At 59.4% G+C, this 47,372-nt stretch carries 50 protein-coding genes and 1 pseudogene; 25 read left to right on the forward strand and 26 right to left on the reverse strand.

Annotated elements, in window-relative coordinates:
* From D8V06_RS15145 to D8V06_RS15160, 4 genes are all read left to right on the forward strand, one after another.
* A partial coding sequence (locus D8V06_RS15145; protein ID WP_130931223.1) for a chemotaxis protein occupies positions 1-892 on the forward strand: 892 nt, incomplete at its 5' end.
* 27 nt (positions 893-919) lie between these two features.
* Positions 920-1,378, forward strand: a complete 459-nt coding sequence (locus D8V06_RS15150) for an N-acetyltransferase (protein ID WP_056855096.1) — start codon at positions 920-922, stop codon at positions 1,376-1,378.
* Between the two features lie 43 nt (positions 1,379-1,421).
* Positions 1,422-1,748, forward strand: coding sequence for a hypothetical protein (locus D8V06_RS15155; RefSeq protein WP_056855095.1), 327 nt, complete (start codon positions 1,422-1,424; stop codon positions 1,746-1,748).
* A gap of 83 nt (positions 1,749-1,831) precedes the next feature.
* Positions 1,832-2,581: a YkgJ family cysteine cluster protein gene (locus D8V06_RS15160; RefSeq protein ID WP_130931224.1), complete on the forward strand. Its 750-nt coding sequence runs from the start codon at positions 1,832-1,834 to the stop codon at positions 2,579-2,581.
* A 153-nt stretch (positions 2,582-2,734) separates the two neighbouring features.
* On the opposite strand, the gene D8V06_RS15165 is transcribed toward D8V06_RS15160, so the two are convergent.
* Complete coding sequence (locus D8V06_RS15165) at positions 2,735-2,971, reverse strand: hypothetical protein (RefSeq protein WP_056855093.1); 237 nt, start codon at positions 2,969-2,971, stop codon at positions 2,735-2,737.
* A gap of 164 nt (positions 2,972-3,135) precedes the next feature.
* Between D8V06_RS15165 and D8V06_RS15170 the strand changes: the two genes are divergently transcribed.
* On the forward strand, positions 3,136-4,116 hold the full coding sequence (locus tag D8V06_RS15170) for a D-glycerate dehydrogenase (protein ID WP_130931225.1): 981 nt from the start codon (positions 3,136-3,138) through the stop codon (positions 4,114-4,116).
* Between the two features lie 197 nt (positions 4,117-4,313).
* Positions 4,314-4,823: a DUF2165 family protein gene (locus tag D8V06_RS15175; RefSeq protein ID WP_056855091.1), complete on the forward strand. Its 510-nt coding sequence runs from the start codon at positions 4,314-4,316 to the stop codon at positions 4,821-4,823.
* Positions 4,824-4,835: 12 nt separating this feature from the next.
* Here D8V06_RS15175 and D8V06_RS15180 read toward each other — a convergent pair whose 3' ends face one another.
* Positions 4,836-5,738 (reverse strand): DMT family transporter, encoded by a 903-nt coding sequence (locus tag D8V06_RS15180; RefSeq protein WP_130905193.1) that lies wholly within the window; start codon positions 5,736-5,738, stop codon positions 4,836-4,838.
* A gap of 151 nt (positions 5,739-5,889) precedes the next feature.
* Here D8V06_RS15180 and D8V06_RS15185 point away from each other — a divergent pair, with 151 nt between their 5' ends.
* A complete protein-coding gene (locus tag D8V06_RS15185) occupies positions 5,890-6,765 on the forward strand; it encodes an AraC family transcriptional regulator (RefSeq protein ID WP_130905192.1) in 876 nt (291 codons plus the stop codon).
* 26 nt (positions 6,766-6,791) lie between these two features.
* Here D8V06_RS15185 and D8V06_RS15190 read toward each other — a convergent pair whose 3' ends face one another.
* The 5 genes from D8V06_RS15190 to D8V06_RS15210 all read right to left on the reverse strand — a co-directional run bounded on the left by D8V06_RS15190 (position 6,792) and on the right by D8V06_RS15210 (position 10,759).
* Positions 6,792-7,118 (reverse strand): DUF3325 domain-containing protein, encoded by a 327-nt coding sequence (locus D8V06_RS15190; RefSeq protein WP_130931226.1) that lies wholly within the window; start codon positions 7,116-7,118, stop codon positions 6,792-6,794.
* Entirely contained in the window at positions 7,119-8,696 is a 1,578-nt protein-coding gene (locus D8V06_RS15195) for a PepSY-associated TM helix domain-containing protein (RefSeq protein ID WP_130931227.1), read from the reverse strand.
* Entirely contained in the window at positions 8,693-8,998 is a 306-nt protein-coding gene (locus tag D8V06_RS15200; RefSeq protein ID WP_056855086.1) for a DUF3649 domain-containing protein, read from the reverse strand. Before D8V06_RS15200 ends, D8V06_RS15195 begins: the two co-directional genes overlap by 4 nt.
* A gap of 188 nt (positions 8,999-9,186) precedes the next feature.
* On the reverse strand, positions 9,187-9,597 hold the full coding sequence (locus tag D8V06_RS15205; protein ID WP_056855085.1) for an HPF/RaiA family ribosome-associated protein: 411 nt from the start codon (positions 9,595-9,597) through the stop codon (positions 9,187-9,189).
* Between the two features lie 214 nt (positions 9,598-9,811).
* A complete protein-coding gene (locus D8V06_RS15210) occupies positions 9,812-10,759 on the reverse strand; it encodes a LysR substrate-binding domain-containing protein (RefSeq protein ID WP_130905188.1) in 948 nt (315 codons plus the stop codon).
* A 135-nt stretch (positions 10,760-10,894) separates the two neighbouring features.
* Here D8V06_RS15210 and D8V06_RS15215 point away from each other — a divergent pair, with 135 nt between their 5' ends.
* Both D8V06_RS15215 and D8V06_RS15220 read left to right on the forward strand, forming a co-directional pair.
* Entirely contained in the window at positions 10,895-12,271 is a 1,377-nt protein-coding gene (locus tag D8V06_RS15215) for an L-serine ammonia-lyase (RefSeq protein ID WP_130931228.1), read from the forward strand.
* A gap of 244 nt (positions 12,272-12,515) precedes the next feature.
* Positions 12,516-12,833, forward strand: a complete 318-nt coding sequence (locus D8V06_RS15220) for a DUF3509 domain-containing protein (protein ID WP_056855082.1) — start codon at positions 12,516-12,518, stop codon at positions 12,831-12,833.
* Here D8V06_RS15220 and D8V06_RS15225 read toward each other — a convergent pair.
* Positions 12,830-13,330 carry a phosphate-starvation-inducible PsiE family protein gene (locus D8V06_RS15225; protein ID WP_056855081.1) on the reverse strand — a complete coding sequence of 167 codons (501 nt, stop codon included), beginning with the start codon at positions 13,328-13,330 and terminating at the stop codon, positions 12,830-12,832. The genes D8V06_RS15220 and D8V06_RS15225 overlap by 4 nt on opposite strands.
* Before the next feature lie 276 nt (positions 13,331-13,606).
* On the opposite strand from D8V06_RS15225, the pseudogene D8V06_RS15230 reads away from it, so the two are divergent.
* Positions 13,607-13,846 (forward strand): annotated as a pseudogene (locus D8V06_RS15230) (YebG family protein); the annotation flags it as partial.
* Between the two features lie 173 nt (positions 13,847-14,019).
* Here D8V06_RS15230 and D8V06_RS15235 read toward each other — a convergent pair.
* A complete protein-coding gene (locus D8V06_RS15235; RefSeq protein WP_056855079.1) occupies positions 14,020-15,039 on the reverse strand; it encodes a Glu/Leu/Phe/Val dehydrogenase dimerization domain-containing protein in 1,020 nt (339 codons plus the stop codon).
* 183 nt (positions 15,040-15,222) lie between these two features.
* On the opposite strand from D8V06_RS15235, the gene D8V06_RS15240 reads away from it, so the two are divergent.
* Entirely contained in the window at positions 15,223-16,026 is an 804-nt protein-coding gene (locus tag D8V06_RS15240; protein ID WP_056855078.1) for a transglutaminase family protein, read from the forward strand.
* A gap of 89 nt (positions 16,027-16,115) precedes the next feature.
* Here D8V06_RS15240 and maiA read toward each other — a convergent pair whose 3' ends face one another.
* From maiA to hmgA, 3 genes are read right to left on the reverse strand one after another with little or no spacing between them, the layout of a single operon-like run.
* Positions 16,116-16,751 carry a maleylacetoacetate isomerase gene (gene maiA / locus D8V06_RS15245; protein ID WP_056855077.1) on the reverse strand — a complete coding sequence of 212 codons (636 nt, stop codon included), beginning with the start codon at positions 16,749-16,751 and terminating at the stop codon, positions 16,116-16,118.
* 12 nt (positions 16,752-16,763) lie between these two features.
* Positions 16,764-18,068 (reverse strand): fumarylacetoacetase, encoded by a 1,305-nt coding sequence (fahA, locus tag D8V06_RS15250; protein WP_130905185.1) that lies wholly within the window; start codon positions 18,066-18,068, stop codon positions 16,764-16,766.
* 3 nt (positions 18,069-18,071) lie between these two features.
* Positions 18,072-19,376, reverse strand: a complete 1,305-nt coding sequence (gene hmgA / locus D8V06_RS15255) for a homogentisate 1,2-dioxygenase (RefSeq protein ID WP_130931230.1) — start codon at positions 19,374-19,376, stop codon at positions 18,072-18,074.
* A gap of 164 nt (positions 19,377-19,540) precedes the next feature.
* On the opposite strand from hmgA, the gene D8V06_RS15260 reads away from it, so the two are divergent.
* Positions 19,541-20,341 (forward strand): IclR family transcriptional regulator, encoded by an 801-nt coding sequence (locus D8V06_RS15260; protein WP_130931231.1) that lies wholly within the window; start codon positions 19,541-19,543, stop codon positions 20,339-20,341.
* 39 nt (positions 20,342-20,380) lie between these two features.
* On the opposite strand, the gene D8V06_RS15265 is transcribed toward D8V06_RS15260, so the two are convergent.
* The 8 genes from D8V06_RS15265 to D8V06_RS15300 all read right to left on the reverse strand — a co-directional run bounded on the left by D8V06_RS15265 (position 20,381) and on the right by D8V06_RS15300 (position 30,607).
* Positions 20,381-20,704 carry a hypothetical protein gene (locus D8V06_RS15265; protein ID WP_056855073.1) on the reverse strand — a complete coding sequence of 108 codons (324 nt, stop codon included), beginning with the start codon at positions 20,702-20,704 and terminating at the stop codon, positions 20,381-20,383.
* A 124-nt stretch (positions 20,705-20,828) separates the two neighbouring features.
* Complete coding sequence (locus D8V06_RS15270; RefSeq protein ID WP_130931232.1) at positions 20,829-23,378, reverse strand: LuxR C-terminal-related transcriptional regulator; 2,550 nt, start codon at positions 23,376-23,378, stop codon at positions 20,829-20,831.
* 140 nt (positions 23,379-23,518) lie between these two features.
* On the reverse strand, positions 23,519-24,889 hold the full coding sequence (locus D8V06_RS15275) for a DUF1329 domain-containing protein (RefSeq protein ID WP_056855071.1): 1,371 nt from the start codon (positions 24,887-24,889) through the stop codon (positions 23,519-23,521).
* Between the two features lie 23 nt (positions 24,890-24,912).
* Positions 24,913-26,706 (reverse strand): DUF1302 domain-containing protein, encoded by a 1,794-nt coding sequence (locus tag D8V06_RS15280; RefSeq protein ID WP_130931233.1) that lies wholly within the window; start codon positions 26,704-26,706, stop codon positions 24,913-24,915.
* 491 nt (positions 26,707-27,197) lie between these two features.
* Positions 27,198-28,109 carry an SDR family oxidoreductase gene (locus D8V06_RS15285; RefSeq protein WP_130905180.1) on the reverse strand — a complete coding sequence of 304 codons (912 nt, stop codon included), beginning with the start codon at positions 28,107-28,109 and terminating at the stop codon, positions 27,198-27,200.
* 124 nt (positions 28,110-28,233) lie between these two features.
* Positions 28,234-29,136: an alpha/beta hydrolase gene (locus tag D8V06_RS15290; RefSeq protein WP_056855064.1), complete on the reverse strand. Its 903-nt coding sequence runs from the start codon at positions 29,134-29,136 to the stop codon at positions 28,234-28,236.
* Positions 29,136-29,918: a class II aldolase/adducin family protein gene (locus D8V06_RS15295; protein ID WP_130905179.1), complete on the reverse strand. Its 783-nt coding sequence runs from the start codon at positions 29,916-29,918 to the stop codon at positions 29,136-29,138. Before D8V06_RS15295 ends, D8V06_RS15290 begins: the two co-directional genes overlap by 1 nt.
* A 233-nt stretch (positions 29,919-30,151) precedes the next feature.
* On the reverse strand, positions 30,152-30,607 hold the full coding sequence (locus D8V06_RS15300; RefSeq protein WP_056855062.1) for a flavodoxin: 456 nt from the start codon (positions 30,605-30,607) through the stop codon (positions 30,152-30,154).
* Between the two features lie 102 nt (positions 30,608-30,709).
* Between D8V06_RS15300 and D8V06_RS15305 the strand changes: the two genes are divergently transcribed.
* On the forward strand, positions 30,710-31,186 hold the full coding sequence (locus D8V06_RS15305; protein ID WP_056855061.1) for a PAS domain-containing protein: 477 nt from the start codon (positions 30,710-30,712) through the stop codon (positions 31,184-31,186).
* A 54-nt stretch (positions 31,187-31,240) separates the two neighbouring features.
* Positions 31,241-31,846 carry a hypothetical protein gene (locus D8V06_RS15310; RefSeq protein ID WP_056855060.1) on the forward strand — a complete coding sequence of 202 codons (606 nt, stop codon included), beginning with the start codon at positions 31,241-31,243 and terminating at the stop codon, positions 31,844-31,846.
* Positions 31,847-31,849: 3 nt separating this feature from the next.
* Here D8V06_RS15310 and D8V06_RS15315 read toward each other — a convergent pair whose 3' ends face one another.
* Positions 31,850-32,809 carry a MerR family transcriptional regulator gene (locus D8V06_RS15315; RefSeq protein ID WP_056855059.1) on the reverse strand — a complete coding sequence of 320 codons (960 nt, stop codon included), beginning with the start codon at positions 32,807-32,809 and terminating at the stop codon, positions 31,850-31,852.
* Between the two features lie 267 nt (positions 32,810-33,076).
* Here D8V06_RS15315 and folM point away from each other — a divergent pair, with 267 nt between their 5' ends.
* From folM to D8V06_RS15345, 6 genes are all read left to right on the forward strand, one after another.
* A complete protein-coding gene (gene folM, locus D8V06_RS15320; protein WP_130905177.1) occupies positions 33,077-33,787 on the forward strand; it encodes a dihydromonapterin reductase in 711 nt (236 codons plus the stop codon).
* Positions 33,788-33,807: 20 nt separating this feature from the next.
* The gene (folE, locus tag D8V06_RS15325; RefSeq protein WP_056855057.1) at positions 33,808-34,383 is read left to right on the forward strand and encodes a GTP cyclohydrolase I FolE; all 576 of its coding nucleotides are present in this window, start codon (positions 33,808-33,810) and stop codon (positions 34,381-34,383) included.
* A 2-nt stretch (positions 34,384-34,385) separates the two neighbouring features.
* The gene (gene folX, locus D8V06_RS15330; RefSeq protein WP_007970304.1) at positions 34,386-34,757 is read left to right on the forward strand and encodes a dihydroneopterin triphosphate 2'-epimerase; all 372 of its coding nucleotides are present in this window, start codon (positions 34,386-34,388) and stop codon (positions 34,755-34,757) included.
* A gap of 96 nt (positions 34,758-34,853) precedes the next feature.
* A complete protein-coding gene (locus D8V06_RS15335; protein WP_056855056.1) occupies positions 34,854-35,150 on the forward strand; it encodes a DUF1244 domain-containing protein in 297 nt (98 codons plus the stop codon).
* The gene (locus D8V06_RS15340; protein WP_130905176.1) at positions 35,143-35,481 is read left to right on the forward strand and encodes a HopJ type III effector protein; all 339 of its coding nucleotides are present in this window, start codon (positions 35,143-35,145) and stop codon (positions 35,479-35,481) included. The genes D8V06_RS15335 and D8V06_RS15340 overlap by 8 nt, the downstream gene beginning before the upstream one ends.
* Before the next feature lie 194 nt (positions 35,482-35,675).
* Complete coding sequence (locus tag D8V06_RS15345) at positions 35,676-36,926, forward strand: aspartate aminotransferase family protein (RefSeq protein ID WP_130931234.1); 1,251 nt, start codon at positions 35,676-35,678, stop codon at positions 36,924-36,926.
* A gap of 265 nt (positions 36,927-37,191) precedes the next feature.
* On the opposite strand, the gene trxB is transcribed toward D8V06_RS15345, so the two are convergent.
* Positions 37,192-38,148 carry a thioredoxin-disulfide reductase gene (gene trxB / locus D8V06_RS15350; protein ID WP_056855053.1) on the reverse strand — a complete coding sequence of 319 codons (957 nt, stop codon included), beginning with the start codon at positions 38,146-38,148 and terminating at the stop codon, positions 37,192-37,194.
* A gap of 315 nt (positions 38,149-38,463) precedes the next feature.
* Between trxB and cysZ the strand changes: the two genes are divergently transcribed.
* Complete coding sequence (gene cysZ / locus D8V06_RS15360) at positions 38,464-39,216, forward strand: sulfate transporter CysZ (RefSeq protein ID WP_130931235.1); 753 nt, start codon at positions 38,464-38,466, stop codon at positions 39,214-39,216.
* A 40-nt stretch (positions 39,217-39,256) separates the two neighbouring features.
* Positions 39,257-40,456: a glycosyltransferase family 1 protein gene (locus D8V06_RS15365; protein WP_130931236.1), complete on the forward strand. Its 1,200-nt coding sequence runs from the start codon at positions 39,257-39,259 to the stop codon at positions 40,454-40,456.
* Positions 40,457-40,537: 81 nt separating this feature from the next.
* Here D8V06_RS15365 and D8V06_RS15370 read toward each other — a convergent pair whose 3' ends face one another.
* The 3 genes from D8V06_RS15370 to D8V06_RS15380 all read right to left on the reverse strand — a co-directional run bounded on the left by D8V06_RS15370 (position 40,538) and on the right by D8V06_RS15380 (position 42,941).
* Entirely contained in the window at positions 40,538-41,641 is a 1,104-nt protein-coding gene (locus tag D8V06_RS15370) for an NADH:flavin oxidoreductase (protein WP_130931237.1), read from the reverse strand.
* 209 nt (positions 41,642-41,850) lie between these two features.
* Positions 41,851-42,333 carry a glutathione peroxidase gene (locus D8V06_RS15375; RefSeq protein WP_056855049.1) on the reverse strand — a complete coding sequence of 161 codons (483 nt, stop codon included), beginning with the start codon at positions 42,331-42,333 and terminating at the stop codon, positions 41,851-41,853.
* Between the two features lie 122 nt (positions 42,334-42,455).
* A complete protein-coding gene (locus D8V06_RS15380) occupies positions 42,456-42,941 on the reverse strand; it encodes a peptidylprolyl isomerase (RefSeq protein ID WP_007942189.1) in 486 nt (161 codons plus the stop codon).
* Between D8V06_RS15380 and D8V06_RS15385 the strand changes: the two genes are divergently transcribed.
* The 3 genes from D8V06_RS15385 to D8V06_RS15395 are packed head-to-tail and all read left to right on the forward strand — an operon-like array spanning position 42,910 to position 46,302.
* The gene (locus D8V06_RS15385) at positions 42,910-43,236 is read left to right on the forward strand and encodes a DUF3565 domain-containing protein (protein ID WP_056855048.1); all 327 of its coding nucleotides are present in this window, start codon (positions 42,910-42,912) and stop codon (positions 43,234-43,236) included. The two genes, D8V06_RS15380 and D8V06_RS15385, sit on opposite strands and share 32 nt — an antisense overlap.
* 60 nt (positions 43,237-43,296) lie before the next feature.
* Complete coding sequence (gene pta, locus D8V06_RS15390) at positions 43,297-45,396, forward strand: phosphate acetyltransferase (protein WP_130906275.1); 2,100 nt, start codon at positions 43,297-43,299, stop codon at positions 45,394-45,396.
* Entirely contained in the window at positions 45,397-46,302 is a 906-nt protein-coding gene (locus D8V06_RS15395) for an acyltransferase (RefSeq protein ID WP_056855046.1), read from the forward strand.
* Between the two features lie 198 nt (positions 46,303-46,500).
* On the opposite strand, the gene cysC is transcribed toward D8V06_RS15395, so the two are convergent.
* A partial coding sequence (cysC, locus tag D8V06_RS15400; RefSeq protein ID WP_130931238.1) for an adenylyl-sulfate kinase occupies positions 46,501-47,372 on the reverse strand: 872 nt, incomplete at its 5' end.

Genomic DNA, 47,372 nt, shown 5'->3' on the forward strand with positions numbered 1-47,372 from the left:
CAAAGCCCGCGCAGACTCACTTTCGCTTCTGCTGTTTACCTTGCGCAGCGGCAAGTTGATGGCGATCAACCTGCTCAAAGTCAGCGAAATCATCCCCTGCCCGCCGCTGACCAAACTGCCGGAGTCGCACCCGCACGTGAAGGGTATTGCCACCTTGCGCGGTACCTCGTTGTCAGTGATCGATCTCAGCCGCGCCATCGGCGAGCGCCCACTGGAAGATCCGGACGGTGGCTGCCTGATCGTCACCGATGTCAGCCGCTCCAAGCAGGGCCTGCATGTTCAGGCGGTGAGCAAGATCGTTCACTGCCTGACCACCGACATCCGCCCGCCGCCCTTTGGTTCCGGTGGCAGAAGCGCGTACATCACCGGTGTCACCTCGGTCGACGGCACGCTGGTGCAGGTGCTGGACATCGAAAAAGTCATCCACGGCATCGCCCCGGTGCAGATCGAGATGGCACCGACCGAACTGAGCATGGAAGACGCCGAAATATTGGGTAACGCGAGGATTCTGGTGGTCGATGACAGCCAGGTCGCCTTGCAGCAATCGGTGCATACCCTGCGCAACCTCGGCCTGCAATGCCACACCGCACGCAGCGCCAAGGAAGCCATCGATTGCCTGCTCGACCTGCAAGGCACCGCGCAACAGATCAACCTGATTGTCTCCGACATCGAAATGTCCGAGATGGACGGCTACGCCTTCACCCGCACCCTGCGCGAAACCCCGGACTTCGCGCACCTCTACGTGCTGTTGCACACCTCGCTGGACAGCGCGATGAACAGCGAAAAGGCCCGTCAGGCCGGGGCGAACGCGGTGTTGACCAAATTCTCCTCACCGGAACTGACCAAGTGCCTGATCGACGCGGCCAAGGCTGTGGCCGAACAAGGTCATTGAGCCTTGGCCGGGGACTATTGCTGGTTGATGCGGCGCAACCTCGCAGAGGTCGCGCCGGCCATTGACTGGCCAACTGGCGTCCAATTGATTGACTATCGCCCCGAACTTGCACAAGCGGTACATCGCTTGATGGAACTGGGTTACCGCGACGGCGGTGGCCGGGTGCCGGCGCTGGAGCGCTGGCAACAAAATTTTGAAACCGATCCTGAATACGATCCCGCGCTGTGCTTTGTGGCCCTGGACGCCGAAGGCGTAGTTGCCGTGTGCCAATGCTGGACCAGTGCCTACATCAAGAATCTGGTGGTGCATCCACGGGCGCAACGCCGGGGCCTGGGACGCGCGCTGCTGTTGCATGCGTTCAAGGTATTTGATCAGAGACGGGAAGGTTTTGTGGATTTGAAGGTACTGGAAGACAACCATCGGGCGCGGCGGTTATATGAAAGTGTCGGAATGCGTGAGGTGCGTCGGGAACCGGTTCCACTCTGACATACTCACATGCTGGCCCTGTCTGCCCAAGGATTGCTGACCCATGAAAGCTGCCACCCTGACCTTCCTCTGCCTCACGGCCCTCGCTACCCAGGCCCACGCCTCCAGCCCTGATGCCTGGGCCGCCTACGATAAAACCGTGCTCGCCAGTTGCACCAAGGCCAGTGGCCTCAAGGATGCCAAACCCGTCGGCAATGCCGCGCAGTTCGATGACCGCGTTGGCTACACCGCGCTTTTGTTGCAAGGCCAGTATCCGCAAAAACACATGAAAGGCGCGCAAGGCACCGAGCTGTGCCTGTACAACAAAAAAAGCAAAACCGCTTACGTCACCGAATGGGACTCCATCCGCCCGGCCACCAAGGCGCAGTGAGTGGCGCATAACTTGCTTCGTCAGGGATCTGCACGGCGGCATCCTGTCGCCGATTGATGCCCCCGGATGCGACTGACCGTTAAATGAATACGACGTTTTCCTGCGTAGGCTGTGGCAAATGCTGCAATGACCACCATGTACCCCTGACCCTGCCCGAAGCCCGCATGTGGGCGGCGGACGGGGGGCAAGTGATCATTCTGGCGGAAGCCTTTTTAAGTAACGGGCTGGGCTTGCCGGAGCAGCAACGAGAACACGCCGAACGCCGATCGGCGCGGGTTCGCAGCGCCGACGCAGAGGCCTACGTCGCCATCACCTTTGCGGCTTACAACGTCGGTGCCTGCCGGAATCTTGACGAAGACAACCTCTGCCGCATCTATGAGCGGCGGCCGCTGGTGTGCCGCATTTATCCGATGGAGATCAATCCGCACATTCCACTGAATACGGCCGGGAAGGATTGCCCGCCCGAGTCGTGGGAAAAAGGGCCTGAGCTGATCGTCGGTGGCGAGTTGGTCGACCGCGAGTTGTCAGAGCTGATCCAGCGTTCCCGTCAAGCGGACCGCGATGACATCCAGGTCAAAGACGCCATTTGTGCGCTGCTTGGGTTTCGCACGGCCGCGCTGAAAGGCGATGGATTCACCGCTTTTCTGCCGGACATGCACGAGTTCGCCACGATCATCGACGAATTGACCGGGCAGACGCTGCCGGAGTGGAGCAGCGAGTGGCAGTTTCATGTATCCGGCGAGGACATTGCCGGGCAGGTAATGGCGGCCGGTGCGCAATTGGCGACTGAGCAGCCTGCGAACTATGCGTTTATTTCGTTGCGGGCGGCTTGATTCGGGATTTGCTGTGTTTGCACCGGCGTCATCGCCAGCAAGCTGGCTCCCACAGGGTCAGCGCTGAACATAAAATTCACGAACATCTCATACCACTGTGGGAGCCAGCCTGCTGGCGATGGGGATAGTCCTGCCACCGCGATCATCCGGTGTTCAGCGCTTGCCCATCGACCGCCGAGTACCCGGAGGCGCCATGCCTGGGGTCTTGGTGTGGCCGTTTTTGGCACCGTTCTTGTACCACGGCTGGTTGGAGCCCTTGGCGGACGCCAGTTCACCCGGTTTGAACGGGAACTTGAACGCCGGGATTTCGGCTTTGGTTTCGCTGTCGGCGCTGGCGTCGACGCTGTCGCTCAAGACGTCGTCGGCAGGCGGTTGTTTCGGGGAAGTCATGAAAGCTCCGGGTGATGCGCAAATGTCGGGCCCGGTCAGCGAGCCACGAAAGGCGCCAGTATAACTGGATGAAGCGCTGCAAGCTGCTGTTAAGCGACTCGCACAAATCCCGCGAAGAATGTTAGCGTGCTCAGCATCCTCCTCCGCCCGACGAGCCTGCATCCATGAAAAAAACCGTCCTCGCCTTCAGCCGCATCACGCCTGAGATGGTCGAACGTCTGCAGCAAGATTTCGACGTCATTGTGCCCAACCCGAAAAACGGCGACATCAACACCCAGTTCAACGAAGCCCTGCCCCATGCCCATGGCTTGATCGGCGTCGGTCGCAAGCTCGGACGCGCGCAACTGGAGAACGCCGCGAAACTGGAAGTGGTGTCCAGCGTCTCGGTGGGGTATGACAACTATGATGTGGCGTACCTGAGCGAACGCGGGATCATGCTGACCAACACCCCGGACGTGCTCACCGAAAGCACTGCCGACCTGGCTTTCGCCTTGCTGATGAGCAGTGCCCGTCGCGTCGCCGAACTGGATGCGTGGACCAAGGCCGGACAATGGCAGGCCACGGTCGGCGCGCAGCTGTTCGGTTGCGATGTGCACGGCAAGACCCTGGGCATCGTCGGCATGGGCAACATCGGTGCCGCCATCGCCCGCCGTGGCCGCCTGGGCTTCAACATGCCGATCCTCTACAGCGGCAACAGCCGCAAGCCTGCGCTGGAACAGGAACTGGGCGCGCAATTCCGCAGCCTCGATGATCTTCTGGCCGAAGCCGACTTCGTATGCCTGGTGGTGCCGCTCAGTGAGAAAACCAGGCACTTGATCAGCCACCGCGAACTGGCGCTGATGAAGCCAAGCGCCATTCTGGTGAACATTGCGCGTGGCCCGGTGGTCGACGAGCCGGCACTGATCGAAGCGCTGCAAAACAACCGCATTCGAGGCGCAGGGCTGGATGTCTACGAAAAAGAACCGCTGGCTGAGTCGCCGCTTTACCAGCTGAAAAACGCGGTGACCTTGCCGCACATTGGCTCGGCCACACATGAAACCCGCGAAGCGATGGCCAACCGCGCCCTGGCCAACCTGCGCAGCGCGCTGCTCGGCGAACGACCGCAAGACCTGGTGAACCCGCACGTCTGGAAAGGCAAGAATTAAACCGAGTATTCCTGCAGAAGTTGCCCAAGGCTGCGATTTTTCAAATTTGATCGTTAAATAAAAATCGCAGCCTGCGTCAACTCCTACAAATATGCACAACGACACAACTTGCAATTCAGTACCAAACTTCTTCCCGAGAAAGATAGATAGACTCCGACACAACAATGGCAATAATCGTGCAATCGGAGTGCACTCTAATGAATAACTTCACCACCACCTTAGTTATCAGAAGGAGCAAACTACTCGTCGTCCTGATAGCTTTTTTGTTCGGATTCACTACTTCCATCAACAACTTCACCGACTATGCAGCCTACACCGAGTATATCGGGCGAATCATCAGCATGAGCGATACCACCGGTAATGATTCTCGACTTTACCGGGCCGTCACTCATCCGCTTTTTCATCATCGTTTTTACTGGGCAATCATAACGTTGGAAGTCATCTTTACCATCAGTTTCCTGGTAGGCGCCTATCAGATATACCGCAAACTTGCAGCACCACGAAGTGAATTCCATGAAGCAAAAAAATTCGCCATCATTGGATTCAGCAGCGCCATTTTCGTTTACCAGGTTTTATATGTAATCATTCTCAACGAGTGGTTCGACATGGAGTCTTCCGTCAATCGTAATGCCTTCTATTGGGCAAGAAGCAATATCGAATACATGTTTTTTGGGCTGATCTATCTGCTGGCGGTGAAGGATAACTGACTCCCTGGCTGTTCATGCCAGTTTCCTCGCCATCGGACTTACACTCGGCTTGGGTTTGCGGAACACCAAGACGTTACCCAACATGACCATCACCAACCCTGCCAGCGCCGGCGCGGTCCACTGATAGCCTTCGGCAATCGCCGAGACGTTCAGCGCCACCACCGGGAACAGCACGGTGCAATAAGCCGCACGCTCCGGCCCCATGCGACCGACCAGCGTGAGGTAAGCAGTGAAACCGATCACCGAACCTGGAATCACCAGATACAGCAGCGAGCCAATGTAGCGCGCATTCCATTCCATCTCGAACGGGATGCCCTTGACCAGGCACCACACCGACAACATCGCCGCGCCGTACGCCATGCCCCAGGCATTGGTCGTCAACGGTCTGAGCCCGGCTTTCTGTTGCAGGCTCGACAACATGTTGCCCGCCGAGAAACACAAGGTGCCGAGCAGCGCCAGACCCAACCCGAGCAAGGTTTGCGGGCTGGCGGTGTGGCCAGCGAGTTCAGGCCAGAACAACAGGCCCAGCCCGAGCAAGCCCAACGCACCACCCATCAACACATTGCGGGCGATTTTCTGGCCGAAGAACACCCGCGCATTGAGGGCGTTCCACAGGGTCGCGGTGGAAAACACCACGGCCACCAGACCGCTGGGAATCCACTGGCTGGCCGTCAGGAAACACATGAAATTGATGCAAAACAGACACAAACCCTGCGCCAGACAAATCAGATGCCCGCGCCGGTTCATCACTTGCAGCTTTCGGCTGAGCAACAACATCGCGAACAGCACCAGTGCTGCCAGGCCGAAGCGATAGACGATCGATACGGGAATCGCCACCACGCCCAGTTGCCATTTCAGGGCAATCCAGGTGGTGCCCCAGATCAGCACAGTCAACAGGTATAACGACAGGTTCATGGCAAAGGCTCCTCGATAGGCGCTCAGTGTCCTGCGCCGTGCCTTTGCGCACTTGCATAAACTTGCGCTTTTGTCAGGCAACTGGCTGGCAGTCGCAGCGCTACAGAGTAGGATGCAAGGCGTTGGAAGCAGGCGTTAGCGAGCAACGAACATGGCCTCACTGGATACCCTACAAGTCTTTCAAGCCCTCAACCGCTCGCCGAATGCTCGCCTCGAGCACAGCGCCGAGCTCGGTGACGGCTTGTCCGCAGCCTTGTGGAGCAACCACCACGACGCCCAGGATTACGAAGCGCCAAGCCATCACACGCTGTCGTGCTATATCGCTGGCGGCACCGGCACCTTTCGCCGTGACCAACCCGGCAACAAGGGTGGCCCCGACAAATTGTGCATATTGCCCGCCGACCACCAGTCAGGCTGGGTGATCAATGGCGACATTCGCCTGGCTCACCTGTATTTCAGCCCGGAACAATTTGCCCTTGGCTGCGTCACCCTGCTGGACCGCGAACCACGGGAGTTGCAACTGCGCGAACGGACGTTTCTCGATGACCCGCAGCAGGCGGTGCGTTTTCGTCAGTTGATCAGCCTCAACTGGGAAGAGCCGGGCGAGCGCCTGCTCACCAGCAGCCTGGCCCACGAGATTCTCAGCCACGCCCTGCTCAGCCAGGTGAGCGTGCGACCGGGTCTGCGTCTCAAGGGTGGTTTGGCAGCACACCAACGGCGTTTGTTGGTGGAGTACATCGACAGCCATCTGGATCAAGCCATCAGCCTGGGGCAACTGGCAGCGTTGTGCGCGCTGTCGGAATACCACTTTGCGCGGATGTTCCGTGAGAGTTTCGGTTTGCCGCCACATCAGTACGTGTTGGCACGACGCCTGAACCGGGCGCGGGAACTGTTGCGCTCGACTTCGCAGCCGTTGGGCGAGATAGCCCTGGCGTGCGGATTTGCCAGCGCCAGTCACTTTACCAATCGTTTTCGCCAGAGCCTGGGTGGGACGCCCGGGGAATATCGGCAGGCGTTTTTGCGCTGATATCCAGAGGCTGGCAGATCATCCATTCAATACTGTGCGAACGCGACAATCGGGCTGGCCAGCAAGCTCACAACGGCCAACGCCAAGGCCAGGCGCGGGCGATACGGTATGAGCAACACCAGCAGCAAGGCACTGAGCATCAACACCGCAAACCAATCCACTAACCCGAGCGCCCAGTTCATCGCTGATACCGCCGGCCACAACGAAATCGCCAGCAACACCCAGCCCGCGACTTTCAACCACTGACGCGAGCGCGTTGACGGTTTGCGTCCCAGCAGGTCGGCATGATGGCGGTCCATCGACAAACACAACGCGGTAAAACCGCTATAGCAGAGCAAAAGGGCCAGCAACATTCAGTTCGCCTCTTGCTCAAGGGTGATTGCTTGGGCACGTTGCCGGACGACATCGGTCTTTGCGGCGCGCCGCATTTTCCAGGCAGCCCAGGCGAGGAACAGCCCGCTGACCAGGCATGCCAAATCGAAACCGGCCATGGCCCAATCACCTTCTATCAAGGAGCTGCCCAAGTGATACGGCGTGGTCAGTGCATTGAGCAATGGCAAGGTGCCAAACAGCAACGCGGCCAACGACAACTGCTCGACCCACGCCGTGCGCCCTCGGCGAGAGATGGCATGCAGCAGGCTCAGCGCCCATAGAATGAAGAAACTGTTGACCTCCCAATTGCCGCGCTCGGCCAACCCGATCGGCAACAAACGGTTGGCCCAGAAAAACCCGGCTACCGCGACGACCAACCCCGACATACCGGCAATATTCAGCACCTCCACCAGCCGCAGTTCGAAGGGCATCACGCTGCTCCTGGCATGTTTGAGCTGCCGCTTGCCAAGCCAGATCACCAGCCCGGTGCCGATCATCGCCGTGCTTGCCAGCCCACAGATAAAGTACAACCAGCGCAACAGCGGACCGGCGAAATGGCCCATGTGCAAACCGTAGAAAGTGCCGGCGACGGCCATTGGCATGGCTTGCGCCGGGGTCGCGGCGAGCAGTTGCCCGGTCACGCCGTTGAACGTCACGGCGCTGCCGAAATCGTGAACCACGCGGTCTGCACCGCTGCGAGCCAACACCACAGTGGCGTTCGCATCACCCGGATTATTCACCGTCAAGCGCCTGACCTGGCCACCCGCCCATTGCCCGCGGGCCTTTTCCAGCAGCGGCGCCAGGGGCAGCAATGGCGTTGGCTGACCAGCGGCTTTCGCGGTATTGGCCGCTGGAAACACGTCGCTGAAAAACGCCTGCACATCGCCTTTGTACGCCGCCAAAATGCTCGCCGGCATCACCATGCTCATGAAAATCACCAGGCTGCTGTAGGTGATCATCAGGTGAAACGGCAATACCAGCACACCGACTGCGTTATGCCCGTCGAGCCAGGAGCGCTGGCCTTTGCGCGGGCGGAAGGTGAAGAAGTCCTTGAAGATTTTCTTGTGGGTGATGATCCCGCTGATCAACCCGACGAACATCACCATCGCTGCAATGGTCGACAGCCAACGCCCCCACGGATAGGGCATTTGCAGCTGGAAATGGAAACGGTAGAAGAACTCGCCGCCCTGGGTGTCCCGGGCCTGCACCTCACGGCCGGTTTGCGGATCGAGCAATTTTGCCGTGAGTTGGCCGCGCTCACCGGGCTTTGCCGGTGCCTGTTGCCAGCGTACCGAGAGTGCCGGTTCGCGGGCGCTGGGCAATTCAATGATCCAGCGTGATGCGCCGGGAGCCTGTTGCTGAAGGTAATCCTGGGCAAGGGCCAGGCTCGATTCGGTGGACACCGACCGCGCGGGGATTTCCGGCTGCATCCAGTGAGTGGTCTCATCCTTGAAATAGGCCAGTGTGCCGGTCAGGAAAATCGCAAACAGCAGCCAACCGAAGAGCAAACCGACCCAGGTGTGCAACCAGGCCATTGCCTGGCGAAATCCCTCTTTCATGATTGCCCCATCCAGTAAGCCAGCCCTGCCAACGCCGCCAACAGCAGGCCTGTCAGGATCAACCCGGCCCAGGCTCGCCACGCTGTTCGACAAGCAAAGCACCAGATCACCGCAAGCAGATAGACCAGGAAGGAACTGAGCATTCCGGTCACCACCGCTTCGGCGCGGGCCATTGGCACCCACAGCGTCAGGCAGACACTCGCCAGCGCCGAGACGACATAGCCGCCAAGCACGGCAGCCAGCACGCGTGATGTGACCGCCAGTCGATAGGAAACGGGGAGCGTCTTGCTTGTGGCTTTCATGTTGCGACCTTGGAACCTGGTGAGGCGGCGTGAATATCACGTGGCCAGCAAGGCGCAATACTAATGATAAAGATTCTTATACGCAAAAGAAGTGAAGCCGTGATCACTTGCTCAGTGAATCCTGAAAACAAAACGGGCCTGCAATGCAGGCCCGTTTCGGTGGGTAAGTAAAAACAGTGAATCAGGCTTCAACCGTTTTGCGCAGCCTGTTCGTTTTCAAGAAACTCTTCTTCCAGTAGCACATCGGCGTGGGCCCTGCGCTCGAACGGCACCACAGCGGCTCGTGGTTTGCCTCGCAATTTGCCGAACAGATGTTCCAGCGCATGTTCGAGTTTTTCAGCGGCTCCATCGATCGCCAGTTCCAGGCTGGCGGCTTTATGGGTGACGGAAATCGGTTGGTGGCCTTTTGGCCGCGCTTCCAGTTGGCAGCGCAAATCGTGGGGACCCGGCTTGTCGCCGTTCTCGTCCCGCAGGTGAACCTCGACGCGTGTCAGGTCCTCCTCATATCGTTCGAGCGTGCTCTCAATGGTAGTACGTACCCACTCCTCCAGTCGTTTACTGCCTTGAATATGGTTATCGCTATTGACTTGGATTTGCATAGTTCATCCCTTATTTCAGCTAGCTCGCGAGAGGCCGGTCAGCTAAGCCCTTGGGCGTCATCACCGTGACCTCTTACTTACACAATCGGTCTGTACGCTGAACAATTCAACCCCTAAAAAAAGATAAATTTCTAATCGCAAAAAAAGCCGGACAACTGGCAAAAGCGCTGTTAAGGTCGGGAGTTGGTTCGGTCCGCCCCTACGTAATAATTGCTCACATCTGCCGCTCGCCCAGCGGATGCAAACCGCGAAAAATCCCCGCTTCTTCCACCAGCCAGTCATGCACCGCACGCACGCCCGGATGACTCAGCGCCCCCGGCGCATAGAGCACCATGTAGCGTTTGTGATTAGGCACCGTCAGCCCAAACGGCACGATCAATGCGCCGCGCTCCAACTCATCGTTGAGCAGCGTTCGCCGGGCAATGGCAACGCCCATCCCGGCGATGGCCGCTTCGATAGTCAGGTGATTGCGATTGAACGTGTGACCACGACGCACATCGGCTCCTTCGAAACCGATGGCGTTGAGATAGAACTCCCATTCGGCGTATTCATAACTGCCACGCCAGGCTGTGATGTCATGCAGCAGTGGAAAGTGCATCAAGTCCGCCGGCCCATGCAGCGGCGGGCGACCGCGCAGAAGGCCCGGTGCACAGACCGGAAAAATCTGTTCGTCGAGCAAGGCTGTGGATAACAGTCCCGGATAACTGCCGTCGTTGAGGTCGATGGCCAAATCGAAATCGCCCTCATGCAACGGCACGCTGCTGTCCTCGGCCACCAGGCGCAACTGGATGTCCGGAAACCGCTGCTGCAATCGCGGCAAGCGTGGCGTCAGCCATTTGCTGAGGAACGATGGAATCGAACGCACGCGCAAGGTGCCGCTGATCATGCCGGCGTCCAGTCGACGCAATTCCGCATCGATGCTGCCGTAAGCCTCATTGACGGTGATGGCCAGTCGCTGGCCTTCAGCACTCAACTCCACGCCCCTTGCACGTCGATGAAACAAGCGAAAACCCAGGCGCTCTTCAAGCTGGCGGATCTGCTGGCTGACCGCCCCCGGCGTGATGTGCAGTTCTTCCGCACAACGGGTGAACGACAAGTGCCGGGCGGCGCAGGAAAACACCTGTAGCCACACGTAGGTCTGGGCGTGCAATTGACGGCTCATTGTTTAGTCCTGCTAAAGGCTGTCTTAGGAAGTTTCGTTGGTCACGTAGGACCGAGGCAGGCAGTATCGCTGAAAGTGCGCTTGTCCTACAAAAATGGCAGCGATTCATCTTCCATTGCAGGAATAGGCTTTAGCATGGCTATCAGTTTTTTCGATCTCTTCAAAGTCGGCATCGGCCCATCCAGCTCTCATACCGTGGGTCCGATGCGTGCAGCTGCGACCTTCTCCCAAGCGCTGGTCGATCAACATTTGCTCGCCGATGTGCGGCGAGTTGAAATCCGCCTCTACGGCTCCCTGTCGGCAACCGGCGTCGGCCACGCCACCGACCGCGCCTGTGTCATGGGCTTGATGGGCGAGTGGCCGGACAGCATCAATCCCACGTCCATCGACAGTCGAATCCAGACCCTGCGCGAAACCGGCGAATTGTCCCTGGCAGGCCAGGTGACCATCGCCTTCGACTGGGCACACGATCTGCTGCTGCTTGACGAAAGCCTGCCCTACCACCCCAACGCCATGTCCCTGACAGCCTTCGGCGAAACCGGCGAGCTGTTTGAACAGACGTATTACTCGGTTGGTGGCGGTTTCATCATCGAAGCGGCTGAAGCCGAATCCGGGATCTCACCGGCCAGCGAAGTGCTGCTGCCGTACGATTTTTCCAGCGCCGTCGAATTGCTTCAGCTGTGCAACCAGCACAACTTGCGGGTTTCCGAATTGATGATGGCCAACGAACGGGCCTGGCGCAGTGACGCCGAAATCCGCCAGGGCTTGCTGCATATCTGGTCGGTGATGCGCGAGTGCGTCGAGCAGGGCTTGAACCATGAGGGCATCCTGCCGGGCGGTCTGAATGTTCCTCGTCGCGCGGCGAAATTGCACCGTAGCCTGCTGGAAATCGGCAAACCGAACGTCATCACCTCGACCCTCTCGGCGATGGAATGGGTGAACCTGTTCGCCCTCGCCGTGAACGAAGAAAACGCCGCCGGCGGGCGCATGGTCACCGCACCGACCAACGGCGCGGCTGGCATAATCCCGGCGGTGTTGCACTACTACATGAAGTTCAACCCGGATGCTTCGGACGATGATGTCGTGGCGTTCTTCCTGGGCGCGGCAGCGGTGGGCATTCTGTGCAAGAAAAACGCCTCGATCTCCGGCGCCGAAGTGGGTTGCCAGGGTGAAGTCGGCTCAGCCTGCGCCATGGCTGCCGCTGGCCTGGCAGAGGTGCTGGGGGCCACGCCGGAGCAACTGGAAAACGCCGCGGAAATCGGCCTCGAACACAACCTCGGCCTGACCTGTGACCCGGTGGGCGGGCTGGTGCAAGTGCCGTGCATCGAACGCAACGCGATTGCCGCCGTCAAGGCGATCAACGCCACGCAAATGGCTCTGCGCGGCGACGGCAAACACTTCATTTCCCTGGATCGGGTGATCCGCACCATGCGCGACACCGGTGCCGACATGCACGACAAATACAAAGAGACCTCACGCGGCGGCCTGGCGGTGAACTGGGTAGAGTGCTGATCGTTTTCGAGGCGCATCACGGTTTAATGCCCTGAATCGTGCAGGCAAAAAGAAGGCGGGCCACAGTGCCCGCCTTCTTTTTGCCGTGATCATTGTCCGACAATCCAGTCGGCATGCCCCTTGCTACATCCCTGTTGGAACAATGATGGCGATATGGCCGTGAAATGGCCGGTGGTCCGGCGTTGCGAACCAACCCGATCACGGCCGGTCAACAACTGCACGTTCAATCAGGCGGTGACGCATCATGGACAACCCCTTTCAGCTCATTACCGATGCCTTTGCAGCGGATTACCAGATCAACCTGAGCATTCAGGGCCTGGACGGCAGCATCATGCTGACCCTTTCCAACAATGGCCGGATCGTTGCCAAACGCATGATCAGTGCCGAGCAACGCAATGACCCTGCACGCCTTAAACGACTGGTGCAAAGCATCCAGTTCGGCATCGCCATCGAACAAGGCCACAGCGCCGTGGCCGTCCTCGAATCCATGACCGATGGCGGCACGCGCAGCCTGCCGCCACCCCCAGCCAAAGGGCGCCCGCGCCCCACCATGGGCCTTTAAAGCTCGCCCTTCTCCACCTCCGGGTGTTCACTGGAACCCGCACCGATCTTGCGGTGCGGGTTTTCTATCTTCACCGACGGAAACTGCGACGAAGCGTAACGCACCACCAGAATCGCAAACGCCAGCAGCAGAATACCGCCACACAGGTAGATGATCCCCAGGTCCGGTGGATTGTGGTGCGACACGTTGGATATCAACAGCCGCGTCAGCGCAGTGATCGCCACGTAGATCAGGAAACGCACCGGCATGTGGTTGGTCTTGAAGTAAATCCCGACCATCGCCCCCAGTTCCAGGTAGATGAACAGCAGCAGGATGTCATCAATCTTGATGTGCCCCTTCTCGAGCATCCCGAGAAACTCCATCACCGCCGCCCACGCGGTCACCGCACCGATGGCGAACAGTGCGAGGTAATGAAAGGTTTCGACGAACAGGTTGCCCAGGGACTCAGCCAGTTGATGCACATTCTGCCGCAGCTTTTCGGCCCAGTTGATTTTCACGATGATGCTTCCTTAGGTCGGCTCGACCGGATAATGCGGGTTGGACGTGACGGTTTTGCGCATGCAGAAAAAAGGCCACTGCATGATGGCGAGCGGCCCGCAATTGCGCGCCGTGGCGTTTGGTCGCACCTTGGGTGCCGTGCACCTGACAAACCCTGAATCCGGACTACATTAAAAAGCCACTACCCAAAGCAAAGGGATTCGCTTATCCTTTTCGCTGTATATAGATACAGTAGTCGAAATCGACAACCAATGTGAAGGCATGTGAGGTGGTGAATGGCCGTCGAAGTGGTATACCGCAGCAGCCGAGATCTGGAGCGCTTGTTCATGGATAAAGCCGAAGCTGACCGTCATGACAAAATGCTCGAACTGGCCGAGTTGCTGGCTGAAGTGTTGCAAAAAGCCGTTCCGTCCCTGACCGAGCAGCAAGTGGAAGAAGCCGGGATCTACATGGCGAAAAATCGCGATGTCTTCGCCAAGGCATTCAAGAGCCAGCCGGACGCCCTGTCCGAGTTGCTGACCGCACCGGCTGAAATCGCGCCAACGGTCGAAGCGGTTGAAGCCGTAGAGCCGGCACCAGCGGCCAAACCGGCCAAGGCACCGAAAGCTGCGAAGTGACATGCGAATTGAATAGGCCCTGAGTCGAATGACTCAGGGCCTTTTTCATTTTCCAGACTCAAAGGTTCTTGTTATCGGTACAGCACTTTCTCGGCCAACTCATCGGCCACCCGCGCCGGTGAACGTTTCTCCGCCTGGGCATGGGCAAAGACTTCAGTAAGTCGCGTGCTGATTTTCGACAAATGCGCAGTGATGGTCGACAGCTCTTCACCACGGTGTTTGAGCGAAACGTAGATCAAGCCACCGGCATTGATCACGTAATCCGGTGCGTACAGGATGCCGCGTCGCTCAAGTTGATCGGCGACGTCCAGGTGCGTCAGCTGATTATTCGCCGAGCCCGCCACCGCCGAACAGCGCAATTGCGTGACGCTATGACTGTTCAGCACCCCGCCCAGACCACACGGGGCCAGAATGTCGCATGGCGTGCTGAGCAATGCATCGTTGGCAATCGGATGCGCGCCAAGTTGCTCCATGGCCAGTTGCACTTTGCCGTGATCGATGTCGCTGACCAGCAACTCGGCACCCGCGGCATGCAGCTGTTCCGCGAGGGCGAATCCGACATTGCCCAGGCCCTGAATAGCCACACGCAAACCTTCTAGATTGTCGCTGCCCAAGCGGGCCATGGCGGTGGCGCGAATGCCGGTGAATACGCCCATCGCCGCATGCGGCGCAGGATCACCCGCCGAGGTCGTGCTGGTGACGTGCTGGGTCTGTTGCGCGATGCAATCCATGTCCGCCACGGAAGTACCGCTGTCGATGGCCGTGATGTAGCGTCCGTCGAGTTGATCGATACAGCGTCCGAAAGCTTCGAACAGCGCCCCGCGGTTCGCGACATGGGCAGGCCGGACAATCACCGCCACCCCGCCCCCCTGGGCCAGGCCGGCCAGTGCCGCTTTGTAACTCATGCCTTGGGCAAGGCGTATGGCATCCTCGACAGCAGACTCGTCGCTAGGGTAGGCAAGGTAACGACAGCCGCCCAGGGCAGGTCCCAGTCGGCTGTTATGGATGGCAATGACCGCCTTCAACCCGGTGACCGGGTCAACGCTCAGGTGCAGCGATTCAAGGCGAGTGCTTTGCATGAGAGCAAACATCGTAAGGCTCCCGAATCACTTCTTGTAGTCGCCAGTATAGGCTTGCGCCCAAAAATTGCAGAAGCGCACCGGAATAAGCGACGCAGCTGTAGAGTCTTTCGGAAATAACCTGTTGTTGCCCCTGCAAGGCACTGGACGAATAGCGGAGACGGGGCTAAAACGAGGCATTGCCCGGAGATTTCAATGACGCCGCGACAATCGTTTTTCGCTTGCCTGCAACGTTCACCGCCCGCCCTGTTCGAGGCGGCGCTGTGGATTTGCGTCGAACATGACAGCGAAGTGTCCCCCGAGGCAACGCTGGAAAAGGTGCGAGAACTGCAACAACGAGCCAGCGGCGGCTTGCCAATGCTGCCGGTGAGCGAGCTGGCGCAGCCGTTGCTGCGGCGCATGAATGATCTGGGGTTCGCGCAGGACGATGCCACACCCTTGCGGCCGCAAGCAGCGTTGATCCATAAAGTGTTGGAACGCCGACGCGGGCAACCGCTGGCCCTGGGGCTGATTGCGCTGGAATTGGCCAGAGGCCTGGAAATTCCCTTGGTCGGGGTAAACTTCCCCGGCCATTTTCTCTTGCGTGTGCCCGGTGCCGATCACTTGCTCGATCCCTGCGGCGGTCGCCGACTCTACCCCAACGACTGCCGCGAACTGCTGCAGCGCCAGTACGGCCCGAACATCAAGCTCAGTGCCGAACACCTGGTGACAGCCGAACCGGTGCAGATGCTGCAACGGCTGTCGCGCAACCTGCGCCAGTTGCACCTTTCCCACGACGATTACATTGGTGCCCTGATCGACGCCGAGCGCGTGCTTGAACTGGGTAACGCCAACGCCGCCGACTACCTGGCCCGCGCCAGTCTCTACCAACGCCTGGACTGCCCGAACGCCGAGCGCTTCGATCTGGAGCATGCGCTGTTGCTCAGTGACGACCCGATCCAGCGCATTCGCCTGACGGAACGGCTTGGGCATTTGCCGCCCAACTCAATCGTCCACTGAAAACAAACCTTTGTGGGAGCGAGCCTGCTCGCGATAACGGCGATCCATCCAAGACCGTAATCGCGAGCAGGCTCGCTCCTACAGAGGTGTTACGGCGTGTCCGGTTGGTTTGCCGGATGCGCCTTGATGAACGCCGGATGCGTGGCTGCCAATGCCGCCACCCGACGAATTCGCGGGTACGCCTCAAGGGAAATGTTGAAACGCTCAGCGGCATACAACTGTGGGATCAGGTAAACATCTGCCAATCCGGGCTGCGGGCCAAAGCAGTAGCCTTGCTCGCCGATCAACTGCTCCACGGCCGCCAGCCCCTGGCCGATCCAGTGCCCGATCCACTCCATCACCTGCGGTTCATCATGGCCCAATTGCCGCAGCCGATTGAGCACGCTGACGTTGTGCAATGGATGCACGTCGCAACCGATCAACGCTGCCACACCGCGCTCATGTGCACGAGCGACAAGGTCTTTGGACAGCAGCGGCACCTGTGGATAACGTTCCTCCAGGTACTCGATGATCGCCGGTGACTGGATCAGCAACGCGCCTTCTTCAGTGCTCAAGGCCGGCACCCGGCCTTGGGGATTGAGGGCCAGGTACGGCGGTTGGCGGTGTTCGCCACCGGGCTGCGCGATCAGGTTGATCGGCAGCGCCTGATAGTCCAGCCCCTTGAGCGCCAACGCGATGCGCACCCGATAGGACGATGTAGAGCGGTAGTAGGTATAGAGTTCCATGCTCCGTTCCTCTCAGCGCGCCGGCAGCACTTTGCCGCGGCACTCGCCGAAGCCGATGGACGCGAAGCCCTCGCGAGTGCATCGGCCACGCAGGATGATTTCGTCACCGTCTTCAAGGAACTTGCGCACCTCGCCCGACGCCAGCTCGATCGGTTTTTTACCGCCCTCGGTGATTTCCAGCAGGCTGCCGAACTGACCGTTTTCCGGCCCCGACAAAGTTCCCGAACCGAACAGGTCACCGGCCTGCAATTGGCAGCCGTTGACGCTGTGATGCGCGACCATTTGCGCCACGGTCCAGTACATGTATTTCGAATTGCTCAAGGTCAGGCGATGAGCCGGCAGGTTTTGCTCGCGCATGGCTTCGGTCAAGAGCAAGACTTCCAGCTCGATATCGAAACCGCCTGCAGCCTGATCACGTTTGTCGAACAGGTACGGCAGTGGCTGCGGATCACCTTCCGGGCGCGCAGGCTGGGCGCGACGGAAAGGCTCCAGCGCTTCAGCGGTCACAACCCATGGCGAGATGCTGGTGATGAAACTCTTCGACAGGAATGGCCCCAATGGCTGGTATTCCCAAGCCTGGATATCCCGCGCCGACCAGTCGTTGAGCAGGCAGAATCCGGCGATGTGATCGGCGGCGTCACCGATGGCGATCGAGTCGCCCATTTCGTTACCCTGACCGATCCAGATGCCCAGTTCCAGTTCGTAGTCTAGACGTGCGCACGGACCGAAGGTCGGCTCGGTCTGGCCGGCCGGCAGGGTCTGGCCTTTCGGGCGGCGTACGTCGGTGCCGGATGGACGAACAGTCGAAGCGCGGCCGTGATAACCAATCGGCACATATTTGTAGTTCGGCAGCAGCGGGTTGTCGGGACGGAACAGTTTGCCGACGTTCTGCGCATGCTCGATGCCGACATAGAAGTCGGTGTAATCGTTGATCTTCGCTGGCAGGTGCATCTGGCAATCCGTCGCCAGCGGCAGCAGTTTTGCGCCTTGGGCTTCGATCTTGCCGTGCAGCGTGCTGCCTTCGCTCAACAGTTCCAGCAAGCGTTCGCGCAGCGCCACACGAGCGGCGCTGCCCAGCTCGAAGAACGCATTCAATTGACCGCCACGGGTGGCTTCGACGGCAGCTTTCGCGGCGCCGTCGAACAGGCCGGCATCCAGTGCGGCCTCCAGGTCGAAAATATGCTCGCCGATGGCCACGCCGCTGCGTGGTGCCGAACCCTTCACGCTGAACACGCCCAGCGGCAGGTTCTGCAGCGGGAAATCCGCGTGGCCGTTGGCGGAAGCAACCCAGCTGCGAGTGATGGAAGTCTGCGTCATGGGTTATCTCCGGGTCGGGTCGAAAGTGGCGGGCAGCGTAGCCCAGCAAGCGTCGTAGGTGGTTTGCAGTTGCGGGCAATCAAGGGCGAACCGGCTCGGGCGCAAGACCTGGCTGGTCTCGAACATGAAGGCCATGGTGTTATCGATTTTCGCCGGTTTGAGCTCAGCGTTGATCGCTTTGGTGCAGGTTTCGCCATCGGGGCCGTGGGCGCTCATGCAGCTGTGCAACGACGCGCCACCGGGTAAGAAGCCTTCGGCCTTGGCGTCGTATTCGCCTTGGATCAGGCCCATGAACTCGTTCATCAGGTTGCGGTGGAACCATGGTGGACGGAAGGTGTTTTCAGCCACCATCCAGCGCGGCGGAAAGATCACGAAATCGAGGTTGGCCAACCCATGGACACTGGTCGGCGAAGTCAGCACGGTGAAGATCGACGGGTCCGGGTGATCGAAGCTGACGGTACCAATGGTGTTGAAACGGCGCAGGTCGTACTTGTACGGCACGTTGTTGCCATGCCAGGCGACAACGTTGAGCGGCGAATGATTGAGTTCGCAGGCCCACAATTGTCCGAGGAACTTTTGGACCAGGGTGGTCGGCTGCGCAAGGTGTTCGTACGCCGCGACGGGGGTCAGGAAGTCCCGTGGATTGGCCAGGCCGTTGCTGCCGATCGGCCCGAGATCCGGCAGGCGCAATGGCGCACCGTGGTTTTCCGCGATGTAGCCACGCGCTTGCGGATCAAGCAGCTCGACACGAAATTTCAGGCCCCGGGGCAGTACGACAATTTCCAGGGGCGCCACTTCCAGCACGCCCAATTCAGTGGCAATGCGCAAACGCCCCTGCTGTGGCACCAGCAGCATTTCACCGTCGGCATTGAAGAACACCCGCTCCATGGAGCGATTGGCGAGGTAGTTGTAGATGCTGATGCCGGCCGGTTTTTCGGCGGAGGAGTTGGCCGCCATGCTCACCAGGCCGTCGATGAAGTCGGTCGGCTCAGCGGGAATCTCAAGTGGGTTCCAGCGCAGGCGATTGGGCGTCACTTCACCCAAGGGGCCACCGGCCAACTGTCGGTCGAGTTTGACGAATGCCGGGTGATTGGCCGAGGGCTGAATGCGGTACATCCAGGTCCGCCGCGCTTCGCTGCGGGCCATGGTGAAAGCGGTGCCGGAGAACAACTCGGTGTAGAGGCCGTAAGGGGCTTTTTGCGGGGAGTTCTGGCCGACGGGCAATGCACCGGGGAGCGCTTCGCTGCTGAATTCGTTGCCGAAGCCTGACTGATAAGCCAACGCCTGGGCGGTTGAATCGGGGTTCATGGAGCCTCCTGAACGGGAGTCGACGGTAACCGATCGCTCTGGAGCAGCGCTCATGGCCCGTCTGGGTTATTTTTATCGTAATTCAATTACGCATAACGTAATTTGATTGGTATTGACCGTCAAGCTATAAAGACGCCCATTCGTCCCGGGATCACAGCACCAACATGGAAAAGCCCAGCAGCGACAGTAACGGCAAACAGAAAGTCCGCTCCGCCGAGGTGGGGACCGACATCCTCAAGGCGCTGGCCGAGTTGTCGCCCTCGACCTCTCTTTCGCGCCTGGCCGAACACGTGCAGATGCCGGCGAGCAAGGTTCACCGCTATTTGCAGGCGCTGATCGCCAGCGGCTTTGCCGAACAGAACGCGGCGACCAACCATTACGGCCTGGGCCGTGAAGCGTTACGCGTTGGCCTTGCGGCCCTCAACGCAATGGATGTGCTGAACGTCGCCGCCCTGCCCTTGGCCGAGCTGCGCGATGACTTGAATGAAACCTGTTTTTTAGCGGTGTGGGGCAATCAGGGCGCGACCGTAGTGCGCATCGAACCCGCGGTGCGTGCGGTTACGGTGGTCACACAATTGGGCTCGGTATTGCCCTTGCTCAGTTCTTCGACTGGCCTGGTCTTTGGCGCATACCTGCCCAAGCGCGAAACCGTTGAGCTGCGCGACCGGGAATTGCAGGAGCATGCCAGTCACGCGCTGGCAGATGAGCAGGCTTACACCCTGTTGTGCGAGCAGATCCGTGCGCGGGGCCTGCATCATGTGCATGGCTTGTTGATGCCGGGGGTGGACGCCTTGTCGGCACCGGTGATGAACGCAATGGGAAATGTCGTGGCCGTGTTGACCGTGGTCGGCCCGACGTCGCTGTTCCACGCCGACGAAGATGGCCCGGCCGCGCAGCGTTTGTTGTCCGCAACACGCGCCGTCAGTTGGCGAATGGGCTATGAGGCAAAAACACCCGGCGCTTGAATAGCGGTTGTGCCGGCACGCGCCGGCACAACCGCTGAATCAAACTACAGATTGAATTTGGAACAGCTCTGCAATATCTGCACTAATACCGTTGACTTCGTCAAACTCCAGACCTTTGAAACGATGTATCGAATCAAATGTATAGGCTTTGACAAACAAACCTAGATGGTCGCCCTCAAAGTAAGGAACTTCGCCGTCCTGCAATTTCAGATACAAGGCCCATACCAGCGTTTGCGAGTAAGTGACCAGTGGTTTTTCAAGCGAATAAACGCCATTGATGTAAACGTCGTCAACATCAATTCCACGCCCGCTGAGCCTTGCATGCAATATGGCACGCACTCGCTCGATATTTAATTCTTCCATGACTGAATAACCTGTTAATTAGAGTTGATAACGCCAGACTCAAACCATGGTTGCCTATGTCTGAGTCCTGCCAACATCTTAATTAAAACCATCATCGTTGCACCCAAGGGAGTGTTTGCATTCATTACTCCCGGGAAATCAATCCCAGCTTTTTTGCTATCGCTACTGCTTGAGTGCGACGCTCTACACCTAACTTGCTGTGGATTCGCCGCGCATGGGTTTTCACTGTATGTAATGAAATGAACAACTGTTCGGCAATTTGCTGGTTGGAGTTGCCTTGGGCAATCAGGCCAAGTACTTCCAGTTCCCGCCCGCTCAATGGATTGTCGTCGATTGTTGCCGCAGACTCGTCGTCCATGCCGTAACGGCTGAGCAAGGTCGGTTGGCGCAGGCGCAGTTCACACAAGGCCTGTTGCAATTGCCCACGCCCTGCCAGCTTCAGGCCCGCCAGCAATGCCGATTTCGCCAGATCGGTTTCGCCCGTCAGGTCCGCTACTTCGCAGATCGCCAACTGCAACTCCGCTTCCAGCGCCAGCATTGAATGTTGCTGGGCGTGAACGAGCAGGTTGTTGAGTTGTTCGAGCGGTTGTTGCGCCTCCTGCAGTCGGGTTTGGGCAAGCACCAGTAAATACTCGACACGGGCAATCAGCATCACGGTCGCGGGAGGGGCCTGGCGGGCATGCGTTCCGCGATAGTGACGCAACACACGGGTCAACGCTTCGCGAGCCAATTGCGGGCGCCCCTGCTGCAACCAGAAATGACTGCTGATTTGCAGCAATACACCCCGATAAACCGTTTCGGGAATCTGCCGCTGCTGCATCAAGCGCTCGGCATCGCGCAATCGATCGAAAGCGAGGGCGTAATCGCGTTGGTTGGCGGCCAGTTGGGCCTGCCCCAGAAAACCATACAACGCACGCTTGTCCTGGCTGTGCAGGCAGTCTTGCAAACCAGACTGGAAGAATTCGGCAGCCACCTCTTCCTGCCCCTGACATAGCGCCAGTCGCCCGCGCTGCAGGGCGATCCTGCCCAGCAACGGCGTCGGCCGATCGGCCTGTCGACTCAACAATGCGTGGATATCGGCCAACAAGCTTTCGGCTCGCCGCGGCGCACCTCGCTGCTCCAGCAACTGGGCGTGATCAAGTTCAAGCAAGCCTTCAAACAGCAACGAACCTTGCGCACGGGCCAGACACAACGCCTCACGATTGCAGGCTTGCGCAGTATCGAGTTCGGCGTTGAGCAAGGCTTGTTGAGTCAACCCGGACAAACACAACAGCCGTGCGGGCCAGGCATCCGGCGTCAATTCAGCCAGCGCGTCAATAAAGTGTGCACGCGCCGCTTCCATGCGCCCCAGCAAATGCAACAGCCAACCTTGTTGTGCCTGCCAGCGAGCCAGCAATTGCCGCTGAAGCGTGGCGGTCGGTTGTGGTGCGAAACGGGCCAGTTGGCCAATGCACTCGGCAGCCTGATCGAAGCGCCCGGCGAACAACAACGCCGCCGTGATCAGTCCCACCAACTGCGGCGAACCGAGGGTCAACTCTTCGCCCTGTCGCTCATGCAGATTCAACAACAAGCGCACGTTTTCTCGCCGGAACAAATGCTCAAGACTGAAGTGCTGCAACAGAGTGACGGCAACCTCGAACTCTTCAGCCAGCAGCGCTTGTTCGAACGCCCCCTGCCAGTCTTCCTCGGCGCAAAACCACTGACATGCGCGCCGATGCCACGCCCGCCCCGCCGAACCCCGCTCGTCGCCCACGGCCCGGGCCAACGGCACAAAAACCCGCAGCCACTCGCTGGAGTCTTCCCATGGCTCGATGAAACAGCCCATGTCCTGCAATTGATGCAACCATTGCGCCCCTTCACCGGCGCCGAACAGATGCTCGCAGAGGCTGGCGTTGAATCGCGGCAAACGCGCCAGTACCTGCCAAGCCTCAATCAGTTCAGGGGCCAGCGCGCTGAACAACTCATGGTGCAAATAATCGAGCAGTGTCGCCGAGCGCTCCTGTTTGTTCTGCTCGGCTGCCCACTGGCAGGCATCCAGCAAGGCAATGCGCACACCGGCACACCAGCCTGCACTGCGCTGAATAATTCTGCGTGCTGTATGCGTGGCCATTGCTGGCTCGACATGACTGAGCAAATGCTGGACTTCACACTCGGTAAACGCCAGCGCGCGCGCCTCGCATTCGTACAACTCATCATCAAGCAACAGCCGGGGCCAGTTGCATTGTGGACGTCGGCGCGAGGCCAGCCACCAATTCAATGTCGGGCTTCTGACAGCCAGTAAACGATCCAGAAAGCGATCGAGTTCGGGGTTGGAAACCCGGCAATAATCGTCGATGAAAAGCCAGGTTGGCACCTGCAAACGGGACAGGTACTCCAGCAAAAAAGTCTCATCGGCCGAAGCCAGACCCAGCGCATGTGCAAGGCGTTGCCGGAAAGCGGCGATACCCAGGGATTCCCCGGCCATCGGCAACCAACACACCCGGCAATCCACCGGCGCACGTAACAGGCACTCGGTGAGCAGCGCACTCTTGCCGCTGCCCGCTGGTGCGCAGAGCAACTTCACTCGAGCCGTCGAGGCCAGCAATGGCTCGACCAAACGCTCTCGAGCCAGGTGATGGGAGGACAGGCGAGGCAGGAATCCAGGACGGTCCAGACACAATGTCATGGCAGTCATAGTGATGCGCCTTGTTATTGTTGTGGCGCCACCCTAGCCCCCTCCCGAGCGCTTGTTGAAGAAGTATTCAGCACGCTGATTTGCGGCCATAAAAAAGGTGACTGCGAGGTCACCTTTTTGTGTAAGACGCTGTAGGACGATTACCTCACACCCGTACTCCTGAGCGCCGCCGGCGTGTAGTCCCCGGCTTTTGCCGCGATGTTGAATTCGAAGCTGCGTTTCTCCTCATTCTTCATCCCCAGGGCAATGTATCGACCGGCAATCAAGTCATACAGCGCTTCGACGGTGTAGGCCGGCACCTGATGATCGTAGTAGAACTGCGCATGCCCTTCGGCGACTCGCCACAGTTGGCCACGACCGTCGTAGTGATCGGCCAGCGCCACCTGCCAGGTGTCTTCGTCGATGTACATATGACGCTTGGCGTAAACATGCCGTTCGTTAGGCTTGACCGTGGCCACCACTTCCCAGACCCGGTGCAGCTCATAGCGTGTCAGGTCCTGGTTGATATGGCCGGCCTTGATCACATCGGTGTATTTGAGGTCTGGCGAATCGAGTTTGTAGCTGTTGTACGGAATGTACATTTCCTTCTTGCCGACCAGCTTCCAGTCGTAGCGATCCGGTGCGCCGGAAAACATGTCGAAGTTGTCGGTAGTACGCAGCCCGTCAGACGAAGTGCCCACACCGTCATACGCCACTTGCGGCGCGCGACGCACACGACGCTGACCGGCGTTGTAGATCCACGCCTTGCGCGGTTCCTGGACCTGATCGAGGGTCTCGTGAACCAGCAGCACGTTACCCGCCAACCGCGCCGGCGCGGTCACTTCCTGCTTGAAATAGTTGAGGACGTTCTCGTCACTGCCCGGCTTCAAATCCCCCAGCAGCGATGGCACGGCCACTTCGTCCTTGAATCGAATGACGGTGAAATCACCATTGGACTGTGGCGTGGCCTGGGTAATGGTGCGACGCAAGTTGCCGCCGTGATAACGGGTGATGTGGTTCCAGATGACCTCGACACCGTTCTTCGGAATCGGAAAGGCGTAATAGCGATTGCCAGTGAAATTGGCCAGACCGTTGCCATCGTTGGTCGGTGTCACGTTCAACGCGCTGCGTTTGGCCGCCTCATAGACTTCTGGCGGCAGGGCCGCGGTGCGGTGGCTGGGGTAGACCGGAATCTTGTAGGTCTCGGGGTAGCGCTTGAACATCGCGATCTGCCCGTCAGACAGCTTGTCCTTGTATTTGTCGACCGTTGCGGCAGTGATCACGAACAGCGGTTTTTCATTGGCGAATGGATCAGCCAGGAAACCCTTGCTGTCCACCGCACCAGCGTTTTTCGGAATGCCACCGGTCCACGGCGGAATCGAGCCGTCGGCATTGCCGGCCTTCTCGCCACCGAGCGGGGTGAGCGTGGTGCCAAGCTTGTCGGCTTCTTGTGCCGATACGGCGGCCATCACGTTGACGGCCAGCAGACTCAGGGCCAGGGCGGAACCGATTTGCAGAATCATCTTGCGCATTGAATTCATCCTTTTCAGCCAGATCAGAAGTTCACGCCAAAGCTCAACGCCACGAAGTCGCGGTCTTCGAGCACGTTGTAGTCACCGCCGAAGAAATCGGTGTAACTGAAGCTTGCGGTGTAGGTGTTGCGGTAGTCCGCATCAACGCCAAGGCTGACGGCCTTGGCACCTTCGTTGAACAACCCGTTGGGACCATAACCGGCGACGTCATGGGACCAGGACAGATTGGGTTTGAAGTTGATCCCGGCAATGACGTTGTTGTAATCAAGGATTGCCCGGGCGCGATAACCCCATGAGGTCGAGGTCACGAAACCGTCGGTATCGCCACCGAAACCATACTGGCCGTACACCGAGTCGCGGCCATAGCGCAGTTTGCTGCGAGACTCCAGGCCACCGACCCGCACCACCGCCGCCTCACCCACCAGGGTCAGGCGATCAGCGCCTGCAATCTGGTCGATGAAGTGCGTCAGGGTGCTCTGGACCTGCGTCACTTCCTTGCGCCGATAGCCTGTGTTGTCGGCACCCGGCGCGGTCGCAATGGGCGACGCTGCGCCACCGGCAATGGGGTTGAGCATCGCCAGGGTCAGGTCATTGGTATTGACCTGCACCGGCGCGTTGGGGCGATAGCTGATCTCGCCGGTCCACGCCGTGCCGGTAGGCAGCGTCGTGGAAAAACTCGCGCCGTAGAGGCGAATGTCTTCAGGGTATTCAAGGTAGTACTGACCGCGACCGAGCATCACACTCTGCGCCAGCCCCCCACCGCTACCCGGAGCGATGCGGTTGGCCGTGGTGACAATGCCCGGAATGCTCGCCAGCGTTCTGAGCCCCGCCGTCGTGGTGCCAACCGTCGGGGTTCGGCTGTGGTAATTCATGAAATACAGGCCGTACTCGGTGTCGTCGCCCAGCCAACGCAACGCGGTCCCCCACTGCCCCGAGTCCCGGGCATCGCGGTCGCCACCACGGGGAACGACCACGCCTTCGCTGGTCACCTCGAAGCCCTGGCCAAACGCCGCAGCAATCGGTTGCAACGGTGCAATCGCAGGGCTGGCGACCGTGTATCCCTTGTTACATCCGTCCGCTACCACGTCGACCCCGAAGAAGGTGCCGCAGTTATCGACGACGGTCTGATCCCACTCCAGTTGATAGAAACCTTCGACGGTCAACTTGTCGGTCAGGCCTTGGGAAGCAAACAACATGTTGACCGGGATCAGCCCTTCCTTGATCTCGGCACCCGGACGACGAAACGCGGAAACGTCGACCGGGTTGATGCTGTTGATCGAGTTGCCGATGAACGTACTTTCGCCCCAGCTCACCACCTGTTTACCGGCACGAACAGTCCCCGGCAGATCGGCGATGGAATAGTTGTGATAGACGAAGGCGTCGAGAATCTGCGCACCGGAAGACTTGGAGCCCTCTTTGCGGTTGTGATCGCTGATCGGCTTGAACGGCCGGTCTTCGTCCTTCAATTCGAAGTCGTACCAATACTTGCCACGGACGAACACACCGGTGTCGCCGTATTTCAGTTCAAGGTCGTGAATACCCTTGAAGATCTTCGAGAAGGTTTCGCCTTTCTTGAAATTCTGACGACCGTCGTCGCCGGTCGATGCCTGTCCGCTACCACCGTTGACCGTGCCCACCAGGGCATCGTCCGCATCGCGCATGCCCCAACTCGCGCCGACCGACAGCGAAGAGTCGAACGTCCCTTCGATTTCCCCGATGTTGAATGAAACAGCCTGCGCCTGGGCACAGCAGCCCAAGGCAACCGCAGCGGCCAGCGCCTGCGGTGTGAAGATGGCGCGCATTGTTGTTTTTGTCATGCGTCTTCCCCGGTGAGTGACAGAAGGCCTCACCCTACTGCCGCAGGCCTGGGGCGATAAGCGCACCAAGGAGGTATTCGCGATGTACCTCCAAAGGATGACTGGCCATATGGAACGGGCGATTGCGCGGGGCATAGACAGACTGGATGTGAAGGCATCAGTCGAATTCATGGACTACGCTGCAGGCGATCGAACTGTTACGCAGCCGGTAACGGTGCATGTCGGGAATCGCTGTTTTTCCTTTGCCGGCAAAGACTTATTCTTACCGGGCTTTCACGGATTACAGCCCGGAAGCACAACAGATTTCAGGTGAGTTGAAGCGTTTCGACTCATCGCCCCGTGTACACCGACGTTGATTTGTAGCTCCTGGATCCAACGTCTTGCTTGGCCGCTGCGTTTGCAGCGGCCTTTTTTATGGGCGTGGTTTTTGTCGCGAGGGGGGTCAATCGGGGACGGCAGAACCTGATCTGGCTCTGCCGAATGAAGCGCAGTCAGAGCGAATATTTTTGCAAATTCCCCATCATCTCCTTCAACGCTTCAATATTGTCCTTCGGATGCGCCGCTCCTTCGAAATCACAGATCTGCTGCCAATGCGCCGCCACGTCTTCCGGGGAGAACCCCACCCGTGGATCGAATCCGGCGCCGAGGCTGCGTTCCCAGCGGACTTTGCCCATCCAGCCGCCGCCGACTTCGAACAGGCCGGAGGTTTCCTGGCAGTTTTCGCTGGCCAGGTATACCACCAGCGGGCTGACCAGTTCTGGCTTGAGTTGTTCGAAGACTTGCGGCGGGATCAGGCCTTCGGTCATGCGAGTGCCGCCGGTGGGGGCGATGGCGTTGACCAGGATGTTGTTCTTGCGGCCTTCGATGGCCAGGGTGCGGGTCAGGCCATAGAGGCCAAGTTTGGCCATGCCGTAGTTGGATTGGCCGAAGTTGCCGTAGATGCCTGAAGTGGACGCGGTGAAGATCACTCGACCGTAGTTTTGCTCGCGCATGTGCGGCCAGGCAGCGCGGGTGACTTTGTAGGCACCTTCGACGTGGACGCGGTAAACCAGGTCCCAGTCGGCGTCGTCCATTTTGTGGAATGTCTTGTCGCGCAGGATACCGGCGTTGTTGACCACCACGTCGACCCGGCCGAAGGCATCGAGGGCGTGCTGGACCAGTTTGTCGCCATCGGTGACCGAGTCGTGGTTGGCCTCGGCGGTGCCGCCGGCCTCGCGGATTTCAGCCACAACGCGGTCGGCGGCCGAAGCGTTGGCGCCTTCGCCCTGGGCCGAGCCGCCAAGGTCATTGACCAGCACTTTCGCACCCTGTTTGGCGAATAACAGTGCATGCGCCCGTCCCAGGCCGCCACCTGCACCGGTGATGATCACGACTTTATCTTCGAAGCGCACAGACTCATTCATGTGAGGAAACTCCAGCAGGCCAGGGACATTACCCGGGAGTGTCAGGCACGGCGCTGCGGCTCACAATGAACACGGCGGAGGCTGAATGGTGCGCGATAAGGCTGGGGGATGATGAGCCCCAGCCTCAGGAACAGGCCACTTTGAGGGGTGGCATCACCAACCGGTCGCGAAACGCCAGGTAATGCTTGAGCACCTGGCACGGCGCCTCGATCTGGGGATAGTGACCAATATCGGTCAGCAGCACGGTGTCCGGTTCGGGGATCAGCTCGCGGTAACGCGCGACCATGTGCGCGCCCGAGATCGGATCGACTTCGCCATCGATTACCCGCAGCGGTACTTCACCGCGCTGCATTGCACTGACCCAGCGATCGCGCTGGACGCGGCGCTCCGGAATGTATGTGATCAATTTGTGCATGATCCGAGGCCCGCGATTGCTTTCGATCAGGCTCCAGAAATCATCCATTTCGCTTTCGCTGGGACGGGTCTGCGGCCCGAAAATCTGACGGAAGCTTTTCACCAGGCCGTCGCGACTGAACGCGCGGCCGATCATCCAGCCCAGGGGGCCGAGCAGCAGTTTTTGCATCAGCACCGGACGGTGGGTTTCCGGAAACAACCCGCCATTGAGAAACACGCAACTGGCGAGATTGATCCGCGATTCGTAATGCCGGGCCAGCAGTTCCTGGGCCACGCTGTCGCCATAATCATGAGCCAGTACATGCACCGGTTGCTCGACATTCAGATGAGCCAGCAATGCCTGTTGCAGATCGGCCTGCTCCAGCAGGCTGTATTCATGGTTGACCGGTTTGGCCGAGTCGCCGAAGCCCAGCATGTCGCAGGCAATCACCCGATAACGCTGGGCCAGCGGTTGCCAGAGATAATGCCAGTCCCAACTGGCACTCGGGAAACCATGGATGAGCAACAGCGGCTCACCCTGCCCCGCCGTCCAGTAATGGATGGTCTGACCATGGAAATCGAAGGTCTGCCCGCGTTTGCGCCAGACACTCAGGGGGATCTCTGCGAGTGCCATTAGAGTTTATAACCCGGGTCTTGTTTATCGAGTTTGCGCAGCAACGCCGGCCACGCCAACGCTCCGCCCATGCCTTGGGAGCTTTTGGTGACACCGGCAATCATTGCCTTGGCGCCGGCAAGAATCTGCGGTTCGATGGCGATCAACTCGGCACCGCCGTTCTGTGCCATGACCTGAATGTCGCAGGCGCGCTGAAAGGTGAACATCATCAGGAAGGTGTCGGCGATGCTGTTGCCGCAAGTCAAAAGGCCATGGTTGTGCAGCATCAGGAAGTTGTTCTCGCCGAGGTCGGCTTGCAGACGTGCCTTTTCTTCGTGATTCAGCGCAACGCCTTCATAGGCGTGATACGCCAGGCTCGACAGAACAAAAAGCGACTGCTGGCTGATTGGCAAAATGCCCTGCTTCTGCGCCGAGACCGCAACACCTGACGCCGTATGGGTATGCAGCACACAGACCACGTCATGGCGAACTTCGTGAACGGCACTGTGGATGGTGTACCCGGCCGGATTGATCTCGTAGGGACTGTCCATCAACTTGTTACCGGCCTGATCGACCTTGACCAGGCTCGACGCGGTGATTTCATGAAACATCAAGCCGAACGGGTTGATCAGGAAGTCTTCGGTGCCAGGTACTTTGGCAGAGATGTGGGTAAAAATCAGATCGTCCCAGCCATGCTGGGCCACCAGACGGTAACAGGCAGCGAGGTCGACACGGGTCTGCCATTCGGCTGCGCTGACCAGGTCTTTGACGCTGTGTGAGGATTGGACTGGGGCTACGCTCACGGCAAGGAACCTCGGCTTTTTTATTATGGAGTGTTTCCAATGACTACCGAGTCTAGTCAGCCTCCAGGGTTCCCGTAGTTGCATTGGCAGCCAGCTTGATGGCCGAACGAGTCAGTGGCTCAAAGAGTTTGGATCCGTGTCAAAGTACCGCCGCCAGGCAAGGCGAGGCGCGCCTTTGAAGCAACCTCGACAGAACCGTGACAGCGGTTGAAACGAACGTTGAAGACTGTCGGTCAACCGCGCAATGCGCTGACCAGTTCTGCCAGCCAGGGCTCTGCATCGGCTTCAGGGGTCACACTTTCACTGGCGTCCAGACGCAGCATCGGCAGGACTTCGCGAATACCCAACTCGCCGAACAGCTCGCGCATCAACTCGCCACCGCCACAAAAAGTATCGCCATAACTGGCATCGCCCAGCCCGATGACCGCACCGGGCAAACCACGCCATTGAGCGGGCAACTGGTCGCGAATCGAGAAATACAGCGGTTGAAGATTATCCGGCAATTCGCCCATGCCAGTGGTCGAGGTCACGGCGAGCAAGGCGTGCGGGGCAAACGCTTGAATGTCTGCAAGGCTTGCACGGGGGTTGTGCAGGGTTTCGAAACCGGCAGCGTTCAAAATGTTCGCGGCGTGACGGGCGACTTCTTCAGCCGTGCCGTAAACCGAGCCGGAAATGATGGCGACTTTCATCAATCTGATCCTGAACCTGAGTGAAAGACCGGGATATTAACAGCACGGTCAGCATTGTTCTTTTAGAATGCCGCAGACAACCAACAAGGAAGGGTTTCACCGATGATCAACGCAAAGCTGCTGCAACTGGCCATCAATGCCTCCAATGACGGCATCGTGATTGCCGAGAAGGAAGGCGAGCAAGACAAGATCCTGATTTACGTCAACCCTGCTTTCGAACGCCTGACTGGGTACACCAGCGAAGAAATCCTCTACCAGGATTGCCGCTTCCTTCAGTCGGGAGACCGAGATCAGCAGGCCCTCCCGTTGATCCGCGATGCATTGAACAATGAAGGCTCCTGCCGGGAGATCATCAGGAATTACCGCAAGGACGGCACCCCTTTCTGGAACGAGCTGTCGATTTCCACGGTGAAAAATCCGAATGACGGACAGGTCTACTTCATTGGCGTTCAGAAAGACGTGACCGTGCAGGTCAAGGCGCAGCAGCGGGTTGCACAGCTCGAAGCGCAACTGGCTGAAGTCCAGGCCGAACTCGCGGCGATAAAGGCGACGAACGGCGCAAACAAAACGGCGAATTAATTGTCATTAACTACAATCACCAATGACTTTGTATCTATATCTTTCGAGTTTGCTATGCAACGCGACGCGCTCCTGACCCAGGATGAGCTGGACTTCATCCAGACCATGCAACATAACCCGCAGCTCAATGTGCGGGATGCGACGTCGAGTCTGCTGGTCAACGGTGGATCACAAATCCGTGACTTGCTTACGCGCCTTGCTGCGCATGAGCAAGTGACCATCCAAGCCAATTTCGAAAATCAACAGATGACCTTTCCCCTGCATCTGGTGGAAGACGAATTTCACGCGCTGCATCTTCGGCTGGGCGTACCCAGCATTTATGAAGACGGGCCATTGGTCCGCCCATGGCGGCTGGTGCTCGACGAGCCGGTAGCCCTTGAAAATGCCAAGGGCCAGCCCGGCACGATGTGGGTGCATGAAGTATCGTTCAAGGGCGTGCTGTTGGAGGTTCGCAACAAAACCAAGGCACCGAAGCACTTCGCCTTGTGGTTCAGCCCGTCAGGCTATGAGCGAATCGCCTTGCGTGGCACGTTCGAGAAGGAAACCGAACAAGGCTTCTATGCCTATCAGTTGAGCCAGGACGACAAGGATGAAACCGAGCGTTTGCGCCAGTACATCCTGCAGCAGCACCGACTGACCCACCCCGCCCTGCATCTCTGACGATCAGGTATCCAGACCGCCAGCGAGAAATTGATTCAGGCGCTGGCGCATCACCGTTCCCTCGTTCCCCAGGCAGCCAATCGACGATCCGGCCAGGCTTTCCTGCGCCAGATCCGATGCATCGCCCGCCAACAACACTGGACAATCCAGGCTCATCGCCAGGCGATTCAAACGCCGCGGCAGCTCCGCCGTCGGCACGTGGTTGGAGAACAGCACCAATGCCTGTGGCTTGATTCGTTCGCAAACCAGGGTCAATTCATCAAACGGCTGACCAATGGTCAATACCCGCACGCCCGTTTGCCCGGAGCCGAGAAACAGCGCAGCAAGCAACAGCTCAAGCTCCCGGCATTGTCCCGCGAGGGCACAAACGATGACTCGTCTTGGTTGTTTGTCGCGAATCAGCAGCAGGCGCTGCAACACTCTTGATCGCAGAAAACCATCGAGGAAAAGCCACTCGCTGGTCCTGCCGAACGTATCCTGGCGTTGCAGCAACTGCTTCCAGAGCGGAAGAAGGATGTCCTGGAAAACGACCGGCTGCGAATACGTGGAAAAAATCTGACCGTAGACCTGATCCAGCCGAACCTCATCGAATGACACGACGGCGGCCTCGATCTGTTGCTGCCACTGCGAGTAGTCAGCCTGCACAAGGTCTTGAGGTATGAGGTGCGACAACGCTTGAAGCGGCGCAGCCTTGGCCAGGATCTTGCCGATTTTGCTGACTGCCACACCACGTTCGATCCAGCCGAGAATGCTGCGCACCCGCTCGACATCGGCCATCGAATACAGTCGATGCCCACTAGCGGTGCGTGTCGGCACGATCAGCCCATACCGGCGCTCCCAGGCACGCAGGGTCACCGGGTTGACGCCGGTCAGGCGCGACACCTCGCGAATGGGGAAGAGCTCATCCTGCTCCAGTAAGCCGCTGTGGCGGGAATCCGAAGCGATGTCAGTGATTACGGGCATCTGGCTAAACATCCTTGTAGCGTTCGAGGCCCATTCTAACTCTCCAGTCCCGAAAAAATTCAACCTGACGCGGGAAAGAATGTCACTGTCGCTTCTGGCACATCAGCAATAGGCCTTGTCTGGCCCGAGACGCCCACCCATCACCCCCGACGCTGCGCCTGGCGAAACACCTCTCCTGAGTGACCTCGGCACTGCCCTTGCGGTGGGCGTAGGTGAACGCTGCAATGCGCTGGTATAGTTTTGCTCTTAACGCGATGCGAGCCGCTCATGACCTCTTCTGCAGCCCCTATCCTCATCACCGGAGCCGGCCAGCGTGTTGGCCTGCACTGTGCGCAGCGACTGCTCGAAGACGGTCATCGCGTGATCTTCAGCTACCGCAGTGAACGGCCCGGCGTACAGACCCTGCGGGATTTGGGGGCGACGGCAGTGTTTGCGGACTTTTCCAGCGAGGCCGGGGTTTTTGCATTCATCCGTGAACTGAAAACCCATACCGACAGCCTGCGGGCAATTGTCCACAACGCTTCCGAATGGCTCGCCGAAACCGCGGATACCGATGCAGCGGCATTCACCCGCATGTTCAGCGTACACATGTTGGCGCCCTACCTGATCAACTTGCACTGCGCCGACTTGCTCGAACGCTCGAGCCCTGCCGATATCGTGCACATCAGCGACGACGTGACCCGCAAGGGCAGCAGCAAGCACATTGGCTACTGCGCCAGCAAAGCCGGGCTCGACAGCCTGACCCTGTCCTTCGCTGCAAAGTACGCGCCGCACATCAAGGTCAACGGGATCGCGCCCGCCCTGCTAATGTTCAATGCTGACGACGATGCAGCCTATCGCGCCAAGGCACTGGCCAAGTCCGCCCTGGGCATCGAACCGGGCAGCGAAGTGATCTATCAAAGCCTGCGATATTTGCTCGACAACCCGTATGTCACCGGCACGACCCTGACCGTCAATGGCGGAAGGCACATCAAATAAGTGTCCCGCGAGGATCTTCCATGACGCTATTCCTGCACCAGAACGCCCTGTCCCAGAGCTATCGCGAGATCCTCATCGGCCTCGGTGAAAATCCTGATCGCGAAGGCCTGCGAGACACCCCGGCGCGTGCGGCCAAGGCGATGCAGTACCTATGTCATGGCTACGAACAAAGTGTCGAAGAGATCGTCAATGGCGCGCTGTTCGCCTCCGACAACGATGAAATGGTGATCGTCGACAACATCGAGCTCTATTCGCTTTGCGAACACCACTTGCTGCCCTTCATCGGCAAGGCGCATGTGGCTTATATTCCCACTGGCAAGGTGCTGGGCCTGTCGAAGATTGCCCGGCTGGTGGACATGTTTGCCCGCCGCCTGCAAATCCAGGAAAACCTCACCCGGCAAATCGCCGACGCGGTGCTGCAAGTCACCGGCGCGGCAGGCGTCGCAGTGGTCATCGAAGCCCAGCATATGTGCATGATGATGCGCGGCGTCGAGAAACAGAATTCGACCATGAACACCTCGGTGATGCTCGGCGCCTTTCGCGAGTCAAGCAACACCCGCCAGGAGTTCCTGCAATTGATTGGACGGAGCAAGTAGTAATGCCACAACTTCAACCAGGCATGGCACGCATCCGGGTCAAGGACCTGTGTCTGCGCACTTTCATTGGCATCAACGAAGATGAAATCCTCAACAAGCAGGATGTGTTGATCAACCTGACCATCCTCTATGCGGCCCAGGAAGCGGTGCGTGACAACGATATCGATCACGCGCTGAACTACCGCACCATCACCAAAGCGATCATCGCCCACGTGGAGGGCAATCGTTTTGCCCTGCTTGAACGCCTGACCCAGGAAATTCTCGATCTGGTCATGGCCAACGCCTCGGTGCTGTATGCCGAAGTCGAAGTCGACAAGCCCCACGCGCTACGGTTTGCCGAGTCGGTGTCGATTACGCTGGCGGCAAGCCGCTAGCTTCAAGCTATAAGCGTCAGGCTGTAAACTTGCAGCCACCACAACCCAACTTGCAGCTTGAAGCTTGCCGCTTGAAGCTGTCTCGCCGAGACCGCCATGAACGATCAACAACGCCTCGAACTCGAAGCCGCGGCCTTTCGCCGGCTAGTGGCCCATCTGGACAGCCGCAAGGATGTGCAGAACATCGACCTGATGAACCTTTCCGGGTTCTGCCGCAACTGCTTGTCCAAGTGGTACAAGGCCGCCGCCGACGAACGTCAGATCGACGTCAGCCTCGATGACGCTCGCGAAGTGGTTTACGGCATGCCGTATACCGAATGGAAAGCCCGATTTCAGCAAGAAGCCAGCGCCGAACAACAAGCGGCGTTTGCCAAAGGAAAACCCAATGAGTGATTTGAACACCCTGCGCGCAAGTCTCAAGACCGGTGAACACATCTTCGCCGACACCCTCGCGTTCATTGCTGCCGGTTACGACTACCAGCCTCAGGCCTTCAATAATGGCGGCGTGGAAAACGCCGCCGGGCAGAACGAAGGCTCGTGCAAGACCCTGGGCCTGGCGTTGCTGGAAGGCCTGAGTGATGAAGAAGCGCTGCTGGCGTTCGGCGAACATTATCGTTCGGTGCTGGCGACGCCTGAGGGCAGCGATCACGGCAATATTCGTGCGTTGATCGCCCATGGCCTGGCCGGTGTGAAGTTCACCCAACAGCCCCTGACCCGCCGCTGACAGCTTTCTGCAGGAGCACGGCTTGCCGGCGATGGCGTCCTCAAGATCGCCATCGCCGGCAAGCCGTGCTCCTGCAGGGATCGGCGATACATCCCGACTTTTCAGATTGACCCGGTGATTTTATTTCGTTTGCCTGGCACCGCTGCTCACGGCTTAGATAAAAAGAAGTCCTCCTTCTTCCGAGCCGGTCATCCATGCGCAACGAAACCATCAGCCAGTCGATCAACATCGTTCACCCTGTCACGCTCAGCCACGGCAAAAACGCCGAGGTCTGGGACACCGACGGCAAACGCTACATCGATTTTATCGGTGGCATCGGCGTGCTCAACCTTGGCCATTGCCATCCGCGCATCGTCGAGGCCATCCGCGAGCAAGCCACGCGCCTGACCCACTACGCGTTCAATGCCGCGCCTCATCAGCCGTACATCGACTTGATGGATCGCCTCAGCGCGTTCATCCCGGTCGATTACCCGGTCAGCGGCATGTTGACCAACAGCGGCGCCGAAGCCGCCGAGAACGCGCTGAAAATCGTCCGTGGCGCCACCGGTCGCAGTGCCGTGATTGCCTTTGACGGCGCCTTCCACGGTCGCACCCTGGCGACACTCAACCTCAACGGCAAAGTCGCGCCCTACAAACAGAAGGTCGGTGTGCTGCCCGGACCGGTGTATCACTTGCCTTTCCCCAGCCAGGACAACGGCGTGACCTGCGCCGAAGCCCTGAAAGCCATGGAACGGCTGTTCAGCGTCGAAATCGACGTCGAGGACGTGGCTTGCTTCATCGTCGAACCGGTGCAGGGTGAAGCCGGGTTTCTGGCCATGGACATAACGTTCGCCCAAGCGCTGCGCCGCTTCTGTGACGACAAGGGCATTGTGTTGATTGCCGATGAAATCCAGTCGGGTTTCGGCCGTACGGGGCAACGCTTCGCGTTCTCGCGTCTGGGCATCGAGCCGGACCTGATCCTGCTCGGCAAAAGCATCGCCGGCGGCGTGCCGCTGGGTGCGGTGGTCGGGCGCAAATCGCTGCTCGACAACTTGCCCAAGGGCGGGCTCGGAGGCACCTACTCCGGAAATCCCATCGCTTGCGCCGCCGCTTTGGCGACGCTGGACGAGATGACCGATGCCCACCTGCAAGCCTGGGGCTCGCAGCAGGAAGAGGCGATTGTCAGTCGCTACCAAGCCTGGTGTGATCGCAAGTTATCGCCCTTCCTCGGGCGCCTGACCGGCGTTGGCGCAATGCGCGGCATTGAACTGACCCACGCCGACGGCACACCCGCCGCCGCGCAGTTGACGCAACTGCTGGCACTGGCGCGGGACGCCGGGTTGCTGCTGATGCCAAGCGGCAAGTCGCGGCACATCATTCGCTTGCTGGCGCCGTTGACCACCGAGGCGGCGGTGCTTGAAGAGGGGCTGGATATCCTTGAGGCGTGCCTGGCCAGACTGACCTGAGTGCACTCGCTCCTAAAGCAATTGATGATTAATCGAAGGTATAAAAAAACCGGCCAAGGCCTAATGCTGTTCACTTAAGGACGAGCACTATACCCGTGGCGAGGGAGCTTGCTCCCGCTGGGGCGCGAAGCGGCCCTAAAAAAGGGACTGCTGCGCAGCCCAGCGGGACGGTGCGGCGATCCGACAAGCTCCCTCGCCACAGGATGCCAACTTTTTCTTAAGTGAACATCATTAGGCCGAGGCCGGTTTTTTCATGAAAGCAGAATCAGGCGTTCTGCAGGCCGTCGAGGTAACGTTCAGCATCCAATGCCGCCATGCAGCCGGCGCCGGCCGAGGTGATGGCCTGACGGTAAACGTGGTCAGCCACGTCACCGGCAGCGAAGATGCCTTCCAGGTTGGTCGCGGTGGCGTTGCCATCACGGCCGCCGTGTACCACCAGGTAACCGTCCTTGAGGGTCAACTGACCTTCGAACAGCGAGGTGTTCGGGGTGTGGCCGATCGCGATGAACACGCCGTCGACTTTCACTTCGTCGAAGCTGCCGTCGTTGTTTTTCAGGCGGGCACCAGTCACGCCCATGTTGTCGCCCAGAACTTCGTCCAGCGTCGCGTTCAGCTTCAGCTCGATCTTGCCTTCGGCAACACGGGCATTGAGCTTGTCGATCAGGATCTTCTCGGCGCGGAAGGTTTCGCGACGATGAATCAACGTTACCTTGCTGGCGATGTTGGCCAGGTACAGGGCTTCTTCCACCGCGGTGTTGCCACCACCGACCACAGCGACTGGCTTGTTGCGATAGAAGAAACCGTCGCAGGTCGCGCAGGCCGAAACGCCTTTGCCCATGAAGGTTTCTTCGGACGGCAGGCCCAGGTAACGAGCACTGGCGCCGGTGGCGATGATCAGGGCATCGCAGGTGTAGGTCGCGCTGTCGCCCGTCAGGGTGTATGGCTTGGCAGCGAAGTCCACGGCGTTGATGTGATCGAAAACGATCTCGGTTTCAAAGCGTTCGGCGTGCTCGCGCATCCGCTCCATCAGCGCCGGGCCGGTCAGGCCGTGGACATCGCCAGGCCAGTTGTCGACTTCAGTGGTGGTGGTCAGTTGACCGCCGGCCTGCATGCCGGTGATCAGCAGTGGCTTGAGGTTGGCACGGGCGGCGTATACCGCAGCGCTGTAACCGGCAGGGCCGGAACCGAGAATAATCACTCGCGAATGACGGACTTCAGACATGACCTGCTCCTGTTGACCGGCCCGGAACACCTGGCGCGGAACGCCGGATCACCGGCGGGAATAAAAAAGAACGGTTGAAAGCACTTGGGGAAGGCTTGAACCCGACCGTCCTGTAAAAAGATTGGGTGCAGCGTATCGAGGGGGCGAAGATTAAGGAAATACGGTTTAACAATCCAGCTCATAGGTGGTCTCTATGCCGTCAGGGTGATTTTCAGGACGCCTTTGTTACAGTGAATGTCGATACCGCTGCCGTGCTTTCACCTGCCAGGCAAAGCCGGTAAGGTCGGCGCGTTTACCCTCTGCTCGGAGCTCGTTATGCCCGCCCCCGTTCTATCCGGCCCGCAATACCTGCGTGAAGGCCTCAAACTGGTCCTCAGCCCCGGCCTGCGTTTGTTCGTGTTGTTGCCGCTGGCGATCAACCTGGTGCTGTTCGTCGGATTGATCTATCTGGCCGGCCATCAGTTCAGCGTGTGGGTCGATACGCTGATGCCTTCCCTGCCCGAGTGGCTGAGTTTCCTCAGTTACATCCTCTGGCCGCTGTTCGTGGTGCTGGTGGTGTTGATGGTGTTCTTCACCTTCACCATGCTCGCCAACATCATCGCCGCGCCGTTCAACGGCTTTCTCGCAGAGAAAGTCGAGGTGGTGGTACGCGGCACCGACGATTTCCCGGCGTTCAGCTGGGCTGAACTGGTTGCGATGATCCCGCGCACCCTGGCCCGCGAGATGCGCAAACTCGGCTACTTCCTGCCACGGGCGATCGGCCTGTTCATCCTCTCGTTCATCCCGGTGGTGAACATCATTGCCGCACCGCTGTGGCTGCTGTTCGGGGTGTGGATGATGGCGATCCAGTACATCGACTACCCGGCGGACAACCACAAGCTGGGCTGGAACGAAATGCTCGCCTGGCTGCGGCAGAAACGCTGGCAGAGCATGGGTTTTGGCGGCAGTGTTTACCTGGTGTTGCTGATCCCGGTGGTCAACATTCTGATGATGCCGGCCGCCGTGGCAGGCGCGACACTGTTCTGGGTGCGCGAGCGCGGTGCGGAGAACCTGGTGGTACAACGCTGACGCGGTCATAAATCCATCATCTGACCGTCACAACGTCGACATGGCCTCAGCTGAAACTGGGGTCATGACGACAGCCCTGCATATCACCCTGATCACTGAAACTTTCCCTCCGGAAATCAACGGCGTGGCCAATACACTGGGTCGCCTGTGTGACGGTTTGCGCGCGCGCGGGCATCAGGTGGAATTGGTCCGGCCTCGTCAGGGCTGCGATCAGCAGACCGGCAGCGACGATGAATTGCTGCTGTGCCGAGGTTGGCCGCTACCAGGCTACCCTGGCTTGCAATGGGGCCAGTCGTCGATGCACAAGTTGCTGCGACGCTGGAAGCGTCATCGCCCGGACGTGCTGTACATCGCCACCGAAGGTCCGCTGGGCTTGTCGGCATTGCGCGCGGCACGGCGTCTGGGCATTTCGGTGGTCAGCGGCTTCCACACCAACTTCCAGCAGTACTCCAGCCAATACGGCTTCGGCTTGCTCACCCGGTTGCTGACGCACTATCTGCGCTGGTTCCACAACCGCTCGAACCTGACGCTAGTGCCGAGTGTCAGCCAGCGCATGGAATTGGAGCGCCGGCATTTCGAACGCCTGGCATTACTGTCCCGGGGCGTCGACAGCCAACTGTTCCACCCGGCCAAACGCCTGGGCGCTCTACGCGAGCAATGGGGGCTGGGTGAGAACGACATTGCTGTCATCCACGTAGGACGCTTGGCGCCGGAGAAAAACCTGGGCTTGCTCAAGCGCTGTTTCGACAGCCTGAAAAGCACTTATCCACAGCGTCGCCTGAAAATGATTGTGATCGGCGACGGGCCGCAACGTGCGGACCTTGAAAAGGATTTGCCCGAGGCGATCTTTTGCGGCTCTCAACGCGGCGAAGCGTTGTCTGCTCATTATGCGTCAGGGGATGTGTTTCTATTCCCGAGCCTGACGGAAACCTTCGGCAACGTGGTGCTTGAGGCATTGGCCTCGGGGCTCGGCGTGGTGGCTTACGATCAGGCGGCGGCCGCGCAACATATTCGCCATGGTTACAACGGTGTGCTCGCGATGCCTGGTGATGAAGAAGCATTTTGCGATGCGGCAGCCTGGATGCTCGAAGAGCGGGAAACCTTGCGTTGTGTGCGGCTCAATGCGCGCCAGCATGCCAGTCGCCAGGGGTGGGCAGCGATCATTGAACAGTTTGAAGGGCAGTTGCGTGGGGCCTGTGTACAGGGGCAGGTGCTGCCGGGGGCGGCGATGTTGCCTTGACAGCTTCGCGGGCAAGCCTCGCTCCTACAGTGATCGCGTTCTTCTGTAGGAGCGAGGCTTGCCCGCGAAGGCATCCGACGCTTAAACCAGCGTCATCAACGCATCACGGCTGAACGGCAGAATGTCTTCTTCACGACCGTCGCACACCTTCTGCGCCCAGTCCGGGTCTACCAGCAGCGCACGGCCGACCGCCACCAGGTCGAACTCGTCGTTGTTCAAACGCTCCAGCAGTTTTTCCAGACTGGCCGGTTGCGCCACCTTGTCGGTGTTGACCATGAACTGCAGGAACTCGCCATCCAGACCGACGCTGCCCACGGTGATGGTCGGCTTGCCGGTGAGTTTGCGGGTCCAGCCTGCCAGGTTCAGTTCAGAGCCATCGAACTCCGGCTCCCAGAAACGGCGGGTCGAGCAGTGGAAAATATCCACGCCAGCGTCAGACAACGGCTTGAGAAATTCACCCAAGGCTTGCGACGTCTGCACCAGACGCGCGGTGTAATCCTGCTGCTTCCACTGAGAGAAACGGAAGATGATCGGGAAACCTTCACCGACCGCAGCACGCACGGCCTGAATCAGCTCGATGGCGAAGCGCGAACGATTGGCCAGGCTGCCGCCATATTCGTCGGTGCGCTGGTTGCTGCCCTCCCAGAAGAACTGGTCGACCAGATAGCCGTGAGCGCCGTGGATTTCCACGCCGTCCATGCCGATGCTCTGGGCATCCTTGGCAGCCTGGGCGAACGCGGCAATCACGTCCTGAATATCCTGCCTGGTCATGCCGTGAACCACGACCTGCCCGTCCTTGATTTTTTCCGAAGGACCATAGCCCGGCACGCTGGCGTCCGGCTCGGTACCGATACGACGCACGCTGCCGACATGCCACAACTGCGGAACGATCTTGCCACCTTCGGCGTGCACGGCATCGACGACCTTTTTCCAGCCCGCCAACGCGGCCTCACCGTAGAAATGCGGAACGTTCGGGTAGCCGTTGGAAGCCTTGTGACCAACGGTAGTGCCTTCGGTGATGATCAGGCCGACACCCGCGGCGGCACGACGACGGTAGTACTCGATCACTTTGGAGTTAGGCACGCCACCCGGCGAAAACGAACGGGTCATCGGCGCCATGACGACTCGGGTCGGCAGTTCGAGGCTGCCGAGGTGGAACGGTTTGAACAAGGCTTTTACAGGCATGGGACGCTCCACGGAGGATGACTTTATGACGGCGATAATATGGAGACTGGAGCGCCTTGAACAGCACTATTGATTTTGGTGATCAAGGAATAAAAGGCGGAAAGCATCGAAGGATGCGAGCCTTGCCCGCGAAGGCTGTCGGTCAGTCGACATCATTACTGACTGATCTGACGCCTTCGCGGGCAAGCCTCGCTCCTACAGGGGAGATATCAGCTCAGGGCTTTTTCAATCGCCTGAATGACAGAGGGATCATCCGGTGCAGTACGTGGCGAGAACCGCGCCAGTACCCGACCATCCTTGCCCAGCAGGAATTTTTCGAAGTTCCAGGTGATGTCACCCGGGAACTCGGCACCCTCGCCCGCCAGCAGCTTGTACAGCTGATGACGCTCGTGACCGTTGACTTCCAGCTTGCTGGACAACGGAAAGGTCACGCCATAGTTGAGGCTGCAAAACTCCTGAATCTCTTGCTCGCTGCCAGGCTCCTGCCCGGCAAACTGGTTGCATGGCAAACCCAGCACGCTGAAACCTTTGCCCTTGTATTGCTGGTAGAGGTTTTCCAGCGCGGCGTACTGTGGGGTCAGGCCACATTTGGAGGCAACGTTGACCACCAGCACGACTTGCCCCTTGAACGGTGCCAGAGGTAGCGCCTGACCATCCAGGGCTGTCAAATTAAGGTCGTGAAAAGCACTCATGACGTACTCCAGATTCCAGTGTTCTTCTCGAAACAGCCGCTTGGCGGCGTCACACGGGACAGCCGCAGACTAAAAAGGCGCCCTCGGGGCGCCTCTCCAGTCATCTGAGCTTAGCGCACAAATCAGTGGTGATGGCCACCTTCGCCATGGACGTGGCCATGAGCGATTTCTTCCTGGCTGGCGTCACGGATGGCAACGATCTTGACCTGGAAATTCAGGCGCTGGCCGGCCAGTGGGTGGTTGCCGTCGACGGTTACATCGTCGCCGTCCAGATCGCGGATGGTAACGATCTGCATCTGGCCATCCGGAGCAGAAGCGTGGAACTGCATGCCGACTTCCAGTTCATCAACGCCTTCGAACATGCTGCGGCTCAGGGTGCTGACCAGTTCGGCGGCATATTCGCCGTAAGCGTCTTCCGGTTCAACGGCTACGGTCAGCTCGTCGCCGACAGCTTTGCCTTCCAGGGCTTTTTCCAGGCCAGGGATGATGTTGCCTGCGCCTTGCAGGTAGACCAGCGGCGCGCCGCCGGCGGAGCTGTCGATGACCTCACCAGCGTCGTTGGTCAGGGTATAGTCGATGGAGACAGCCTTATTGGCGGCGATCAGCATGGGGCGAGACCTTTTGCATAAGAATATAGAAAGACCCAGTTTAGCGAAGCAATCGCCCGAAAGCGAACACAACCCGGACAGACGGGATTCGACGATTACTGGGTTTCATCAGGATGAGGACGGTCACTGGGTGGTCGAGCTTTCCTGCGGCCATACCCAACACCTGCGCCACCAGCCGCCATGGCAATCACGGGCCTGGGTCATGGACCCGGTGCAACGCCTGGAAAAAATAGGCCAGCCCTTTGCTTGCGGTTGGTGCGCACAGGGCTCGGTTAGCGATAACCTTGGTGACTGAATTTCGGTAGACGGCCAGTCATAGGCCCTCACCTTTGCCATGCTCCTTCAGAGAATCCGCATGCAAACTTTTTTTATCGCGCCCACCGATTTTGGTGTGGGTCTGACCTCCATCAGCCTCGGGCTGGTGCGTACCCTTGAGCGCGCTGGCCTCAAGGTTGGCTTTTTCAAACCGATCGCCCAGCCGCATCCGGGTGACACGGGACCCGAGCGCTCCACCGAACTGGTGGCCCGCACCCACGGTTTGAAGCCGCCGCAACCCTTGGGCCTGGCCCACGTCGAACGCATGCTCGGCGACGGCCAGCTCGATGAGCTGCTCGAAGAAATCATCACCCTGTATCAGCAGGCTGCCATCGGCAAAGACGTGCTGATTGTCGAAGGCATGGTCCCGACCCGCAGCGCCAGTTACGCCGCGCGGGTCAACCTGCACCTGGCCAAGAGCCTCGATGCCGAGGTGATCCTGGTGTCGGCGCCGGAAAACGAGGTGCTGACCGAACTCTCCGGCCGCGTGGAATTGCAGGCGCAATTGTTCGGCGGCCCGAAAGACCCGAAAGTCCTTGGCGTGATCCTCAACAAGGTTAAAACCGACGAGAGCATGGAGGCCTTCGCCGCGCGCCTCAAGGAGCATTCACCGCTGCTGCGCAGCGGGGATTTCCGCCTGTTGGGCTGCATCCCGTTTCAACCGGAACTGAACGCGCCGCGCACCCGTGACGTGGCCGATTTGATGGGCGCCCAGGTGCTCAACGCCGGTGACTACGAAACCCGGCGCATGACCAACATCATCATCTGCGCCCGCACCATGCGCAACACCGTAGAACTGCTCAAGCCCGGCGTGCTGGTGGTAACCCCGGGCGATCGCGACGACATCATCCTCGCTGTCAGCCTTGCGGCCATGAACGGTGTGCCGTTGGCCGGCCTGCTGCTGACCAGCGACACCCTGCCGGACCCACGCATCATGGATTTGTGCCGGGGTGCATTGCAGGCGGGCCTGCCGGTATTGTCGGTGAGCACCGGCTCCTACGACACCGCCAACCAGTTGAACGGACTGAACAAGGAAATCCCGATCGACGACCGCGAACGGGCCGAAATCATCACCGATTTTGTCGCCAGCCATCTGGATGCCAACTGGCTGCATCAGCGCTGCGGCACGCCGCGGGAAATGCGCCTGTCGCCAGCCGTGTTCCGCTATCAACTGATCCAGCGAGCGCAGAACGCCAACAAACGCATCGTGTTGCCTGAAGGCAGCGAGCCGTTGACCGTGCAAGCTGCCGCGATCTGCCAGGCCCGAGGTATCGCCCGTTGCGTGTTGCTGGCAAAGCCCGAAGACGTGCAGGCCGTGGCCCGTGCCCAAGGGATCGAGTTGCCGCCCGGGCTGGAAATTCTCGATCCGGACCTGATCCGCGAACGCTACGTCGAGCCGATGGTTTCGCTGCGCAAGAGCAAAAGCCTCAACGCGCCGATGGCCGAACAGCAGTTGGAAGACACGGTGGTGATTGGCACCATGATGCTGGCGCTGGATGAAGTCGATGGCCTGGTGTCGGGGGTCATTCACTCCACCGCCAACACCATCCGCCCGGCCCTGCAACTGATCAAGACGGCGCCGGGCTGCACCCTGGTGTCGTCGGTATTCTTCATGCTGTTTCCGGAGCAAGTGCTGGTCTATGGCGACTGCGTGATGAACCCGCACCCGAGCGCCAGCGAGCTGGCCGAGATTGCGCTGCAAAGTGCCGATTCGGCCGCGGCGTTTGGCATCACGCCGCGCGTGGCGATGATCAGCTACTCCAGCGGTGAATCGGCCAGCGGTGAAGAAGTCGAGAAGGTTCGCGAAGCCACCCTGCTGGCCCATGAACAGCAAAACTCGCTGCTGATCGACGGCCCGTTGCAATACGACGCCGCCGCCAACGAAACCGTGGCCCGGCAACTGGCGCCGAACAGCCAGGTGGCCGGTCGCGCTACCGTGTTTGTGTTCCCTGACCTCAACACCGGCAACACCACCCACAAAGCCGTGCAGCGCAGCGCCGACTGCGTGAGCCTTGGACCGATGCTCCAGGGTCTGCGCAAACCGGTGAACGACCTGCCGCGAGGCGCGCAAGTCGACGACATCGTCTACACCATCGCATTGACCGCGATTCAGGCAGCCAACCGACCTATGGATGTTTAAATGCTGGATTTCCTACCTGCACCGGTTCGCGGTGTGATCGCTTCACTGCTGTTGGCGTTGAACACGATTCTGCTCTGCTCGTTCCTGTTCTGCGTGGCGCTGGTCAAGGCTCTGCCATTTGCTGTCACTCAACGTCTTGCGGGCTGGCTGATGAGCCACACCCACGAGGCCTGGATCAGCCTCAACAAAGGCTGGATGAACCTGGTCCGTCGCACGCGCTGGCACATCAGCGGCTTGCAAGGGCTCGACTACAAGCACTCGTACCTGATCACCAGCAACCACCAGAGCTGGGTCGACATTCTGGTGTTGCAGTACGTGCTCAATCGACGCATCCAGCCGTTGAAGTTCTTCCTCAAACAGGAACTGATCTGGGTGCCGGTGATTGGCCTGGCGTGGTGGGCTCTGGGCTTTCCGTTCATGAAACGCTACTCCAAGGCCTATCTGGAGAAGCATCCGGAGAAGAAAGGCAAAGACCTGGAAACCACCCGCAAGACCTGCGCGAAGTTTCGCAATAACCCGGTGGGGATTTTCAATTTCGTCGAGGGCACGCGGTTCACCGAGGGCAAGCATGCCCAGCAGAAATCACCGTTCAAATACCTGCTCAAACCCAAGGCCGGCGGCATTGCCTTTGTGCTGGATGCGATGGGCGAGCAACTGGAGTCCATCGTCAACGTGACCATCCACTACCCCGCCGGCCGCCCGGGTTTCTGGGATTTGCTGTGCGGCAACGTCGCGGACGTGGTGGTGCACTTTGAAGAGCTGAAGATTCCACCGCAGTTCATAGGCAAGAACTACGACCAGGATGGTGAGTATCGGCTGCAGTTCCAGGGCTGGATCAATCAGATGTGGCAGGACAAGGATGCGCTGCTGGAACAGATGCACCGCGAGTATCCAGCCAAACGCTGATCCCCTGTGACTGATCGTTGCCTGATCGTTCCCACGCTCCGCGTGGGAATGCCTCAACGGACGCTCCGCGTTCGGCTCTGGAGGGGACGCAGAGCGTCCCGGGCTGCATTCCCACGCCGAGCGTGGGAACGATCACCGCCAAATAAAAAACCCGCCGGATGATCACTCATCGGCGGGTTTTTTATTAACGGCTAAGCCTTAGATCGCGCCACGCTTGCGCAGCAGATCCAGCACTTGCTTGACGCCTTCTTCCAGCGATACGGACTGGGTGTCGATCACCAGGTCGGCATCCAGCGGCACGTCGTACGGGAAGGACTCACCCGGGATGTTATCCCCGGCCGCCGCGTACAGGCCCTGTGGGTCACGCTCGGCGCAGACAGTCGGCGAGGCCTGGACGTAGACCGTCAACAGACGTTCCTTGCCGATCAACTCCCGAGCCTGTTCACGACCTTCGGCACTCGGCGCAACGAACGCCGCCAGCGTCAGCAGACCGGCTTCGTTGAACTGACGCGCCACGTGTGCGGCACGACGCCAGTTCTCGGTACGCCCGGCGCGATCCTGGGGCAGACCTTTGTTGAGGTCGTGACGCAGGTTCTGGCCATCGAGTACGAACACCGCACGACCCAAATCGAACAGCTTGCGTTCAACCGCATACGCCAGAGTGCTCTTGCCTGCACCCGACAAACCGCTGAACAGCACGGTGGCCGGTTGCTGACCGAAGCGCTGGGCACGCTCTTCTGTGGCGACGTGAGCCAGCTTGCCGTGGTGGGTGCTGGTGCCATGGGCCAAAGGCTGGGCGACGATCATGCCGGCGCCGACGGTGCCATTGGTCAGGCGGTCGATGATGATGAACGCGCCGGTGGTGCGGTTGCTGTCGTAACCGTCGAGGGCAATCGGCGCATCGAGCGCGATCTTGACCTTGCCGATCTCGTTCAGTTGCAACGCGCTGGCCGGACCTTCTTCCAGGGTGTTGACGTCGACCTTGTTGACGATACTGGCGATGGAACCCGGCACATAACTGGTGGCGCGTTTGATGTCGTACTTCTTGCCCGGCAGCATCGGCTCTTCAG

It is taken from the genome of Pseudomonas sp. Sample_24, from assembly GCF_004307605.1.
Taxonomy (GTDB): domain Bacteria; phylum Pseudomonadota; class Gammaproteobacteria; order Pseudomonadales; family Pseudomonadaceae; genus Aquipseudomonas.

Coding starts and splice junctions, on each gene's coding strand:
- D8V06_RS15375 (WP_056855049.1), bottom strand. CDS start 42,333: ATGAGTGCTTTTCACGACCTTAATTTGACAGCCCTGGATGGTCAGGCG.
- D8V06_RS15260 (WP_130931231.1), top strand. CDS start 19,541: ATGGAAAAGCCCAGCAGCGACAGTAACGGCAAACAGAAAGTCCGCTCC.
- D8V06_RS15280 (WP_130931233.1), bottom strand. CDS start 26,706: ATGACAAAAACAACAATGCGCGCCATCTTCACACCGCAGGCGCTGGCC.
- fahA (WP_130905185.1), bottom strand. CDS start 18,068: ATGACGCAGACTTCCATCACTCGCAGCTGGGTTGCTTCCGCCAACGGC.
- D8V06_RS15210 (WP_130905188.1), bottom strand. CDS start 10,759: ATGAGCCGTCAATTGCACGCCCAGACCTACGTGTGGCTACAGGTGTTT.
- D8V06_RS15205 (WP_056855085.1), bottom strand. CDS start 9,597: ATGCAAATCCAAGTCAATAGCGATAACCATATTCAAGGCAGTAAACGA.
- D8V06_RS15300 (WP_056855062.1), bottom strand. CDS start 30,607: ATGAAAGTCGCCATCATTTCCGGCTCGGTTTACGGCACGGCTGAAGAA.
- pta (WP_130906275.1), top strand. CDS start 43,297: ATGCAAACTTTTTTTATCGCGCCCACCGATTTTGGTGTGGGTCTGACC.
- D8V06_RS15235 (WP_056855079.1), bottom strand. CDS start 15,039: ATGTTTGCTCTCATGCAAAGCACTCGCCTTGAATCGCTGCACCTGAGC.
- D8V06_RS15175 (WP_056855091.1), top strand. CDS start 4,314: ATGAATAACTTCACCACCACCTTAGTTATCAGAAGGAGCAAACTACTC.
- D8V06_RS15385 (WP_056855048.1), top strand. CDS start 42,910: ATGGAGACAGCCTTATTGGCGGCGATCAGCATGGGGCGAGACCTTTTG.
- D8V06_RS15185 (WP_130905192.1), top strand. CDS start 5,890: ATGGCCTCACTGGATACCCTACAAGTCTTTCAAGCCCTCAACCGCTCG.
- D8V06_RS15240 (WP_056855078.1), top strand. CDS start 15,223: ATGACGCCGCGACAATCGTTTTTCGCTTGCCTGCAACGTTCACCGCCC.
- D8V06_RS15310 (WP_056855060.1), top strand. CDS start 31,241: ATGCAACGCGACGCGCTCCTGACCCAGGATGAGCTGGACTTCATCCAG.
- D8V06_RS15370 (WP_130931237.1), bottom strand. CDS start 41,641: ATGCCTGTAAAAGCCTTGTTCAAACCGTTCCACCTCGGCAGCCTCGAA.
- D8V06_RS15290 (WP_056855064.1), bottom strand. CDS start 29,136: ATGGCACTCGCAGAGATCCCCCTGAGTGTCTGGCGCAAACGCGGGCAG.
- trxB (WP_056855053.1), bottom strand. CDS start 38,148: ATGTCTGAAGTCCGTCATTCGCGAGTGATTATTCTCGGTTCCGGCCCT.
- D8V06_RS15275 (WP_056855071.1), bottom strand. CDS start 24,889: ATGCGCAAGATGATTCTGCAAATCGGTTCCGCCCTGGCCCTGAGTCTG.
- D8V06_RS15395 (WP_056855046.1), top strand. CDS start 45,397: ATGCTGGATTTCCTACCTGCACCGGTTCGCGGTGTGATCGCTTCACTG.
- D8V06_RS15340 (WP_130905176.1), top strand. CDS start 35,143: ATGAGTGATTTGAACACCCTGCGCGCAAGTCTCAAGACCGGTGAACAC.
- D8V06_RS15315 (WP_056855059.1), bottom strand. CDS start 32,809: ATGCCCGTAATCACTGACATCGCTTCGGATTCCCGCCACAGCGGCTTA.
- D8V06_RS15170 (WP_130931225.1), top strand. CDS start 3,136: ATGAAAAAAACCGTCCTCGCCTTCAGCCGCATCACGCCTGAGATGGTC.
- hmgA (WP_130931230.1), bottom strand. CDS start 19,376: ATGAACCCCGATTCAACCGCCCAGGCGTTGGCTTATCAGTCAGGCTTC.
- D8V06_RS15215 (WP_130931228.1), top strand. CDS start 10,895: ATGGCTATCAGTTTTTTCGATCTCTTCAAAGTCGGCATCGGCCCATCC.
- D8V06_RS15345 (WP_130931234.1), top strand. CDS start 35,676: ATGCGCAACGAAACCATCAGCCAGTCGATCAACATCGTTCACCCTGTC.
- D8V06_RS15305 (WP_056855061.1), top strand. CDS start 30,710: ATGATCAACGCAAAGCTGCTGCAACTGGCCATCAATGCCTCCAATGAC.
- D8V06_RS15285 (WP_130905180.1), bottom strand. CDS start 28,109: ATGAATGAGTCTGTGCGCTTCGAAGATAAAGTCGTGATCATCACCGGT.
- folM (WP_130905177.1), top strand. CDS start 33,077: ATGACCTCTTCTGCAGCCCCTATCCTCATCACCGGAGCCGGCCAGCGT.
- cysZ (WP_130931235.1), top strand. CDS start 38,464: ATGCCCGCCCCCGTTCTATCCGGCCCGCAATACCTGCGTGAAGGCCTC.
- folX (WP_007970304.1), top strand. CDS start 34,386: ATGCCACAACTTCAACCAGGCATGGCACGCATCCGGGTCAAGGACCTG.
- D8V06_RS15190 (WP_130931226.1), bottom strand. CDS start 7,118: ATGTTGCTGGCCCTTTTGCTCTGCTATAGCGGTTTTACCGCGTTGTGT.
- D8V06_RS15165 (WP_056855093.1), bottom strand. CDS start 2,971: ATGACTTCCCCGAAACAACCGCCTGCCGACGACGTCTTGAGCGACAGC.
- D8V06_RS15365 (WP_130931236.1), top strand. CDS start 39,257: ATGGCCTCAGCTGAAACTGGGGTCATGACGACAGCCCTGCATATCACC.
- D8V06_RS15160 (WP_130931224.1), top strand. CDS start 1,832: ATGAATACGACGTTTTCCTGCGTAGGCTGTGGCAAATGCTGCAATGAC.
- D8V06_RS15220 (WP_056855082.1), top strand. CDS start 12,516: ATGGACAACCCCTTTCAGCTCATTACCGATGCCTTTGCAGCGGATTAC.
- D8V06_RS15155 (WP_056855095.1), top strand. CDS start 1,422: ATGAAAGCTGCCACCCTGACCTTCCTCTGCCTCACGGCCCTCGCTACC.
- maiA (WP_056855077.1), bottom strand. CDS start 16,751: ATGGAACTCTATACCTACTACCGCTCTACATCGTCCTATCGGGTGCGC.
- folE (WP_056855057.1), top strand. CDS start 33,808: ATGACGCTATTCCTGCACCAGAACGCCCTGTCCCAGAGCTATCGCGAG.
- D8V06_RS15270 (WP_130931232.1), bottom strand. CDS start 23,378: ATGACTGCCATGACATTGTGTCTGGACCGTCCTGGATTCCTGCCTCGC.
- D8V06_RS15200 (WP_056855086.1), bottom strand. CDS start 8,998: ATGAAAGCCACAAGCAAGACGCTCCCCGTTTCCTATCGACTGGCGGTC.
- D8V06_RS15195 (WP_130931227.1), bottom strand. CDS start 8,696: ATGAAAGAGGGATTTCGCCAGGCAATGGCCTGGTTGCACACCTGGGTC.
- D8V06_RS15150 (WP_056855096.1), top strand. CDS start 920: ATGCGGCGCAACCTCGCAGAGGTCGCGCCGGCCATTGACTGGCCAACT.
- D8V06_RS15335 (WP_056855056.1), top strand. CDS start 34,854: ATGAACGATCAACAACGCCTCGAACTCGAAGCCGCGGCCTTTCGCCGG.
- D8V06_RS15265 (WP_056855073.1), bottom strand. CDS start 20,704: ATGGAAGAATTAAATATCGAGCGAGTGCGTGCCATATTGCATGCAAGG.
- D8V06_RS15380 (WP_007942189.1), bottom strand. CDS start 42,941: ATGCTGATCGCCGCCAATAAGGCTGTCTCCATCGACTATACCCTGACC.
- D8V06_RS15180 (WP_130905193.1), bottom strand. CDS start 5,738: ATGAACCTGTCGTTATACCTGTTGACTGTGCTGATCTGGGGCACCACC.